At 71.5% G+C, this 57,671-nt stretch carries 42 protein-coding genes and 3 pseudogenes (1 of these 45 running past the window's edge); 21 read left to right on the top strand and 24 right to left on the bottom strand.

What is annotated here, in order from left to right; genetic code table 11:
- Positions 1–298: 298 nt before the first annotated feature.
- Positions 299–994: an RES domain-containing protein gene (locus AB5J51_RS41215; protein WP_063785347.1), complete on the top strand. Its 696-nt coding sequence runs from the start codon at positions 299–301 to the stop codon at positions 992–994.
- A 694-nt stretch (positions 995–1,688) separates the two neighbouring features.
- The gene (locus tag AB5J51_RS41210) at positions 1,689–2,114 is read left to right on the top strand and encodes an XRE family transcriptional regulator (protein ID WP_206310860.1); all 426 of its coding nucleotides are present in this window, start codon (positions 1,689–1,691) and stop codon (positions 2,112–2,114) included.
- Between the two features lie 264 nt (positions 2,115–2,378).
- On the opposite strand, the gene AB5J51_RS41205 is transcribed toward AB5J51_RS41210, so the two are convergent.
- Positions 2,379–2,720 (bottom strand): HopJ type III effector protein, encoded by a 342-nt coding sequence (locus AB5J51_RS41205; RefSeq protein WP_053791152.1) that lies wholly within the window; start codon positions 2,718–2,720, stop codon positions 2,379–2,381.
- A 296-nt stretch (positions 2,721–3,016) separates the two neighbouring features.
- On the opposite strand from AB5J51_RS41205, the gene ligA reads away from it, so the two are divergent.
- Positions 3,017–5,065, top strand: coding sequence for an NAD-dependent DNA ligase LigA (ligA, locus tag AB5J51_RS41200; protein WP_136227542.1), 2,049 nt, complete (start codon positions 3,017–3,019; stop codon positions 5,063–5,065).
- On the opposite strand, the gene AB5J51_RS41195 is transcribed toward ligA, so the two are convergent.
- Positions 5,062–5,364 (bottom strand): DUF4190 domain-containing protein, encoded by a 303-nt coding sequence (locus tag AB5J51_RS41195; protein ID WP_369780536.1) that lies wholly within the window; start codon positions 5,362–5,364, stop codon positions 5,062–5,064. The genes ligA and AB5J51_RS41195 overlap by 4 nt on opposite strands.
- Before the next feature lie 143 nt (positions 5,365–5,507).
- Between AB5J51_RS41195 and AB5J51_RS41190 the strand changes: the two genes are divergently transcribed.
- From AB5J51_RS41190 to AB5J51_RS41170, 5 genes and pseudogenes are all read left to right on the top strand, one after another.
- The gene (locus AB5J51_RS41190) at positions 5,508–5,807 is read left to right on the top strand and encodes a hypothetical protein (protein ID WP_369780535.1); all 300 of its coding nucleotides are present in this window, start codon (positions 5,508–5,510) and stop codon (positions 5,805–5,807) included.
- Positions 5,800–7,224 (top strand): 3-isopropylmalate dehydratase large subunit, encoded by a 1,425-nt coding sequence (gene leuC / locus AB5J51_RS41185; RefSeq protein WP_369780534.1) that lies wholly within the window; start codon positions 5,800–5,802, stop codon positions 7,222–7,224. Before AB5J51_RS41190 ends, leuC begins: the two co-directional genes overlap by 8 nt.
- A gap of 5 nt (positions 7,225–7,229) precedes the next feature.
- Positions 7,230–7,751, top strand: a pseudogene (gene leuD, locus AB5J51_RS41180) (3-isopropylmalate dehydratase small subunit); the annotation flags it as partial.
- A gap of 81 nt (positions 7,752–7,832) precedes the next feature.
- Positions 7,833–8,861 (top strand): 3-isopropylmalate dehydrogenase, encoded by a 1,029-nt coding sequence (locus AB5J51_RS41175; protein ID WP_166663342.1) that lies wholly within the window; start codon positions 7,833–7,835, stop codon positions 8,859–8,861.
- A 114-nt stretch (positions 8,862–8,975) separates the two neighbouring features.
- On the top strand, positions 8,976–9,368 hold the full coding sequence (locus AB5J51_RS41170) for a cupin domain-containing protein (protein ID WP_133900092.1): 393 nt from the start codon (positions 8,976–8,978) through the stop codon (positions 9,366–9,368).
- Between the two features lie 78 nt (positions 9,369–9,446).
- Here the strand turns inward: AB5J51_RS41170 and AB5J51_RS41165 are convergent, their stop codons facing one another.
- From AB5J51_RS41165 to AB5J51_RS41115, 11 genes are all read right to left on the bottom strand, one after another.
- Positions 9,447–10,208 (bottom strand): thioesterase II family protein, encoded by a 762-nt coding sequence (locus AB5J51_RS41165; protein WP_053789760.1) that lies wholly within the window; start codon positions 10,206–10,208, stop codon positions 9,447–9,449.
- A 5-nt stretch (positions 10,209–10,213) separates the two neighbouring features.
- On the bottom strand, positions 10,214–11,467 hold the full coding sequence (locus AB5J51_RS41160) for an aminotransferase class I/II-fold pyridoxal phosphate-dependent enzyme (protein ID WP_136226503.1): 1,254 nt from the start codon (positions 11,465–11,467) through the stop codon (positions 10,214–10,216).
- A gap of 137 nt (positions 11,468–11,604) precedes the next feature.
- Positions 11,605–11,832, bottom strand: coding sequence for a phosphopantetheine-binding protein (locus AB5J51_RS41155; RefSeq protein ID WP_053789743.1), 228 nt, complete (start codon positions 11,830–11,832; stop codon positions 11,605–11,607).
- 41 nt (positions 11,833–11,873) lie between these two features.
- Positions 11,874–12,827 (bottom strand): chlorinating enzyme, encoded by a 954-nt coding sequence (locus AB5J51_RS41150; protein ID WP_053789744.1) that lies wholly within the window; start codon positions 12,825–12,827, stop codon positions 11,874–11,876.
- A 108-nt stretch (positions 12,828–12,935) separates the two neighbouring features.
- A complete protein-coding gene (locus AB5J51_RS41145) occupies positions 12,936–14,495 on the bottom strand; it encodes an amino acid adenylation domain-containing protein (RefSeq protein WP_369780533.1) in 1,560 nt (519 codons plus the stop codon).
- A 108-nt stretch (positions 14,496–14,603) separates the two neighbouring features.
- Positions 14,604–15,260 carry a hypothetical protein gene (locus AB5J51_RS41140; RefSeq protein WP_369780532.1) on the bottom strand — a complete coding sequence of 219 codons (657 nt, stop codon included), beginning with the start codon at positions 15,258–15,260 and terminating at the stop codon, positions 14,604–14,606.
- Positions 15,261–15,307: 47 nt separating this feature from the next.
- A complete protein-coding gene (locus AB5J51_RS41135; protein WP_369780531.1) occupies positions 15,308–17,098 on the bottom strand; it encodes a 2-isopropylmalate synthase in 1,791 nt (596 codons plus the stop codon).
- Positions 17,099–17,255: 157 nt separating this feature from the next.
- Positions 17,256–18,533 (bottom strand): cation:proton antiporter, encoded by a 1,278-nt coding sequence (locus tag AB5J51_RS41130; RefSeq protein WP_133900096.1) that lies wholly within the window; start codon positions 18,531–18,533, stop codon positions 17,256–17,258.
- Positions 18,534–18,608: 75 nt separating this feature from the next.
- A complete protein-coding gene (locus AB5J51_RS41125; RefSeq protein WP_168724364.1) occupies positions 18,609–20,441 on the bottom strand; it encodes a BTAD domain-containing putative transcriptional regulator in 1,833 nt (610 codons plus the stop codon).
- A 248-nt stretch (positions 20,442–20,689) separates the two neighbouring features.
- On the bottom strand, positions 20,690–21,754 hold the full coding sequence (locus AB5J51_RS41120; RefSeq protein WP_078987828.1) for a DMT family transporter: 1,065 nt from the start codon (positions 21,752–21,754) through the stop codon (positions 20,690–20,692).
- Positions 21,755–21,774: 20 nt separating this feature from the next.
- On the bottom strand, positions 21,775–22,206 hold the full coding sequence (locus tag AB5J51_RS41115; protein ID WP_030303171.1) for a DUF2000 domain-containing protein: 432 nt from the start codon (positions 22,204–22,206) through the stop codon (positions 21,775–21,777).
- Between the two features lie 49 nt (positions 22,207–22,255).
- Here AB5J51_RS41115 and AB5J51_RS41110 point away from each other — a divergent pair, with 49 nt between their 5' ends.
- Positions 22,256–23,071, top strand: coding sequence for an AraC family transcriptional regulator (locus AB5J51_RS41110; RefSeq protein ID WP_369780529.1), 816 nt, complete (start codon positions 22,256–22,258; stop codon positions 23,069–23,071).
- A gap of 384 nt (positions 23,072–23,455) precedes the next feature.
- On the top strand, positions 23,456–23,983 hold the full coding sequence (locus AB5J51_RS41105; protein ID WP_053789752.1) for a 2'-5' RNA ligase family protein: 528 nt from the start codon (positions 23,456–23,458) through the stop codon (positions 23,981–23,983).
- Between the two features lie 61 nt (positions 23,984–24,044).
- On the opposite strand, the gene AB5J51_RS41100 is transcribed toward AB5J51_RS41105, so the two are convergent.
- Positions 24,045–25,223 (bottom strand): winged helix DNA-binding domain-containing protein, encoded by a 1,179-nt coding sequence (locus tag AB5J51_RS41100; protein WP_369780528.1) that lies wholly within the window; start codon positions 25,221–25,223, stop codon positions 24,045–24,047.
- Positions 25,224–25,562: 339 nt separating this feature from the next.
- On the opposite strand from AB5J51_RS41100, the gene AB5J51_RS41095 reads away from it, so the two are divergent.
- Positions 25,563–26,519, top strand: a complete 957-nt coding sequence (locus AB5J51_RS41095) for a DUF4344 domain-containing metallopeptidase (protein WP_369780527.1) — start codon at positions 25,563–25,565, stop codon at positions 26,517–26,519.
- A 152-nt stretch (positions 26,520–26,671) separates the two neighbouring features.
- Here AB5J51_RS41095 and AB5J51_RS41090 read toward each other — a convergent pair whose 3' ends face one another.
- Complete coding sequence (locus AB5J51_RS41090; protein ID WP_168724363.1) at positions 26,672–27,937, bottom strand: MFS transporter; 1,266 nt, start codon at positions 27,935–27,937, stop codon at positions 26,672–26,674.
- 65 nt (positions 27,938–28,002) lie between these two features.
- Positions 28,003–29,094: a guanitoxin biosynthesis L-enduracididine beta-hydroxylase GntD gene (gene gntD / locus AB5J51_RS41085; protein WP_369780526.1), complete on the bottom strand. Its 1,092-nt coding sequence runs from the start codon at positions 29,092–29,094 to the stop codon at positions 28,003–28,005.
- Positions 29,095–29,374: 280 nt separating this feature from the next.
- Between gntD and AB5J51_RS41080 the strand changes: the two genes are divergently transcribed.
- Both AB5J51_RS41080 and AB5J51_RS41075 read left to right on the top strand, forming a co-directional pair.
- Positions 29,375–29,497 (top strand): hypothetical protein, encoded by a 123-nt coding sequence (locus AB5J51_RS41080; RefSeq protein ID WP_267887521.1) that lies wholly within the window; start codon positions 29,375–29,377, stop codon positions 29,495–29,497.
- Between the two features lie 104 nt (positions 29,498–29,601).
- The gene (locus AB5J51_RS41075; RefSeq protein WP_136226492.1) at positions 29,602–30,684 is read left to right on the top strand and encodes a hypothetical protein; all 1,083 of its coding nucleotides are present in this window, start codon (positions 29,602–29,604) and stop codon (positions 30,682–30,684) included.
- Between the two features lies 1 nt (position 30,685).
- Here AB5J51_RS41075 and AB5J51_RS41070 read toward each other — a convergent pair whose 3' ends face one another.
- On the bottom strand, positions 30,686–31,087 hold the full coding sequence (locus tag AB5J51_RS41070; RefSeq protein ID WP_053789762.1) for an ACT domain-containing protein: 402 nt from the start codon (positions 31,085–31,087) through the stop codon (positions 30,686–30,688).
- On the opposite strand from AB5J51_RS41070, the gene AB5J51_RS41065 reads away from it, so the two are divergent.
- From AB5J51_RS41065 to AB5J51_RS41055, 3 genes are all read left to right on the top strand, one after another.
- Positions 31,052–38,164, top strand: coding sequence for an amino acid adenylation domain-containing protein (locus tag AB5J51_RS41065; RefSeq protein WP_369780524.1), 7,113 nt, complete (start codon positions 31,052–31,054; stop codon positions 38,162–38,164). The two genes, AB5J51_RS41070 and AB5J51_RS41065, sit on opposite strands and share 36 nt — an antisense overlap.
- A complete protein-coding gene (locus AB5J51_RS41060; protein ID WP_369780523.1) occupies positions 38,161–41,418 on the top strand; it encodes an amino acid adenylation domain-containing protein in 3,258 nt (1,085 codons plus the stop codon). The genes AB5J51_RS41065 and AB5J51_RS41060 overlap by 4 nt, the downstream gene beginning before the upstream one ends.
- A gap of 62 nt (positions 41,419–41,480) precedes the next feature.
- On the top strand, positions 41,481–41,654 hold the full coding sequence (locus AB5J51_RS41055; protein WP_168724362.1) for a hypothetical protein: 174 nt from the start codon (positions 41,481–41,483) through the stop codon (positions 41,652–41,654).
- A gap of 22 nt (positions 41,655–41,676) precedes the next feature.
- Here AB5J51_RS41055 and AB5J51_RS41050 read toward each other — a convergent pair whose 3' ends face one another.
- From AB5J51_RS41050 to AB5J51_RS41025, 6 genes and pseudogenes are all read right to left on the bottom strand, one after another.
- Positions 41,677–44,157, bottom strand: a complete 2,481-nt coding sequence (locus AB5J51_RS41050; RefSeq protein ID WP_369780522.1) for a serine hydrolase — start codon at positions 44,155–44,157, stop codon at positions 41,677–41,679.
- Positions 44,158–44,324: 167 nt separating this feature from the next.
- Positions 44,325–45,455: a pentapeptide repeat-containing protein gene (locus AB5J51_RS41045; RefSeq protein ID WP_369780521.1), complete on the bottom strand. Its 1,131-nt coding sequence runs from the start codon at positions 45,453–45,455 to the stop codon at positions 44,325–44,327.
- Positions 45,456–45,643: 188 nt separating this feature from the next.
- Positions 45,644–46,699 (bottom strand): ABC transporter substrate-binding protein, encoded by a 1,056-nt coding sequence (locus tag AB5J51_RS41040; RefSeq protein ID WP_369780712.1) that lies wholly within the window; start codon positions 46,697–46,699, stop codon positions 45,644–45,646.
- Positions 46,694–47,605: pseudogene (locus AB5J51_RS41035) on the bottom strand (immunity 49 family protein); the annotation flags it as partial. The gene AB5J51_RS41040 and the pseudogene AB5J51_RS41035, both read right to left, overlap by 6 nt.
- 110 nt (positions 47,606–47,715) lie before the next feature.
- Positions 47,716–48,847 (bottom strand): annotated as a pseudogene (locus AB5J51_RS41030) (RNA-guided endonuclease InsQ/TnpB family protein).
- 395 nt (positions 48,848–49,242) lie between these two features.
- A complete protein-coding gene (locus AB5J51_RS41025; protein ID WP_369780520.1) occupies positions 49,243–50,856 on the bottom strand; it encodes a serine/threonine-protein kinase in 1,614 nt (537 codons plus the stop codon).
- 395 nt (positions 50,857–51,251) lie between these two features.
- Between AB5J51_RS41025 and AB5J51_RS41020 the strand changes: the two genes are divergently transcribed.
- The 5 genes from AB5J51_RS41020 to AB5J51_RS41000 all read left to right on the top strand — a co-directional run bounded on the left by AB5J51_RS41020 (position 51,252) and on the right by AB5J51_RS41000 (position 55,596).
- Positions 51,252–51,920: a DUF4097 family beta strand repeat-containing protein gene (locus tag AB5J51_RS41020; RefSeq protein ID WP_369780519.1), complete on the top strand. Its 669-nt coding sequence runs from the start codon at positions 51,252–51,254 to the stop codon at positions 51,918–51,920.
- A 58-nt stretch (positions 51,921–51,978) separates the two neighbouring features.
- Entirely contained in the window at positions 51,979–52,764 is a 786-nt protein-coding gene (locus AB5J51_RS41015; RefSeq protein ID WP_369780518.1) for an ABC transporter permease, read from the top strand.
- Between the two features lie 312 nt (positions 52,765–53,076).
- Positions 53,077–53,844, top strand: a complete 768-nt coding sequence (locus AB5J51_RS41010; RefSeq protein WP_136226485.1) for a thioesterase II family protein — start codon at positions 53,077–53,079, stop codon at positions 53,842–53,844.
- Positions 53,845–54,014: 170 nt separating this feature from the next.
- Complete coding sequence (locus AB5J51_RS41005) at positions 54,015–54,815, top strand: alpha/beta fold hydrolase (protein WP_053788219.1); 801 nt, start codon at positions 54,015–54,017, stop codon at positions 54,813–54,815.
- A gap of 4 nt (positions 54,816–54,819) precedes the next feature.
- The gene (locus AB5J51_RS41000; RefSeq protein WP_136226484.1) at positions 54,820–55,596 is read left to right on the top strand and encodes a MerR family transcriptional regulator; all 777 of its coding nucleotides are present in this window, start codon (positions 54,820–54,822) and stop codon (positions 55,594–55,596) included.
- Between the two features lie 141 nt (positions 55,597–55,737).
- Here the strand turns inward: AB5J51_RS41000 and AB5J51_RS40995 are convergent, their stop codons facing one another.
- Positions 55,738–57,671: the 3' portion of an MMPL family transporter gene (locus AB5J51_RS40995; RefSeq protein WP_078987548.1), read on the bottom strand. The gene runs 337 nt beyond the window's last position; only the last 1,934 of its 2,271 coding nucleotides appear in the window; its start codon lies off the right edge, out of view — the gene reads right to left on this strand; it ends in the stop codon at positions 55,738–55,740.

Below are 57,671 nucleotides of genomic sequence, written 5' to 3'. Positions count from 1 at the left end.
CCGAGCCTGATCACCCGTATGCGCCCCCTGCGTTCCTTCGTGCGCCCCCGATGACCACCGCAACGCGGTCGCATTGGTCGTACCGGAGCATGAAAATGATCGTTCGGCATGTGCCACGGATCAATACGCCGTGGGGCGCCCGCCATCCGCTCATGAGCGCCCCTCATGGGCATCACACCGTCACGAGACCGGCTCTCCCGGCGGCCGGACCGCCCCGCCGGCCCGGCCGCCTCCGCGAGCCATGAGCATCACCGGCCCGCGCCTCGCGGAGGGCGGCCGGAGCAAGGAGAGCGGCCGCATGAGCCGGGACACCGTACAGCCGGACGTCGTCCTCATCCCCGCGCCCGACCAGGGCGTCTGGCGCCTGGGAAAGGCCAAGAACCCGGTCACGTACGAAAGGATCAGCCAGGAGGACGCGTCCCGGACGGGCGGAAACCGCTGGAGTCTGGTCAGCTACGACACCCTCTACTGCGCCTCCCAGCACGACGGGTGCTTCGCAGAGGCGTTAGCGCCCTTCCGTGTGGACCCCAAGATGAGGGAGGTCATCGGGGACGAGTGGATGAAGCCGTCCTACATGACCCCCGGCAAGATCCCCCGCGACTGGACCACGCGCCACATCCTGGTCCGCCTCCAGCTTCCCAAGGAGGCCCGCTTCCTCGACGTGGACGACGAGCGGACCCTGGAGACCCTCTCCCGCGAACTCAAGGACGAGCTGGCGGAACAGGGCGTGGACAGGCTCGCCACGGAGCACATTCAGGGCTTCAACCGCCGGATCACCCGGCTGATCTCGGCGTGGGCCATCACCCAGCGCACCGGCCCCTCGGAGCAGGAGCGCCTCATCCATGGCATCGCCTACCGCTCCCGCTTCGGGATGCGCCAGTGCTGGGCCGTCTTCAACGACGTGGAGCTCAAGCAGGAGGAGACCAGCCTGATCTTCCCCGAGTCGGAGGCTCTGCGGCGGGTGGCCGAGGAGTACGACCTGACGATGCTGTGACCGGCCCCCCTTAACCCCCGCACGTTGCCCACCTGAAAAGGTGACTGAAACCGACCTGAAAGCCGCCGTGCAGCTGTCGTCCAAAAGAGCGAAACAACTCGTTCCCTGCTGCCGACACACCGTCGGCCACCCTCTCACTCCAGCAATATATGCCCAGGTCAAGACGGAAGTCCGGCTTCAAACCCGTCAGTTGACACACCGTCGAGAACGTGCTGAATTCTGCCTAAGAGGTGGAGTTGGAAGGTGATAATGGGTAACCTAACCAGTACGTAGACCGACTTGGAGCATGTGGGGGATCTCATGAGCAACACCCGTTGCGCCGTCAGTGCGTTCTTACCCGTGGGGCTCGCGCCACGCGTCGTGGCACCACCGCCCGCCACGGGCTCTGCACCCTCAGAGCACCCCAGTCGTCCATGTGCCGGATCCCCACGGACCGGAATACATCGATGCTGAGCGCCGACCGCTGACCGCTGGTCGGCACACCCCACCGCACCCGCGCTGGTACACGCTTCCCGGCGGGTCGGGAACACACCACGAAGCGTTCACAGCTCGCCGAGACCGAGCGTCCCTTCCGTCTGCCCCCGCGGCAGTACGCGACAGCCAGGTCCTGCGGGCACACCCCGACACCCGTCGCCTGAACACGCGACCCGCCATCGTACGGGCGCGAAGTCAGGGCAACGAGGGAGACCTGACCATGCCTTCTGACACCACCACGCCCCCCGCCGCCGTCGCCGTTGCCGTTGCCGTCGCCAAGAGCGTTGCCAGCGCCGAAAGAGCTCACGTCGCCACCGTGCGCATGCACATCAGCGAAATCGCCCGCTTCCTCCAGGAGAACCTGGGGCAACGCCTGACCGCGCGGATCGCCAACATCAGCGATCCCAAGCAGGTCGGCAAGTGGGCATCGGGCGACACGACGCCCCGACCCGAGTCGGAGCAGCGCCTGCGCGCCGCCCTGCAGGTCTTCCAGCTCATCCAGGACGCCGAAAGCCTCTACACGGCTCGCGCGTGGATGATCGGAATGAACCCGCAGCTCGAGGACGAGGCGCCGGCGCAGTGCATCGCCGACGGCAGGATGCGCGATGTGATGGTGGCGGCCCGGGCCTACGTCGACGGCGGCTGACCCGACGCGTACCGGATCGGGTCGGCCAGCGCGCCGGGGACCGCGGTGAGCGTGCGCAGGCGGGGCGGGCCGGCGACAGGCGCGAGGCTGAACGGCGCGTAGCTGAACGGCGCGCCGTCCCGGGCCTCGACGGACAGGACTTCCAGGGCGGGGTGGGCCGCGCCTCCGCGCCCCGGCCCTCAGCCGGTGCAGAGGCGGTCTGACCAGCTAGATCAGCCTTGCGTCACCCCGCATGAAAACCCGAGGGCGCACCTGGGGAGTCCTTCAGCTCTTGCGGGCCAGCGGTTGCCCGGCGAAGCTCACGCCTTCCAGGCCATGGGCCAGGAGGTTGCGAATGTTGCCGTGGTCGGTGTCGTCCGGAGTCGCCAGCACACTGCGATAGTGCTCGCCGAATGCCAGCAGCGCCTCTTGGTCGCTCAGCCCTTCCAGCAGGGCCAGTCCCAGCGTCTTGCAGGAACCCTCGTTCTCACCCGCGGCATTTTCCAGTTCCCCGTTGCGGAACGCCTGTGGCTGATACTCGTAGTGCGCGGCGACGAAGGCCAGGGTGTCGGCGAACTCGTGCTCACCCGACGCAAGGCTTGCCCGCAGCGAGTTCAGATCAGTCATGGTGGTTCCCCTGGGTTGAACGGACGATCCGATTGCCGTCCGTGACCGGAGGACACTACCTCCCTTGTGGCCAGCCGGTAAGAACCGCTCCACATGTCGGAACGGCAGCATCTCCGCAGGTCACGGGGTGCGACTGGGCGACCCGCCAGGGGCCGGTTTCGGTCCGGGCGATCGGCCGCGGGGGTGGCGCTGATCAGCAGGCCGTTGCCGTTCCCGCGCTGTGCCGCAGGGCGGCCCGGTTGCGTGCCGCGGCGGGGCGGGGTCGGGAGGCGGCGTTGTCAGTGCGGGGCAGGATGATGACCTTCATGACCGAAAACAGTGCCCTGCTCTCTCCTGCCGCCTACGTGGAGGCCGTGACCACTGCCGTGGCGGCGTCGGCCGCGTACTACGGCGACGGGACCACCCCGCTCGGTGACGACGAGTACGACGGGCTGCTGCGCGCCATCGCGGCCTACGAGGAGGCCCACCCGGACGAGGTGCTCGCCGAGTCGCCGACCGGGAAGGTGGCGGGCGGGGCTGTGCAGGGTGACGTGCCGCACTCGGTGCCGATGCTCTCCCTCGACAACGTCTTCGACGCCGACGAGCTCGCCGAGTGGGCCGCAGGGCTGGAACGGCGTCTCGGGCACCCTGTGGCCGGGTGGTGTGTGGAGCCCAAGCTCGACGGCCTCGCGGTGGCCGCCCGCTACCGGGGTGGTCGGCTCGTTCAGGTCCTCACCCGGGGCGACGGCTCGGCCGGCGAGGACATCACCCACGCCGCCGACGCCGTCCTCGGTCTGCCGCAGGTCCTCACCGAGCCGATCGACGTCGAGTTGCGCGGCGAGGTGCTGCTGACGACCGCGCAGTTCGAGGAGGCCAACCGGATCCGGCTCGCCCACGAGGCCACGCCCTTCGCGCACCCGCGCAGCGGGGCGGCCGGCACGCTGCGGGCCAAGGACCGCCCCTACCGGATCGAGTTGACCTTCTTCGCCTACAGCGCGATCGGCCTGGAGGACCTCGGCCACGTCGCTCTGCTGGAGAACCTGGCCGCGCTCGGCGCGAACACGGCCGCCAGCACGGCCGCCGCCCCGATGCGGTGCGAGACCGTGGAGCAGGTGCAGGAACGCATCGACGTGATCGCCGGCCTGCGCGGAGACCTGCCGTTCGGGATCGACGGTGTCGTCGTCAAGGCCGACACGGCCGAGGACCAGCGGCAGGCCGGCAACGGCTCGCGCGCCCCGAGGTGGGCGGTGGCCCGGAAACTGGCGGCCGAACACAAGGTGACGCGCCTGCTGGCGGTGGAGTGGAACGTCGGCCGGACCGGGATCATCGCCCCGCGCGCGGTCCTGGAGCCCGTGGTCATCGACGGGGTGACGGTCACCTACGCCACGCTTCACAATCCGTCCGACATCACCCGCCGCGGGCTCATGATCGGCGACCAGGTGTTCGTGTACCGGGCCGGCGACGTGATCCCCCGGGTCGAGGCACCGCTGGCCGACCAGCGCACCGGCGCCGAGAGCCCGATCCCCTTCCCCGAGGCGTGCCCCCGTTGTGGCGACGCGATCGACACCTCCGAGCAGCGGTGGCGGTGCGTGCGCGGCCGCAGCTGTCAGGCCGTGGCCTCGGTGATCTATGCGGCCGGCCGGGACCAGCTCGACATCGAGGGTCTCGGCGGCACGCGCGCGATCCAGCTGGTGGAGGCCGGTCTGGTCAAGGACGTCGCCGACCTGTTCACGCTGACCCGCGAGCAGCTCCTCGGTCTGGAGCGGATGGGCGAGACCAGCGCCGCCAACCTCCTGGCCGCGATCGAGACCGCCCGCGGGGCCGCATTGAGCCGCGTGTTCTGCGCCCTCGGTGTCCGCGGCACCGGGCGCACGATGTCCCGCCGGATCGCCGCGTACTTCGGCTCGATGGCCGCGATCCGGGCCGCCGACGCGGACACGCTGGCCGGGGTCGACGGCATCGGCACCGAGAAGGCCCGCGTCATTGCGGCCGAACTCGCCGAACTCGCCCCGCTCCTCGACAAACTCCAGGCCCAGCAGGTCGGCACGCAGGTCGCCGAGCCGCAGAAGCCCGCGGCCGACGCGAACGACGGCGAGGACTCGGCGGGCGGCCCGCTGGCCGGACAGGCCGTCGTGGTGACCGGAGCCATGACCGGCCCCCTCGCGGTGTTGTCCCGCAACGAGATGAACGAACTGATCGAGCGGGCCGGCGGAAAGGCATCGTCGTCGGTGTCCCGGCGCACCACCCTCGTAGTGGCTGGCGAGAAGGCCGGCTCCAAGCGCGCCAAGGCCGAAGAACTGGGCATCCGCATCCTCGACCCCGAGGAATTCGCCGTCCTCGTCGCCGGTCTCCTCCCCACCACCTAAGGGCTGTCCCGTAATCCCCGGCGGGCGCACTCCTGCGTCTTGTCGGCGTACCAGACGAAGAAGACGGCGACCAGGGCGGACACCACGATCGCGATGGCCGACGTCACCACGCCGGTGAGGGCCTTGCCCCGGCCGATACCGGTCCGCTTGGCCGTCGTCAGGGCGATGATGCCCAGGATCAGGCCGATGCCGCCGAACAGGCCGCCGATGAAGAAGACCGACGTGCTCAAGCCGAGGACGCCGAGCAGCATGGCCGCCCCTGCCAGGCCGTTGGTCGATGCGGTGTGATGCGGCGGCATCCCTGTTCCTTGCGTGCTCATCGAACATCCTCCGGTCAACTGTTCAGGGCCCGATCCTGGCTTCCGGGGTCGCGGATGCGCATCGCGGGAAAGCGGGAGAAGGTGCTCCCCGGATCGGGGGAGGCCATCGGTGAGCTGCCCGGTTGAGCGGCGTGCTGATCCTCATGGGGATGGCCCTCCCCGAGGACTGGCTCGGTGCCGAAGCCGGGCTGAGTCTCTTCGGCCGGTCGCTGCGGTCCGACGGCGGCCGCCCCGAGGTCGCGGGCGGTGGCGACGTCCGGTTCTCCCTGTCCCACAGCGGCGGCCTCGCCCTGATCGCGACCGCAGCCGAACCCGTGGGCGTCGACAGCCGAGGACCGATCAAGGACGGCTCGGGGAGGGGCTCGCCTAGCGTCGGCGAGGTGACAGGAACGACCAGCAGCCAGGGGGAACGTGATGGGTAGGACACTCGCGGAGAAGGTCTGGGACGACCATGTCGTCCGGCGCGCCGAGGGCGAGCCCGACCTCCTCTTCATCGATCTGCACCTGCTGCACGAGGTGACCAGCCCCCAGGCCTTCGAGGGCCTGCGGCAGGCCGGCCGCAAGGTCCGGCGGCTCGACCTCACCATCGCCACCGAGGACCACAACACCCCCACCCTCGACATCGACAAGCCGATCGCGGACCCGGTCTCCCGGGCCCAGCTCGAGACGCTGCGCAGGAACTGCGCGGAGTTCGGCGTGCGCCTGCACTCGCTGGGTGACGTCGAGCAGGGTGTCGTCCACGTGGTGGGACCGCAGCTGGGCCTGACCCAGCCGGGCACCACCGTGGTCTGCGGCGACTCCCACACCTCCACGCACGGCGCCTTCGGCGCGCTGGCCTTCGGTATCGGCACCAGCCAGGTCGAGCACGTGCTGGCCACCCAGACGCTGCCGCTGGCCCGCCCCAAGACGATGGCGATCACCGTCACCGGCGAGCTCGCCGAGGGCGTCACCGCCAAGGACCTGATCCTGGCGATCATCGCCAGGATCGGCACCGGCGGCGGCCAGGGCTACATCCTGGAATACCGCGGCGAAGCCATCGAGAAACTCTCGATGGAAGCACGCATGACCATCTGCAACATGTCGATCGAGGCCGGCGCCCGCGCGGGCATGATCGCCCCCGACCAGACCACCTTCGACTACCTGCAGGGCCGCGACCACGCCCCGAAGGATGCGGACTGGGACGCGGCGGTCGCGTACTGGAAGACCCTGCGCACCGACGAGGACGCCGTCTTCGACGCCGAGGTCGTCATCGACGGCACCACCCTGTCCCCGTTCGTCACCTGGGGCACCAACCCCGGCCAGGGCGCCCCCCTGTCGGCCCGCGTCCCCGACCCCGCTTCGTACGAGGACGCATCGGAGCGCCACGCCGCCGAAAAGGCCCTGGAATACATGGGGTTGACCGCCGGACAGCCGCTGCGCGACATCAAGGTCGACACCGTCTTCGTAGGTTCCTGCACCAACGGCCGCATCGAGGACCTGCGCGCCGTCGCCGGCATCATCCAGGGCCGCAAAGTCGCCGACGGCGTACGGATGCTGGTCGTCCCCGGCTCCGTCCGCGTCGCCCTGCAGGCCGTCGAAGAAGGCCTGGACAAGGTCTTCAAGGAAGCCGGCGCCGAATGGCGCCACGCCGGCTGCTCGATGTGCCTGGGCATGAACCCCGACCAACTCGCGCCCGGCGAGCGCTCCGCATCCACCTCCAACCGCAACTTCGAAGGCCGCCAGGGCAAGGGCGGACGCACCCACCTGGTCTCCCCCCAGGTGGCCGCCGCCACCGCGGTACTGGGCCACCTGGCCTCGCCCGCCGACCTGTCCGACGCCCACGCGACCGCCGGAGTCTGAGAACCATGGAAGCCTTCACCACCCACACCGGCCGGGCCGTCCCGCTGCGCCGCAGCAACGTCGACACCGACCAGATCATCCCCGCCCACTGGCTGAAGAAGATCACCCGCGACGGATTCGAGGACGGACTCTTCGAGGCCTGGCGCAAGGACCCCGAGTTCGTCACCAACCGCCCCGAGCGCCGCGGCGCCACCGTCCTGGTCGCCGGCCCCGACTTCGGCACCGGCTCCTCCCGCGAACACGCCGTCTGGGCCCTGCAGAACTTCGGCTTCAAGACCGTCATCTCCTCCCGCTTCGCCGACATCTTCCGCGGCAACTCACTGAAGAACGGCCTGCTGACCGTCGTCCTCCCACAGGAGACCGTCGAGCGGCTGTGGGAGCTGACCGACAGCGACCCCACCGCCGAAATCACCGTCGACCTCGTCGCCCGCCAGGTCCGCGCGGCCGGAATCGAGGCGGAGTTCGAACTCGACGACAACGCCCGCTGGCGCCTCCTCGAAGGCCTCGACGACATCTCGCTCACCCTTCAGAACGAAGCGGACATCGCCACCTACGAAAGCACCCGACCGAGCCACAAACCGCGCACGGTCCGTCCGGAGCCCCGCGTCATCAGCCTCGCAGTGATCCCCGGTGATGGCATCGGCCAGGAAGTCGTGGCTCAGGGCCTGAAGGTCCTTACCGCGGTCCTGCCCCAGGATGTGAAGCTGGAGACCAAGCAGTACGACCTCGGCGCCACGCGCTGGCACCGCACCGGTGAGACCCTCCCGGACGAGGAGCTCGAGGCGCTCAAGCACCACGATGCGATCCTGCTGGGCGCCATCGGCGACCCGTCGGTCCCGTCGGGCGTCCTGGAGCGCGGCCTGCTGCTCAAACTCCGCTTCGCGTTCGACCACTTCATCAACCTGCGCCCGTCGAAGCTCTTCCCGAACACGGCCACCCCGCTCGCCGGCCGTCCGGAGATCGACTTCGTCGTGGTCCGCGAGGGCACCGAAGGCCCGTACACCGGCAACGGCGGCAGCCTGCGCACCGGCACCCCCGCCGAGGTGGCCACCGAGGTCAGCGTCAACACCGCGTACGGCGTCGAGCGCGTCGTGCGCGACGCGTACGAGCGGGCCAGCTCCCGCCCGCGCAAGAAGCTGACGCTGGTCCACAAGAACAACGTCCTCGTCTACGCGGGCCACCTGTGGAAGAACATCTTCGACAAGGTCGGCCAGGAGTACCCCGAGGTCACCACCGACTACCTGCACGTCGACGCCGCGACGATCTTCTTCGTCACGCAGCCCGAGCGCTTCGACGTCATCGTCACCGACAACCTCTTCGGTGACATCCTCACCGACCTGGCCGCCGCCGTGACCGGCGGGATCGGCCTCGCCGCCTCCGGGAACATCAACCCGACCGGCGCCTTCCCGTCCATGTTCGAGCCCGTCCACGGCTCGGCCCCCGACATCGCGGGCACCGGCAAGGCCGACCCGACCGCAACGGTCCTGTCCGTCGCCCTCCTGCTGCGCCACCTCGGCCACGAGGCCCAGGCCGTCCGCATCGAGGACGCCGTCACCGCCGACCTCGCGGAACGCGACGGAACCTTCCGCACCACGGAGGAGATCGGCGACGCGCTCGCCGTGCGGGCCGCCGTCTAGCGGGGCCGCGTTGCGTATCGCGTGTCTCCCACCCGCCCCGTGTGCCGCCCCGGTCGCTCCGACCAGGGCGGCACACGCCTGTCCGAAACCGCGGCATTCAAGGAGCCCGAACACATGATGACCGAACCGGTGAACATCCAGAGGACTCTCGATTCCTTCAGCGAGCCGTGGAGTCCGCGCATCGTCGCCCAGTTCAACGACTACGACGTCCGGGTGGCGAAATTCCACGGCGCCTACCTGTGGCACTCCCACCAGGACACCGACGAGCTCTTCATCGTCGCGGCCGGACGGCTGGTCATCCACCTGCGGGAGGACGGTGTGGAACGCTGCGTGACCCTCCACCGGGGGGACACCTACGTCGTGCCGCGCGGCATCGAGCACAAGCCGGTGTCCGATGAGGAATCGCACATCATCATGGTCGAGCCCACCGGCACGCTGACGGTCGGGGACACCCACGAGGAAATTCCCGACCACGTCGACGCGACCACCGGGCACCACGTCGGCTGACGCGACGCCGGCGGACACGTGCGAAATGGCGCCGGGCCCTCGGGAAGATCCCGAGGGCCCGGCGCCATTTCGCACGGTTCACGCATCAAGCGGCTGTCGGCCCCGGCGCGCCGCAAGGATTTCCGCGCAGACCGCTTCGAGCACGTCGTCCTCGCACTCGCGCAGGTAGTGGTGGCCGCCGGGGAACGTCCGCACCCGCACGCCGGCGGTCGTGGCCGCGCTCCAGGCGGACAGCCGGGAAACCGGGCACGTGTCGTCGCTCTCGCCGCCGAACACGGTCAGCGGCGCCCGCAGCGGGGTCAGCCGTGCGGGCCGGTACCGGTCCAGCAGAGCCAGATCCGCCCGCAGGGGCGGAAGGATCAGCGGCAGCAGCTCCGGATGGTCGAGCACCGCCGCGTCCGGACCGCCCAGTCGGCGCATCGCAGCGACGAGGTCCTCGTCGCTCAACCGGTGCCGGTGCTCCCCGTCGATCAGGTGGGGCGCCGGCCTCGCGGACACGAAGACGTGTTCCGCCACGAACCCGTCCTCGCGCTCGAGGATGCCGGCGACCTCGTAGGCCAGGCCGGTGCCCATGCTGTGCCCGAAGAAGAACATCGGGAGGTCCAGCAGTGGCCGCAGCGCGTTCGCCACCTGCTCGGCCATCGTGGCCATGTCCCCGATCGGCTCCTCGCCCAGCCTGTCCTGCCGGCCCGGGTACTGTACGGCGATCAACTCCACGCCGGCCGGCAGCCGGCCGCCCCAGCCGGCGAACGACGCGGCGGTGCCGCCAGCGTGGGGCAGGCAGACGAGCCGGCTGACCGCTGTCTCCTGCGCCTCACGGCGGCGCAGCCACTTGCCCATGGTCGTCACGCTCCGGTTCCCGCGCTCGCGCGCAGCTCTTCGAGCGCTTCACCCAGCCGGACGATGCCGTCGGCCACGGCCCATTCGTCCGGACTCAGGCTCAGTCTGATGCAGCGCTTGCCGTGCGTGCCGAGGAACGGTGTGTCCAGCGGCTCGACGAAGAAGTGCCGGCCGGGGACGATGAACATCTGCCTGCGCTTGAGGAACTCGTACAGCGTCAGGTCGTCGAACCAGTCGTGGTCGATCCACAGCCAGCAGAACATCCCCCCGTCGCTGGAGTGCAGCCGCCAGTTCAGGTCGTCCGGGAGGGACTCGGCGAGCAGGGCCTCGGCCATCGCCCGCTTGGCCCGGTAGTAGGGCTTGATGTGGCGCTCGGAGATCACGTCGATCTGCCGGGTCGTCAGTGAGCGTTCGACGACGGCCTGGAGCAGTTGCGGCGCGTGCAGTGTCGTGTTGGCGATGAAGGACACCATCGGGTCGATCAGGTCGGCCGGGCCGATCGCGAAGGCGATCCGCTCGCCGGGCAGCCCGGCCTTCGACAGCGTGAAGAGGTTGATGACGTGCGAATGCAGCACGGGGGCGAGCCTCGTCCGGACCACCTGGGGGAAGGGCTCCCCGTAGGCGTGGTCGAGCACCAGGGGCACGTCGCGCTCTTCGGCGGTGGCGATCAGCGTCTTCAGCTCGGACGCCTCGATGCTGCTGCCGGTCGGGTTGGCCGGGTTGGACAGCAGCATCATGCCCATGCGGGTCTGCCGGGCCAGGGCCTCTGTGTCGAGGCTGTAGTGGAACGAGTGGGATCCCTCGGGCACGATCAACGGCTCGATGCCGACCGTGCCGCCGGGGTCCGGGCTGAGTCCCTGGTAACCGGTGTAGTCGGGCAGGCGGGGCAGCACCAGTGGCTGCAGCACGCCGTCCGCGTCCGGGCCGGTGTACAGACTGGTCGCGATGAACGACAGCATTTGGCTGCCGGGCCCGACGACCACGTTCTGCGGCCCGATCGACCAGCCGTAGGTGAGGTTGAAGTAGTCGACGATGGCTTCGACGAGGGCGGCGGTGCCGCGCGAGGGCCCGTACCGGGTGCTGGACTCGACGAACCGGTCGTCCAGGGCCTCACGGGTGAGGCGGCGCCAGGCCTCGACGACCTCGGGGATGTGCGAGGGGTTGCCCGGACTGAGGTTGAGCCATTCGTCGTCGCTCGCGTCCCGGTCGGCCGCGGCGATGTCCTCCATGATGCTGCGGATGCCCGACAGGCGGGACATCTGCCGGCCCCGACTCGATAGCTGCACTGGGGGATCTTCCTGTAGTGGTGGGAGATGAACCGGCTGCGACGCCGGGGGCAGGGTGTGGAGCCCTGTCCCCGGCGTCGCAGCAAGGTCTGGCGGCAGCGGAGCCGAGATCAGGCGGCCGCGCGGGCCGTCTCGATGTGCTCGGAGATCGCCGCGACCGTGGACTTGCGGAAGAGCTGGTCCATCGCGACCTCGATGCCGAGCTCGGAGAGGATCTGGCGCTGGATCCGGGTCATGATCAGTGAGTGCCCGCCGAGGTCGAAGAAGTCGTCCGTGTCGGCGAACTCCTCGAGCTTGAGCTCACGGCTCCAAATGGCGTGGATCTTCGTTGCGATCACGTTCTGGGGTCCTTTTCGGTGAAGGGGAAGGAGAGGGGAGGTCAGCTCGCGGTCCAGCCGAACGGGGTGCCGTGGTTGTTCTCGGTGCGGATCCGGTTGTGGTCGTAGCGGTTCTCACCGGCCACGACGACGCTGCCGTACTCGGACAGGTCGAACGTCGCACCGTGGGCGCTGAAGGAGTCCTGGCCGGGGTAGACGCGCACGTGTGTGGGGACGTACCGGCTGGCGATCGCGAAGCGGGTCTCGCGCTCGGTGTTGTTCGGGGTGGAGCCGTGCACGCACGACGCCGTGAAGATGACCGCCTCGCCCGGCTGCATCTCCAGCTCGACGACGTCCTCGGGGCGCGGCTCCCACTTCGGGTCGATCTTGAAGTCGGCGAAGTCGTAGCCGAAGAAGCCGGTGTTGGCGTGGGCGACGTCGTAGTCCGCACCACGGCCGGCCTGAGTGGCCTTGTGCTCGTCGAAGATCCAGTCACGCTGCGAACCGCGCACGAACTTCATGCAGGCCCTGTCCTTGGTGGCCGGCGTGAAGGTCGTCCAGACGGTGATGTCGATGTAGGCGTTCCAGTCCGACTCGGTCGGCAGGAGCTGCGGCTTGCCGTTGGCGTAGCTGTAGTCGCGCACCTGGTGCCACTCGGTCGCCTTGGCGCCCGGGAACTTGGGGAACCACTCGGTCCGCCAGTTCAGTACGTCCGGGCCGAGGATGGCCGTGAGGTACTTGACGATCGTCGGGTGGGTGATGTGCCGGCTGAGCTCCGGGATGTCGAAGTGCCGGTCGTAGTTGACGCTGTTCTTGTACAGGGCGCGCGAGGCGTCCTGGTTGTTGATCCGGATCTCGCGGATCAGGGCGGCGGCCTCCTCCGGCTCGTACAGCTTGATCGGGCCGGTGAAGCCGTCGAGGCTGAACTGCTCGATGTTCGCCTTGATGTCCTCGGGGACGATCGCGTTGCCGGAGATCTGGGCGGCCGGGGTCGGGCGCTGCTGGTCGATGGTCATGCGGATGCTGTTCCTTTGCTCGAAAGCCACGCGTGCGGAAAAGAAGGTTTCTGGGGGCGCTCGCCGAGGACGCGGGCGAGCGGGCAGGTGGGGACGTTGAGGCCTGCGTCAGCCGGCGGCCAGGGCTGCCAGGGCCCGCCGGTCGGTCTTGCCGTTCGGGTTCAGCGGGAAGGCGTCGAGGACCGTGAAATCCTGCGGCACCATGTTCCGGGGCAGGGTGCCGAGCAGGTCGCGGTAGAGCGCCCGGGTGTCGAGACCGTCGGCCGCGGGCAGCACGAAGCCCACCAGACGCAGCTCGCCCGAGTCGTCCGGAACCGCGAGGACCACGACGTCGTCGACGAGCGGGTGGGACCGGACCCCGTGTTCCACGTCTCCCAGGTCCATCCGCATGCCGCGGATCTTGACCTGGGCGTCGACGCGGCCGACCACCACCAGTTCCCCGTCCGGGGTGACGTAGCCGCGGTCACCGGTCCGGTAGGTCCTGACGGTGCCGTCGCCCGTGGCCCGGTCGGTGAACCGGCGGGTGTCGGCCGGAGAGGCGTTGAGGTAGCCGGCGCTGACGCTGAGGCCCGAGATGCAGATCTCTCCGGTCTCGCCGTCCGGCACCTCGTTCGACTCCTCGTCGAGGAGGTGGATCTCGGTGTTGTACACGGGCTCTCCCACCGGCGTCGCGGTGCCCCGGTAGCGGGCGTAGTCCGCGAGTACGTGGGAGGTCGCCACGTCCGTGCACTCGGCCACCCCGTACTGGTGCAGCAGGACGCAGGAGTTGCCTTCCCGGCCTGCCCAGTCCTCGACCCGGGAGACTGTGAGCGGCTCCCCGCCGATGAAGACGTGGCCCACCCGGGTCAGTGCGTCGGTCCCCAGGGCCTGTTCGTGCTCGATGAGCACGTACAAGGTGCTCGGCGCGCAGTGCAGCTGCCGCACGCCGTGGGTCTCGATCAGGCGGTAGGCCATGCCCGGGTCGAAGATGCGGCTGGGCAGCAGGTGGAGGGTGGCACCGCAGAACAGTGGCGCCATCAGTCCGCGCTGGCTGATGTCGAAGCCGAAGGAGCTGACGGTGAGCCCGCTCGAACCGCTGCCCAGACCGTACTCGACCCGCAGCCACTCGAGGAGGTTGTACCAGCCCTCGTGGCGCACGGCGGTGGCCTTGGGCGTTCCGGTGGAGCCGGAGGTGAACACGACGTAGCACAGGTCGTCGTTGGAGAGGTCGACGACCGGATCCGTGACGGGCAGGGCGTCGAGCTGCCCGCCGAGCTCGTCGATGACGACGAGGTCGCCCGGCGCCCCGGCGACCAGGGCGCGGGTGTCGGCCGAGACCACGTTGAGCTTGATCTCGTCGAGCTGGGACACCATCAGGTGGAGCCGCTCGGCGGGGTAGGTGGGGTCCAGCGGTACGTAGGCGGCGCCGGCCTTCATGGTCCCGAGGATCGCGACCATGAGCTCGGGCGTACGGTCCAGGCATACGCCGATCACGGAGCCCCGGCCCGCACCGAGAGCGATGAGGTGGTGGGCGAACCGGTTGGCCCGTGCGTTCAGCTCGGCGTAGCTCAGCTCTTCGGCGCCGCACGTCAGCGCGGGCCGGTCGGGATGCTGCCGGGCGTGGGTCTCGAAGACCCGGTGCACGAGCAGGTCGGGTGGAAGCGCCAGGCGCCTGCCTATGAGGGACATACGGGGTCCGTTCCTCTCCAGTGTCCTGGACTGCGGGAATGCGGGAATGCGGGAATGCGGGGAATGCAAGGAATGGGGGAAGGCGACGAAGCGGGAGGGCCGGAGCGTTCAGGCGGCGGCGAGGGCCGACCTGCTGATCAGCACGCTCTCGTCGTACTCGAGCAGGTACCGGTAGAAGGGGTGGCTGGCACGGAAGCCGCGGGCCACGAGCCTGCTGACGTTCAGCCGGTACACCGTGGGCGCCCCTCCCGCTCCCGAGCCCTCGGCCGGCAGGAAGCCGAGCTGGGTGAGCTTGTCGACCGCCCGCCGGTCGGCGACCTCCACCACGACATCGCTCACCTCGTGCGACACCGCCCACTGCAGACAGCCCTTGAACAGGCCTCCGAGGACGCCGAAGGGAAGCTCCGGCAGGACCGTGTCGGCGAACTCGGGGCGCACCACCGGAAGGCGGCACTGCACCAGCCGGCCGCTGTGCCGCAGGACACCCGCCAGCTCGGGCCACTCGGTCAGCGGCAGCCCCAGCGGCGAGTAGGCGACGAGTTCCGCGCCGGCCACCAGAGCGCCCTCGACCATCACGAGCATGTGGGTGGTGTGCGGGGCGAAGGTGTCGTCGCCGGCGGGCGCTGCTGCGGGGAAACCGAGCAGGTCGCGGTCGCTGCGGCCGCGCAGGCCGTCGATGCCCAGCAGGTCGAAGTCGCTGTGCGCCGTGTACACGAAGCAGTCTCGGCCGGGGTCCTTCTTGCTTTCGACGAAGGTGAGGTCCATCTCTCAGCTCACAGGGTGCGGGTTCGGGTGCGGGGAGGGGTGGGCGGTCAGGCCCGGGCGCGGTTGACGGCCGAGGTGATGGCGCCGAGCCGGGCGCTCTCCTCGTCGCCGGAGATCGCGGCCCCGTACCCGGTCGTGCCGTCGAGGCTGATCTGCGCGTAGGCGGCGTACCGCGTGCCGAGGCTGTCGGTGAGGGCGTGACCCGTGGTCTCGGCGATCTCCACCGCCAGTCCGCCGCCGGCCAGGGCCGCGGCGTAGGCGTTGGCCGTGTCCTCGCCGGAACCGGTCAGCCGCCTCTCCCGGCCGTCGGCGTCGACGACCAGGGCGTCGACGGTCGCGGCGCCCCCGTGGTCCGTCAGCTGGAACTCCTTCAGCAGCAGGGAAGGGTGGTCGAATTCGAGATACATACCGGCGAAGATGGCTCGCAGCTCCCGGGAGGTGAGCTCGATGCCGTCGCCGTCGGCCACCTGCTGCACCTCGCGGGCCAGCTCCACCCGCATGCCGCGGGGGAGGTCCAGCCCGTAGGCGCTCTTGAGCACGTGGGCCACCCCGCCCTTGCCCGACTGGCTGTTGACCCGGACCACCGACTCGTAGGTGCGGCCGACGTCCTTGGGGTCGATGGGCAGATAGGGGACGTCCCACGGCACCTCGGTGGTGGAGGTGCCCGCCTCGGCGGCCTTCCGTTCGATCGCGGCCAGGCCCTTCGCGATGGCGTCCTGGTGGGTACCGGAGAAGGCCGTGTACACGAGGTCGCCGCCGTACGGGTACCGGGGAGGCACCTGGAGCTGGTTGGCGAACTCCACGGTGCTGCGGATCTCGTCGATGTCGGAGAAGTCCAGCTGCGGGTCTACACCCTGGCTGAACAGGTTCAGGGCCAGCGTGGCCAGGCAGACGTTGCCGGTGCGCTCGCCGTTGCCGAACAGGGTCCCCTCGATGCGGTCGGCGCCGGCCATGACGGCGAGTTCCGCGGAGGCGACCGCGGTTCCCCGGTCGTTGTGGGGGTGCACCGAGAGGATGACCGCGTCACGGCGGTCGAGGTTGCGGTGCATCCACTCGACCTGGTCGGCGAACACGTTCGGCGAGTCGGTCTCCACCGTCGTCGGCAGGTTCAGCGTCACCGGACGGTCCGGGCTCGCGTCCCACAGGGAGGTGATGGCGTTCGACACCTGGAGCACGTATTCGGGCTCCGTGACGTTGAACGTCTCCGGCGAGTACTCGAATCGCAGCTGTGTGCCCTTGGTCGCGTCCGCTCGGCGCGCAATGTGTTCCGCCGAGCGGAGGGCCATCTGCTGCACCTCGTCCGCGCTCATTGCGAAAACGACCTCGCGCCACAGGCAGGCGGTCGCATTGCAGAGGTGCACCATGGCCCGGTCCGCGCCTTCGATGGCCTCGAAGGTCCGGTCGATCAGTTCGGTCCGGGCCGGCGTGAAGACGGATATCGTCACGTCGTCGGGGATCCTGTCCTGCTCGATCAGAGTGCGCAGGAACAAGAAGTCCGCGTCGCTGGCCGACGGGTACCCGACCTCGATGTCCTTGAATCCCATGCGGACGAGGAGGTCGAACATACGGCTCTTGCGTTCGGTGTCCATCGGGCTGCTGAGTGACTGGTTCCCGTCGCGCAGGTCGACCGAGGCCCACAGCGGCGCCTTCACCAGGGACTTCGCAGGCCAGGTGCGGTCTGCCAGGTCGTAAGGGAGACGGGATCCGAGCCGCTCGTACCGCTGGAAGGGCATCGCCGATCCGCGCTGGGCGTTCCACCACTGCTGGTCGTCGCGACGCGGGCCGACAGGGGTCCTCAGCCTCGATACGGCGAGGGATTCCGGTGCAACCTCGATCATTTCTTGCCTCCGTTGGAAACTGCGGAACGGCGCAGTCTGCGGCGAGTTCGGATTCCTCGACCTGATGTCGGCAAACGTATGAGGAGGCGTCCTCGATGCATCCCCGAGCGATCCTCATGCCGCCCTCAGCCCGCCCTCAGCCGGTCTTCAACCGTCTTCAACCCGTCTTCACGGCCTTCGACGACGGAGCGGCGGAACGGTCGGCGGTGGAATCGTCCGGCGGGAGTACCGGGGAGGCCTCGGGCAATACGCGGGTCAGCTTCAGCAACGGCCCGGTCATGGCGGTCGTCACGACGGCCATCACGACCATCATGGAATAGAAGTCCTGGTTGATCAGACCCATCTCCAGGGCAACGGCCACGATGACGATCTCCGTGAGTCCGCGGGTGTTCATGAGTACGGCGGCCGGCACGGCCGTGGCGTGCGGGAGCCCGGAGAGCCTGGCACCGGCATAGGAGCCGGCCGCCTTCGAGGCCACGGCGACGGCAATCACGGCGGCCAGTGTGAGCAGGGCGGCCAGGTCGAACGCGGAGAGGTCGACCTTGGTGCCGGCCACCACGAAGTAGAGCGGAAGCAGGAGGTGCCCCACCTGTTCCATGTGCCGCATGATCTGGGTCCGCAGCTCGCCCCGTGTGCTGCGGGGCATCACCGCACCGAATGCGAACGCGCCGAAGATGAAGTGGATCCCGAGCCATTCGGTGGCCGCGCAGGACAGCATCAAGCCCACGACCAGGGCGGGCACGATCCGTGCAGCGCCCGCTTCCCGTGCTCGGGCCCGCTCGACGAACGCGCCCAGAAGGGGCCGGACCACGGCGAACATGACGGTGAGGTACACCGGGAGCAGCATCATCCGCCACTGCCCCGCGGCCCCCGCGTACGCGACGACTCCCGCCAGGCAGGCCCAGGCAACCAGGTCGCCGACAGCCGCTGCCGCCAGGGTGAGGCCGCCGACCGGGTGTCTGTTCAGGCCGCGGTCGGCGAGGATCCGGGCCAGCACGGGGAACGCGGTGACCGACATGGCCACCCCGACGAACAGGACGAAGGCCGTGTGGCTGCCGGGAGCGTAGGTACGGGCCAGGGGGACGGCCAGTGCGGCGCCCGCGACGAGGGGGACGGCCACGGATCCGGCGACCAGGCCCATCGTGGCCTTCCTGCGGCTGCGCAGGAAGCCGGCATCGATCTCGTAGCCGACGATGAACATGAAAGTGGCGAGGCCCACGTTGGCCAGGGCGCCCAGCAGGGGCTTCACGTCGGCGGGCAGTACGGCGTCGGACCCCGCCTGGGTGAGGACCATCGGGCTGGCCAGCAGCCCGGCGCATATCTCGCCGACCACGGCGGGCTGCCCGAGTCGGCGGGCGAGTGTCACGAAGACCTTGGCGGCGCCCAGGACGAGCGCAAACGTGAGGAAGAAGTCCGCGAGAGTGTTTCCGGTCATGGCGAAGCTCCGTGAGGGCGCGGTGAGGGAAGTCGGAGGAGGAGGAAGAGTGCGCGGGGAGTTCGGGCTGCCGGCTCAGGCCGCCAGCGGCTCGGCGCTCAGGGCACCGTGTCGTTCCGGCTGCGGCCCGCTCGTGCCGTCGTGCCCGGGGAGCTGCGCGCAGTACGTCTTCACCAGGGGGTGCATGCGGTACTGACCCGGCTCCGGCTGGAACAGGAGGTGCTCGTCGACCAGGCTCTCGAGCATCTGCTCGGCGACGAAGGGCGGCAGTCCGGCCAGTACGGACGTGGACGCCACGTCCGTACGTTCGCCTTCGGCCGTGCCGAGGAGGCGCAGCAGCCGCTGCTGACCCGCGTTCAGATGCCGGTACGAGGCGTCGAAGCAGGCCACGATCCCGCCGTGCTCCGTCTGCAGGTCGGCGAGGCGCACCGCCGGGTCCGCGAGCCGCTGGGCCAAGTACCACACCTGCCAGGAAGGCCGTCGCCGCAGGCGCGCCGCGGCTGCGGCGACGGCCAGGGGCAGATCGCCGCAGTGGTCCAGAATGCCGCTGACCTCATCAGGCCTGGGCTGGGGGTGCCGCTTGCCCAGCAGCCGGCAGAACAGTGCGTACCCCTCCTCGCGGGAGACGGGGTCCAGGGACACCACCCGAGTGGGAGACAGCGCGGTCATGGTCAGGCGGCGCCTGCTGGTGACCAGGGTCAGGCACTCGTCACCGGCCGGGAGCAGCGGCCCGATCTGCTCGGCGCCGACAGCGTTGTCGAGGACGACCAGCATGCGCCGGCCGGCGGTGCGACCGCGCCACATCTGGACCAGGGCCTCGACCGAGTCGGGCAGTTCGCCTTCCGGCAGTCCGGAGAGCACGAGCAGCTGGCGCAGCGCCGCCCGGTGGCCGAGCGGGTCCTCGTGCCGGGTGTGGCCGCACAGGTCGAGGAAGATCCGGCCGTCCGGGTACCGGTCCGCCACGCGATGGGCGAAGTACACCGCGAGGGTGGTCTTGCCCACGCCTCCCATGCCGTCGACGGACAGCACGCGGCGCGGCCCGGCGGCCGCGCCGCCGGCGAGGAGGGCTTCGATCTCCGCAGTCCGGCCGACGAAGTGCCCGCTCTCGAAGGGCAGGTTGTCCGGAGCGGGCACGCCGGCATCGGCGGTGGAAACGGCGTCGGCGGGCACAGCGGGGAGGGGCACGGGCGGAGCGGAGGGCGCGATCCGGACGGCGGGTGCGGCTGCGGGAGCCGCCGCGTCGAAGTCCTCGCGCAACATCAGCTGGTGGACTTCGAGCAGTTCGGGGCCCGGGCTCAGACCGAGCGACTCCGCCAGGTTGCGCCTGGCCTGTTCGTAGACGGTGAAGGCGCGCGCCCGGGCGCCGGAGCGGTGCAGGGCGAGCACGTACTGGGCGACCATCCGCTCGCGCAGTGGGTATTCGGCCACCCAAGCCGCGAGCTCGCTGACGAGGCTCTTGTGCCGGTCGTGGGCGAGTTCCAGGTCGATGCACTCCTCGGCAACCGAGAGCCGGCCCTCGTTCACGCCTGCGACCTGGGCCTGGAGGGTGGCGCTCTCGATCCCCGAGAGCATCGGACCGGTCCACAGGGACAGCGCGGCGCGGAACTCCACGATCGCGTCCGGCTTCCGCCCCTGGCCGAGATGGGTGCGCGCCTGCGCCAGATGCCGGCGGAACTCGTGGAGGTCGAGCCTGGCCTCGCCGATGTCGAGCTGGTAGCCGTCGGCGACGGGAGTGATGACGGCTCCGCTGGGGGCCAGGATATTGCGCAGGTCGGATACCGCATTGCGGATCTGTTTGCCCGCGGTGCTCGGCGGCGTGGTTCCCCAGACCGAGTCGACGAGACGCCCGATGGATGTGCGCCGGCTCTCTGCGGTCAGGAGCGAACCGAGCACAATCTGATGTTTCATACCTCTCAGAGGTACTGTGCGCCCGCTCACCTTGAGCTGAAGCGGCCCCAGCACCCGAAACTCGACTTCAGACATGAAGTTGAGACCCCGATCTTGCATTCCGTACGGATGAGCTTCATTTCCGTGCACGCGACGCTGGGTGCACGTGGGGGTTGGGAAAGCAGACACCCACCCAGGGCCGGGGCGAGGCCCTGAGCGGGTGATGAGCGGGCACATCGCCTTCCCCCCGGAGGCGTTGCGGCATTTCTCTAGTTTTCTTCCACTGTCCGTACAGTCGTCGAAGCAGCCTTGCGGTGGGATTCCCCGCCGTCGGCTCCCGAAAGGGGAGCGGGTGCGGCCGGATCGGCCTCCCGCCCGGTCTCCTGCGCCGGCTGCTCCGGGGCCTGCTGACGGAGGCGGCCCTGCGTCACGGCCAGCAGTGCGCCGGCGAGCATGACGGCGGCGCCCGCCAGCTGGAGTCCGCCGAACGACTCACCCAGGAAGACGACGGCGCAGGTCACCCCGAACACCGGGACGGAGAACATGATGACGGTCGCGGTCGACGGGCTGACGACCCTCAGGCCCCGGTAGTAGAAGAGGTAGGCCATGGCGGTGGGGCCGACGGCGAGGTACACGACGTTCAGCCATGTCGTCGACGACAGCGCGCTCCACTCCACGTCCGGGAACGCGGGCACGGCGAAGAGCAGCAGGGCGAGCGCCCCGGCCAGGGTGCCGAACGTGGTGGCCCGCAGCGGGTCCATGCCGACCAGGACCTTCTTCGAGGCGATGCTGTACACGGCCCAGGAGAGTGCGCCGAGAAGGTAGACGAGGTCCCCGGTCAACCGGGACCCGCCCGCATCCACGCCGGTGCCCCCCGCGCCGACGAAGAACACGACGGCGCCCGACACTCCCAGCGCCAGGCCGCCCATTCGGGCTCCCGAAGCCTTTTCCCGGCCCAGGGCCAGGAGAATTCCCGTCGTGATGACCGGGCTCAGAACCGGAACGATGATGCTTCCGTCGATCGAAGGGGCCAGAGAAAGACCCCAGAAGAAGAACAGGTTGTACGCGAAGACCCCGACGAGTCCCACTGCCGCCGCACGCGCAATTTGCGAACGTGTAAGCGACGGCCCCTTTGATTTCCGCCCGATGAAAGCGAGCAGAACCACCAGGATGACCGCGCCGCCACCGAAGCGGAGAACAGCGGCGACCTGGTGGGGCATATGGCCGACCACTGATTTAGAGCTGGCGAAAGCACTACCGAAGAGCGCCATGGTCGCGAGCAGGTACACATACGCCTGTGCGGATTCGCTCCGCAGCGACGTTTCCTTTTCCATGCCACGCCCCTAAGGAGACGTCACGGGTGCATTCGAGCGCCCTTGATGATCTTGTCTACCGCATTGCGCGGCCCGTATACGGCCATGCCGACGAGGTCCAGCTGGTCCCGGTGGACGGCTGCAACGGCGGCCCGGTTGTCCCGGTCGTTGTTGGTGGTGAAGAGGTCGGCGGTGAAGACCGACAGGGGCAGACCCCGGCTGACGGCACGCTGGTGCGAGGTGGTCAGGGCCTCTTTGCTCGCCTCGAAGACCAGGACCGGCTGGCGGAACATGGGCAGGTACTCGGTCTCATCGGCGTCCGAATAGGGCTCACCGATTACTTCCGGAACCTTGCGCCCGATTCCACTCACGAGAAAGGCGGTCATGTTGAGGCGCTGCCACACCTGAAGATCGTCACGCAAGACCACGGCGATCTTTGTCTCAAAACGAACGGGTTCGTTCACGCTGTCCATGGATGAATCAAACCCCGGGCACCCAGGTCAAGTCTTGTACGATCTTTGCATGCTTGATCATCCGCAGGTCCGCGCATGGCGCCCCGCCCTGGCGGGAATCGAAGAGGTCTACCACGCCCGCATCACCGACCACGTCTATCCCATGCACACGCATGACTCCTGGACTCTGCTGATCGTCGACGACGGCATGGTCAGATACGACCTGGACCGGCACGAGCACGGCGCCCTGGACCAAATGGTCACGCTGCTGCCCCCGCACGTCCCACATAATGGACGCTCGGTCACCCCGACCGGCTTTCAAAAAAGAGTTGTATATCTCGACTCCTCGCAGCTGGGCGACGGACTCATCGGCTTGGCGGTGGACAGCCCCGTCATGGACGACCTGCTGCTGCGCCGGCGCATCAGCCAGCTGCACCAGGTGCTGGAGCACCCCGGCGACGAACTCGAGGCAGAGAGCAGGCTGGCACTGGTGTCCGAACGCCTGCGCGACCACCTGGAACGGCACTTCGAGGACCGCACCCCGACCCGCGACGCCGGCATCGCCCACCGGCTGCGCGACCTCCTCGACGAGAAGTTCGTGGAGGGCGTCAGCCTCCAGGATGCCTCGGCGGCGCTCCACGTCCACCCCGCGCACCTCGTCCGGGTGTTCAGCAGGGAGTTCGGCATGGGTCCGCACCAGTACCTGACCGGACGGCGCGTGGACCTGGCCCGCAAACTGTTGCTCGCAGGCATGGCACCGCGCCTGGTGGCGGCCTCGGCCGGTTTCTACGACCAGTCCCATTTCAACCGGCACTTCAAGCGCGTGCTGGGCACCAGTCCGGGCCGCTACGCCCGCAGCGGCCCGGCCCGCCACCTGGCCGAGTAGCTCCCTGACCCTGGTGCGAGGTGACGGAGAAGTTGCTGTAGCCGCCGCTGTCGGTGGTGGCGGGCGAAGGGCTGTAGACGATCCCGGTGCTTCGGACGACCGAGGCCGACATGCGGTCCTCGGCCTGTACGACCATGCCGATCGGCTGCTCGAGCGAGTCGACGCCCGCGTTGATGGCGTGGACACCGACCTGTACCAGGCTCTCGGTGGGGCTCTTGGCGAGCCCGTCGAGGCCCACCCAGACGCTGAGCTGGTTGTCGGGGTCTTCCTGACGGCGCCCCTGCCTCCGGGCTGGTGCGGCCGGTGGAACCTGCGCCGGCCCCAACCGCCTGAGGAGCCGGTCGGGGAGCGTCGGTCCCGTACCTGGCCTGCGATGATGACGGAGTGCCAGAGCCAGGAACCACTGCCGTCGTCATTGTCCTGCCCGATGCCGCCCCGCTCCTCGATGCGGCGTGGCGTATCGATCCGGCTCTGGTGCGTCGCGGGGTGCCGGCGCACGTCTCGCTCCTCTACCCGTTCGTGCCGGAATCGGCGCTGACGGATCAGGACGAGAAGGGCGTGCGGTCCCTGGCGGCGCGTTTTCCGGCAGCCGATCTGCTCTTGGAGGAGGTCGTGACGGCGTCCGGCTTCGTCGCCGTCACCGTTCCGGGACTGCAACCGGTCGTCGATGCGTTTCGCGCCCGGTGGCCCGGGTTGCGCCCGTACGGGGGCCGCTTCGGGGCGCGGCCCGCCGCCCATGTCACCGTCGCGCTGGGGGCAGACGACCCGACGGCCGCCGCCCCTGTGCGCGCTGCGGTCGGCAGCCTGCTGCCGCTGCGCACTCGTGCGGCGGCGGTCCAACTGGTGGTGCAGACGGAGGAAGGCTGGCGGCCGCGGTTCTCCGCGCCGCTCGGCGGCCAGACGAGACTTTGACGACACCCCCTAAGGGCTGTCCCGTAATCCCCGGCGGGCGCACGGGATTACGGGACAGCCCTTAGCCGTCGGCCAGGCGGCGTTCGAGGGGGGTTCTCATGCTGGGCCGGATGCGGATCTCGCCGAGGAAGGCGGTCAGGCGGGCCGCCTCGGTGGCGATCGCTTCCCTGGCGGCTCGGGTGCGGCCCTCGGGTGTGAGCGGGTGAGTGGCGATCTGCCCGTCCCGGCGCTGGGCCCAGCCGCCGACGATGCGGCCGTCCCACCAGATGGTGGGGCCGATGTTGCCGAAGCCATCGAAGAGTTCGGGAACGAGGGCGGGGTCGAGGTACCAGTCACGGTGCCGCCAGCCCATGGCCGTGGGGTCGAGGGAGGGCAGCAGCGCAGCTGCGGGTTCGGTCTCGGAGGGCAGGTCGAGCTGGTCGGGCAGGGCGTGGCCGGGGCCGTGGGCGAGGTCGGCCTCGACCGCTTCGGTGCGGGCCAGGGCCCGGCGGGTGTCGGTGAGGGTCCAGCCGGTCCACCACTTCAGGTCCTCGGTGGTCGCGGGGCCGAAGGAGTGCAGGTAGCGGGCGAGGAGTCCGGCACGGGCGTCGTCGGACGGGAGCTCGGGGTGGGGCTCGGCCGGCGCCCAGCGGAACTGCGAGGACGCCCAGGTGCCCAACGGGCGGCCGCGTCGGATCCGGCCCTGTGCAGCCATCACGCCGAGCACCCGGCTGGTGATGCGGGGGGTGGCCTGGTACGGCTTGCCGGGCGAGACCAGGATCTGCGTGCGCAGGGCCGGCACCGCGGCGGCGAGCTCGGCGGCGGTGGCTTCGCCGAGGCCGGCCAGAGCCTCGAGCACGGCGTGCTCGGTGGCGGCCAGCCACTGCTCGCCGTGGCCGTGCTGCTCACCCAGCACCTTCAGGAGGCTCTTGCGCTCCCGGGCGGCGACCGTCCTCGCGGTCGATGCGTCGACCACGGGCGCGAGGTCGCGGGGCACCACGAACATGGTGCGGCGCATGCACAGCATCCGCACCAGGCTCCGCTCCTCGTACAGGGCCCGCTCCAGCTGCGCCGGCGCCGGATCGGCCGTACGAGCGGCCACCGCCAGGTAGACGGAGGCCGGGTCCGTCGCGTGCAGGGCCAGGAGGGCATCTGCGACCCGTTCGGGTGTCGCCGCACGCGCCGCGGGGGCCAGAAGGTGCGCGGTGGCGAGGCGGGCTCGCCGCTGCTCGTCGGTGATCCTCGGTCGGAACGTGGTCATGGGGGAGCGTAGGCGGTCGAGGCCGCCGCGGCCGTCCTTTCACTGAGGGGAGGGGTGGAACGGGGTGTCGGGATCCGCCTTTTCGCAGCCCGAGCCGCTCGAGGAGGAAGCCGTCGACAACGTCCAGAGTGCATGCCCTTGCGGACAGGCTCTGTCCGCAAAGTGGCAGCCCTCGGGACGAAATGCCCACTTAAGCGTTCTTTGCAGGCTTATGGCCTGCCGGTCGGTCATAATCCGCGTGTCAGCGTCGAATGCTGCCTCCGCCGTCGGGCAGCGGCCCCGGGGCCACGCGCGAACCGGTCAGCCGAACGCCTCGAGCGACGAAGGGAGCGGGCCAGGGTGTCGATCAGCGGTGGGTACGTGGGTGTGGGGCGCACCGCTGCCGTTGCGGCGCTCGTCGTCACCGGGTTCGGGCTCGCTGCATGTGGCGACGAGGAGGGCAAGGACGACGCGGCGGGCAAGGTCACGGTCGTCTACGAAGACGAGGCGGTCAAGCCGGAGAACAGGCAGGCCGTGGAGGTGATCCGGAAGTCCCGAGTGCTCGAGCGGACAGCCGACTGGGTCAACGCATCGGTGGCCCTCCCGCACGACATGGTCGTGAAGGTCACCGACAAGGTCCCCCCGGGGGTCACGGACGCGGTCACCCAGCCCGACGGCAGGACGATCTTCGTACCGCCGGCGTTCTTGACGCAGGTCGAAGGGGTCGTCGGCGATGTCGTCAAGACCGTGAAGCGTCCGGCCCTGTTCCCCGAGGACAAGTTCAACAAGGCCGACCTGACCGCGCTGGCGACCCAGTTCGTCTTGGGCCACGAGATGGGGCATGCCCTGCAACGTCAGCTCGCCCTGCCGAACCTCGGCCTCGAAGAGGACGCCGCCGACGGGTTCGCGTCGTTCTACACCGTCAACGAGATCGGCCCGGATCCGTCCCTTGCGGCCGCGATGGTCTTCGACGAGCTCGCCCGCAAGGAGGGCGAGCTGACCTTGGAGGGGTTCTCCAGCGACCACCCCGTCACTCAGCAGCGCGTCTTCAACTTCCTCTGCTCCCTCGACGGCAAGGACCCGAAGAAGTTCGACGGGCCCCTGGTCGGCGCAGGCTACCTGCCGCGAACCCGCGCCCCTCTGTGCCCTCAGTCCTGGGCGGCGCTGGACTACGGCTGGTGGACCCAACTCGAGCCGCACTTCAGCCGGAAGTTCAAGGGCCAGGGCGACAAGAGGCAGGAAGCGGCGCGCGCCCGCCTGATCGCCGAGACGAAGGCCTTCGCGGAGAAGCTCGACGAAATCCGCAGCGGCCAGTGAACCGCGTACTACCGGTCCAGGTGGGGAAACGAGGTCGCCAAGGACAACGACGGCACCGTCATCCCCGACTGCCGAACGGAGCGCGATACGCGGCCGGCCCGACGGATGGTCATCCGTCGGGCCGGCCGCGCCGCAGGTTCAGCGCCGTGGTGTCATGCCACGGCTTCGGGCTGTGCGACGGGTTCGGCGGGCTTCTGGGCCTCGGCGTCGGGCGGGGATGCCGTCAGCGTCGTGCGGGCGGAGAGAAGGGCCGGGCCGCACAGGGCGAGTGCCAGGAAGATGCCGCCGCCGGCGATCACGAAGACCAGGCGGGCGTGGCTGTCGGGGCTGAGCAGGCTGCCGGCCAGGTAGCCGGCCGTGCTGCCGAAGAAGGCGGCGGAGGACAGCGTGCCGCCCACCCGGCCCAGCACCTCGGCGGGAACGGCCTTCTGCAGCAGCGTCTCCTCGCCGACGTTGGCCACACCGTTGCCCAGGCCCGCGATCAGCTGCATGGCGATCGCGGCGAGCAGCACGGGCGCGGCGGCCGTCAGCAGCAGGCCCAGGCCGGTGAAGAACCAGCCGGCCAGCAGCACCCACACGGGCGAGCGGCTCTCGGCGGTGCGGACCAGCCACAGCGAGGCGGCGACCATGGCCACGCCGAACGACGCGGACAGGATGCCGAATCCGGTGTCGCCGGCGTCCAGGGTGTGCTCGGCGAGGAAGACCAGCGCCAGGTTGTCGAGCGAGCCGAAGAACAGGCCGAGCAGGAGCAGCAGCACGATGGCCCGGGACACCCGGTGGTGCCGTACGAACTTCAGCCCCTCGACGGTGTCGCCCAGCAGGGTCCGCCGCTGGCCGGTGCGCAGCGGCTCCAGTGCCGGGATGCGCGTCAGCAGCAGCGCGGAGACCACGAAGCTGCCCGCGTTGACGGCCAGCGCGCCGTACTCGCCGCCCCAGGCGGAGAACACGCCGCCGAGGACCGGGCCGAGCGCTGCCTGGAGGTTGAAGGCGGTGCCCATCCACGCGTTGGCGGGCATCAGGTCCTTCTCGTCGACCAGGCGCGGCACCACCGTGCGGCCTGCCGCGGAGAAGACGGTGGAGGCCGCGGCGGCCACCGCGACGAGCGGCACGAGCACGGCGAGTCCGGGCCGTGCCAGTACGACGATCCCGAAGACCAGGGCCTGGACGAGCTCGGCGGCGATCAGCAGGCGCCGCACACCCATCCGGTCCGCGAGCGCCCCCGCGAGCGGTCCGAAGAACCGCGGCACGGACTCGGCCAGGAGGATCAGCGACACACCGGTGCCGGCGTGGTCACCGCGGCTGACCAGCAGGACGAGGGCCACCATGGCGGCGCCGTCGCCGACGAGCGAGACCGCGCGTGCCAGCCAGAACCGGCGGAACAGCCGGTGACGTCGGATCAGATTGGGTTCTGCGGCCAAGGCCTTGGATCCTTTCAAGGGGAAAACGGGCGGTCCGCGCGCGGCGTGAGCACGGCGGCAGTGGGTCAGACCACGGCCCGGCCGTGTTCGCCGCGCCGGGATCCGGCGCTGCGCCGCAGATCGGCCGTGAGGTTGATGCGCTTGAGCCAGCGGTCGGTGCCGTCGTAGCGGGGCGTGAACGGCCGGCGGCCGTGCACCGCACGCTTGTTGTCGATGACGAACAGGTCGCCGCGGCCGATGACCACGTCGGTCAGCTTCGCCTCGATCGCGGTCAGCAGTGCGTCCTGCGCCTCGGCGGCCTGCGGGTCGAGCGGGTTGGTGTGCATGAACGGCGGGTCCACGCGCAGCCACGGGGCCGCGGGGTCGCCCTCCAGCAGGGCGATCGGCTCGGGCCGGTTCGCCATGGTGTCGATGCGCCGGAACTGATCGGCTCCGGCGGCCTCGGCCGCGTCGGCGGCGCCGGTGGCCACGTTGAAGCTCTTGGTGTGCGACTGGTCCGGGAGGATCGCGAAGCGCTTCTCGAAGAGGACGGCGCGGTGCTCGTCGCTGAGCTCGATGTCCTCCATGGCCGCGAAGGTCGTGGGGACCGCGTCGTGGTTGCGCAGGCCCAGCAGGATCATCCAGTCCGCGCGGTGCGGGTGGAAGGCGTCCTCGGTGTGCCAGTCGAGCATGGCGGTCGATCCCGAGCCGAGCTGGTCCAGCTCGTGCCCGGGCACCGGGAACAGGTCGAGGAGCAGCCGGCCGCGCTGCTGGCTGCTGAAGGAGAAGGGCTCCCCGAGCAGGGAGCCGACCAGGCACAGCACGGCGTCCGCGTGGCGCAGCTCGGGGCGGTCGGGGCGCTCCTGGTAGCTCATCGGGGTGGGGCCCAGCGCGTTCTCGTCTATGAGCAGCCCGCTGATCAGGAAGCCGGCGTTCGGGGACCCGGCCAGGCGGAACTCGGTCAGCAGCCGCCGCAGCGAACGCGGCAGCTCGTGGGCCATCAGGGCGGCGAGCTGGAGGGACCGCCTGGAGTCCAGCGAGGCCGAGGCCCGCGCGTACTCGTGGGCGAGTGCGGCAACGCTGTGGCGCTCGTCGGGCAGGAGTTCGATGCGCGGGACCTGCGGCCCCGGCTGTGACGTGGTGGCCGGTGCGATGGGGGCCGGTGCGATGGTCTGCATGGTGGCTTCCTTCCTCAGGAGACGTGAGGTTGCCGCAGCCTCTCAGGATCCACTCGAATGTCACTCAACGATCTCGCCGCCCACTGCGCCCCGACCAGCCTTCCATCCCGGCAAGCCGGTCCGCGTGCCGTCTCGATCGTTTCTCAAGCGGTTCTGTAGTCAAGCGAGTTGTTCTTGATCTCGGGAAAGGCCGAGGCCCCGAGCGGCACCGGCCCCGACCACGCCGGAACCCCGCAACCCGCGGATCCGGAGTTCCACCAGATCACGACTAGGAGTCGACGTGACGCAGAACAAGATGGACCAGCAGGCCGTTCAGACCAACAACAAGCCGGCGGCAGAGAACAAGGCGTCGATCAGCTCCCGCATCAGCAAGTACGGCAAGTACGACCGCCTCGAGGGCTGATTCGAGTCGTGTTCCGGGGTGTGAGTGAACGCCACTCACACCCCGGCACGCCTTTTCCAGGGAACGGCACTCACACCTCGGCACGCCTTCACAAGGAGGTTTCCTTGAACACCGCACAGCCCGTACCGATCAGCCCGGAGCAGTTCCGCAAGGTGTTCGGGGGTGACCTCGCAGACGTGTTCCTCCTGGTCACGTCGCCGGGCGTGCGCAGCGCGCTCACCGTGGAGACCGGCACCGTCCCGGTACAGGAGTTCACCTGGACCGGCCCCGACTCCCGCGCGGGCCTCATCGCCGAGATGGCCGCCATCCGCGCCTCCGGCCGCCGCGCCTCCGTCCTGTGGATCGCCGACGACGAGTTCGTCCACTTCGACGACGAAGACCTCGTGGGCATGGCCATGGGCGCCTTCTCCAGCTTCTCGGTGCCCTTCTCCGTGGAGAGCCTGCGCAACAACATCCGCGTCGTCGCCGAGGTCGACTACGAGCGCGAGCTCGGCATCGAGGAGGAGTTCCTGACCCTCCTCGACCAGGCCGACGACATGCTCTTCCTCGGCCGCGAGTTCGGCACCGAGGCCGTCTTCCAGCACCAGCTGTCCGAGCACTGGTTCTCGCTGCACGGCCCGCTCCTGCCCGGCCAGCAGGTCGTCCTGCCCACCGGTGAGCTGAGCTCGCTGGTCAACGCCTCGGGCGAGTTCGAGCTCCACACCCACTTCACGCTGAACGGCGAGATCACCCTCCAGGGCGCGCCCATCGTCCACCGCGGCGGTCACGAGACCAGCCTCGCCGAGACGGAGCAGGTCTACCGCGACCTCGCCGGGATGATCGACCAGCCGGCGATCATCACGCTGGCCGAGGGCCGCATCACCGCCGTCCGCCCGGCCGTCGCCGGACGCGCCGAGTTCGCCACCAACCTCGAGAAGCTGCTGGCCAAGGACGACCGCTACGCCAAGCTGCACGAGATGGGCTTCGGCACCAACGCCAGCTGCGCCCCGCTGATCCCCGGCAACCACTTCGCCAACGAGCGGCACCCGGGTGTGCACCTGGGCCTGGGCCTGGGCACGTTCACGCAGTTCCACATCGACCTGATGAGCACCGCCATCGACGTGGTGATGCGCGGCGTGGACGGCCGCGACGTGGAGCTGTTCCCGGCCCTCGGCCTGGCTCCGGCCCGGATCCTCACCGGCGTGTGAGTCAGTCCGACGACAGCGTGTGCCCGGCCGCTTCCAAAGCGGTCCGGGCCCGCTCGTATTCCCCGGCCGGTACGAGTACGAGGTCCGCGTCGAACGTCGAGGCGGCGAACACGCCGATCCCGGCCCCGGCCAGCGGCACCAACAGGCTGGCCAGCATGCCGGGCAGGTCCAGGGAGTGTGCCCCGGCCCCGTACAGACCGCGGTACGGACCGCTCGCGCCGGGCGCGCCCGGCAGCCGCTCGGCGCACACCACGGTGAGCCCGTCCCGCGCCCGGGTGACCGAGGACCACGGACGGCCGGGCAACGGGGGAACGGGGGCATCCGCCGGCAGGCGGTGCACCCACAACTGATCAGGGAGGACGTAGAGGTGCTGCGCAACGATGGTGACGGAGAGCTCGGCCATGGGGACGACCCTAAGGCGTCGGCCGCGGAGGCCGCGTTCTGGCTCCCGCGCCTGAACGGCGCCTGCCGCGAACCCCTGCTGGAGCCCGCGGGCGCGCCCGGCGCCGTCGCCGCACCGCCCGGCCGGGTGGGACCCGAAGCCGCCGCCGCCCTGCACGCGATGACCGGCGGCGCCCCCGAAGGCCTGCTGCTGCTCACCGTCGCCGCCGCCCGGATCGCCCTCGCCCGGCTCACCGGGTCCACCGGGTCCGGGGCGCCGGGGCGGGTGCCGGTCCTCGTACCGGCCCTCGGCGCACCGTCCGAGGGGGCCGAGTTCGCGCTGTTGGCCCCCATGGACCCCGCCGCGCCCGCCACCGACTTCCTGGAGGCCCTGCACGCCGAGCTGGAGCAGGCCTCCGCCCGCCCCTGGCGGGACCGGGACGCGCTCGGCGCCCGGCTGGACGCCGTCGCCCCCGGCGCGGGCCCCGCCCTGGCCCAGCTCGCCGTCGTCTGCCCGGCCCTGTACGGGGACCGCGCGCCGGCCCCCCGGGCCGCCCTGGTACTGCGCGCCGAACCGGCCCCGGACGGCGCGCTGTCGGTCACCGCCCACGGCACCGCCGACCTCACCGCGGCCCTGCCCCGCTGCGTGGCCGCCGTCCTCGAGGGCCTCGCCGCCGACCCGCGCCGGACCCCGGCGGAGGCGGACGTGCTCGGCGCCGCCCAGCGCGCCGAACTCCTCGCCCTCGCCGCGCTGCCCACTCCCGCGGCCTTCGAGGCCGCCACCCTCACCGCCCTGTTCGAGGAGTCCGCCCGGCGCACCCCCGACGCCGTCGCCGTCACCGGCGAGGGCCGCACCCTGACCTACCGGCAGCTCGCCGCCGAGGCCGGGCGGGCCGCCGCCGCGCTCACCGCACGGCACGGCATCGGCCCCGGCGACGCCGTCTGCGTCATGGCTCCGCGCGGCGCCGACCTCGTCACCGCCTTCCTCGCCGTCCTGCGCACCGGCGCGGCCGTCGTCCCCCTCGAACACCGCCACCCCGCCGCCCGCGTGGCGTTGCTGGCCCGGCTGAGCGGGGCCCGCCTGGTGCTGCGCGCCGAGGGGTACGGCCCCGCCGACGAGGCGCTGCCCGTCCCGGTGGCGGGCCTGACCGCCCTGCTCGCCGCAGCGCCGGCCGACGCAGACGCCCCCGACGCCGCCGAGCCCGGGGCCGCGGCCATGGTCCTGTTCACCTCCGGATCCACCGGCACGCCCCGCCCGGTCGCCGTGTACCACGACCAGCTGTGCCACAAGATGCTGACGGAAGTCAGCGCGCTCGGCATCGACGCCGCGACCCGCACCGCCCTGCTCTCCTCGATCACCTCCGACGCCACCGCCTTCCAGGTCTTCGCCACGCTCTTCGCGGGCGGCACCCTCGTCGCCGTCGGCGACCCCGACCGGCTCGACCCGCACGCGCTGTGGCAACGGGTCCGCGACGGCGAGGTCAACCTCGTCAACTGCGTGCCCGGACTCCTCTCCGTCCTGCTGCGCGCCCTGCCCGAGGACGGCGAACTCCCGCTGCGCCACCTGCTGCTGGGCGGCGACACCATCGCCCGCGGGCTGCTGCCGCGGACCGCCGGGCGGCTGCGCATCGCCACCTTCGCCAATCTGTACGGGCCCAGCGAGGCCACCGTCGAGGCCACCATGTTCATCCGGGACGGAGCGCTCGCCCAGCGGCTCGACCGGGTGCCGGTCGGCCGCCCCTCCCCCGGCTACGGCGTGTTCGTGGTCACCCCCTCCGGCGAACTCGCCCCGCCCGGCGTACCGGGCGAGATCCACGTGGCCGGACCCGGCGTCGCCCCCGGCTACCGCGGGGACACCGAGGCCACCGCCGCCCGCTTCGGGCGCTCCCCGCACGCCGGCGACGCCCGCGTCTTCCGTACGGGGGACCAGGGCCGCTGGAACGCCGACGGCGAACTGGAGTTCCTCGGCCGCGCCGACGGCCAGGTCCAGGTCTTCGGCACCCGGGTGGAGACCGGCGAGGTCGAACAGGCCCTGGTCCGGCACCCGGAGGTGGTCGAGGCCGTGGTCGTGCCCCGCACCGCCGCCGACGCCACCGTGACCCTGCACGCCTGGTACGTGGCCCGCCCGCAGGCGCCCGGGGGCGCCCCGCTCGCCCCCGACGCCCTCGCCGCATGGCTGCGCGAGCAGCTGCCCTCCCCGATGCTCCCGGCCGGCCTGCACCGGCTCGAGACGCTGCCGCTCACCGTCCACGGCAAGGTGGACCGGGCCGCGCTGCTCGCGCTCCCCACCGCTGCGCAGGGCCCCGGCTGGCAGCCCGCCGACGCCCTGGAGCAGCTCGTCCACGACGCCTGGGCCGAGGTGCTGGGCCACCCGCCGCACTCCGCCGACGAGGACTTCTTCACGGCCGAGGGCCACAGCCTGGCCGCCGTCCAGCTCGTCGCCGCGCTCTGCGAGGGCACGGGACGCCCCGACGCGGCCCGCGTGCTCGACGTGCTCGACCTGCGCACGCCGGGGGCGCTGGCCGCCGTACTGCGTGACCGCGGGGCCCTGCCCCGGGACCCCGGTGCGCAGGCTGCGGTCGCGCCCCCCGCCCGGGCACCCCGGTCCGGCAACACGTTCCCCGCCTCCAACGCCCAGCGCCGGATGTGGCTGCTGGACCGGCTGGACGAGTCGCCGGTCCCGCCGTACACGATGGTCGAGGCCTACCGGCTCGACGGACCGGTGGACGAGGCTCGGCTCGCCGACGGCGTCGACGCGCTGGTGGCCCGGCACGAATCCCTGCGGACCGTCCTGCGCCAGACGCCCGAGGGCCTGACCCAGGTGGTCCTCGACCCGCCCTCCGCGGTCCTGGCCACCGAGCGGGACGTCACCGTGGACGAGGCCTTCGCCCGGGCCTGCCGCCACCGCTTCGACCTCGCCGAGGGCCCGCTGGCGAAGGTCTCCTGGCTGCCCGACCCCCGGTCCGGGAGCGGGCCGGAGCCGGGCGGGGTGCTGCTGTTCACCGTGCACCATGCGGTCTGCGACGGCTGGTCCTTCGGCCTGCTGATGCGCGACCTCGTGCGCTCGCTGACCGGCTCACCGGCCGGCGGGGCCGCCGCGCAGGATCCGGCTCCCACGTACACGGAGTACACCGACCGGCTCGCCGCCCGGCTCGCGGGCCCGGCGGGCGCGGAGCACCGCGCGTACTGGCAGGAGCGCCTCGCCGGCCTGCCCGAACCGCTGGAACTGCCCGCCGACCGGCGCCGCCCCGCCGTCCGCAGCGCCGCCGGCGGCACCGTACGCCTGACCCTCGACCCGGAACTCACCCGCGCCCTGGCCGAGCTGTGCCGCGCGAACGCGGCCACCCCGTTCATGGGCTTCACCGCGGCGCTGCGCGTCCTGCTGTGGCGGCTGTGCGCGCAGCCGGACGTACTGCTGGGCACCGTGGTCGCGGGCCGGCCCGACCGGCGGTCCGCCGAGACGGTCGGGCTGTTCGCCAACACCGTGGTCCTGCGCACGCCGGTGGACCCCGCCGGCTCCTTCCGCGAGCTGCTGGCCGCCGTACGCACCACCGCGCAGGAGGCCATGGCCCACCAGGAGTACCCGTTCGAGCAGCTCGTCGAGGACCTCGCGCTGCCCCGCGACCCCAGCCGCAACCCCGTCTTCGACGTCCTCGTCGAGGCCGTCCTCGACGAGGACGCGCCCGGCGCCGCCGCGGGCGCTGCCGGTCCGGCGGTGCGCCACCTCGACCTCGAACAGCCGGTCAGCGACTTCGACCTGGCGTTCAGCTTCCTCGACGCCCGGGCCGGGGCCCCGGGCGAGCTGTGGGTCGGCTACACCGACGACCTCTTCGACCGGGACAGCGCACGCCGCATGGGGCAGCGGCTGGTCCACCTGCTCGCCGGGCTGCTGGCCGGCCCCGACGCCCCGCTGCCCGGGATCCCGGTCCTGCCCGCCGCCGAACGGCGCTTCCTGCTCGACGAGGCCAACGACACCACCGCTCCCTTCCCCGAGCACCGGACCCTCCTGGACCTGGTCGAGGAGCAGACGGCCGCCGGCCCCGGCCGGCCCGCCGTGGTGCACGGCACCACCGTCCTCAGCTTCGCCGAGCTCGACGCCCGCGCCGAGGCCGTCGCCGCCCGGCTGCGGGCGGCCTGCACCGCGGGCCCCGGAACGCTGGTGGCCGTGGTCACCGAGCGGACCGAGTGGATGGTCGTGAGCGCGCTCGCCGTCCTGAAGACCGGCGCCGCCTTCGTCCCGCTGGACCCCGAACAGCCCGGCGACCGGCTCGCGTTCGCCCTCGCCGACAGCGGGGCGCTCGCCGTGCTCGCCGACGGCCCGTACCACGCGAAGACCGCCGCCCTGACCGGCCTGCCCGTCCTCGACCCGCGCGCCCCCGCGGAGCCCGGCGCCGCCCCCGCCCCGCTGCCGCCCGCGCACCGGGCCGGTCCGCACGACCTCGCGTACGTCATTTACACCTCGGGCTCCACCGGCCGCCCCAAGGGCGTCATGATCGAGCACCGCGGCATCGTCAACACCGTCCACTACCGGGCCGGCTACTACGGGTTCGGGCCGGACGCCGCCGTGCTCCAGGTGCCGCCGCTGCACTTCGACAGCGGGGTCAACGACATCTTCTCCGCGCTGGTCGCCGGCACCCGGGTGGTGGTCCTCGGCAAGGACCGCCTCCTCGACGTCGAGCACCTGGCCGAGGAGATCGGCCGCAACGCGGTCACCCACATCATGCTGGTCCCCAGCCTTTACCAGCTGATGCTGGAGCGCTGCGCGCCCCGGCTCACCTCCGTCCGCCAGATCGTCCTGGTCGGCGAGAGGCTCCCCGAGGCCCTCGCCGTCCGGCACGCCGAACTGCTCCCCGACACCGTCCTCTACAACGAGTACGGGCCCACCGAGGACAGCGTGTGGACCACCGTCCACCGGATCACCGACCCCGGCGCCGACGTCCTGATCGGCCACCCCATCGCCAACAAGACGGTCGACGTCGTCGACGCCCACGGCGACCTCGCCCCCGTCGGCGTCCCCGGCGAGCTGTGCATCTCCGGCGCGGGCCTTGCCCGCGGCTACCTCGGCAACCCGGAGCTGACCGCCGACCGGTTCGTACCGCACCCGCTGCGCCCCGGCCGGCTCATGTACCGCACCGGCGACCGCGCCGCCCGCCGGCCCGACGGCAACCTGCTCTTCCTGGGCCGCATCGACGACCAGGTCAAGGTCCGCGGCCAGCGGGTCGAGCCCGGCGAGGTGGCGGCCGTCCTCGCCGAGCACCCGGACGTCCGGCGCTGCGCCGTCCTCGCCGTGCCCGACGAGCGCGGCGAACTCGGCCTCGTCGCCTACGTGGTGGGCGCCGCGGCCCCGCACGCCCTGCGGGCCCACCTCGCCGAGCTGCTCCCGGCCGCCATGGTCCCCCGTACGTACGTCGCGATCGACGAGCTGCCGCTGAACCCCAACGGCAAGCTCGACCGCCGCGCGCTGCCCGCCCCGCCCCGCGAGGAGCCGCCCGCGCGCGCGGACCTGAACCCCACCGAGGAGCGCGTGGCCAAGATCTGGGCGGACGTGCTCGGGGCCCCGGTCACCGACCCCGACGCCGATCTGTTCTCCCTCGGCGGCCACAGCCTGACCGCCGCACGGCTCGCCGCGGCCCTCCAGGAGGAGTTCGGCGTCCGGGTGCCGCTCGTCACCGTCTTCCGGCAGCAGACCGTACGGGCCCTCGCGGCCGTGCTCGGGCAGCCGGACGGCATCCCGCTCGGCGCCCCGGCCGCCCCGGCGGCCGTGTCCCTGCTCGCGCCCGCCCCCGACGGCGCCGCCCTGCCGCTCTCCCGCGCCCAGCGCCGGATCTGGATGGCCGCCCGGACCAGCCGCAGCCCCGTGGCCCTGAACATCAGCGATGCGGTACGGGCCGGCCGGACGCTCGACCCCGGCGTGCTCGCGGCGGCCGTCACCGCCCTCGCCGACCGGCACGAGGCGCTGCGCACCCGGGTGGCCGTCATCGACGGCACCGTCCGGCAGATCGTCATGGACCGCCTCCCCGACGGGCCGCCGCTGTCGGTCCTGCGCGTCGAGGGCGGCGACGAGGCCGTCGCCGAGGCGGTGCGTGCCGCCCACGACACCCCGTTCGCCCTCGCCGCCGGCCCGCTGTTCGCGGTGCGGCTGCTGACCGGCCACCCCGGCGGCGACGTCCTGGTGATCACCGCCCACCACATCGTGTACGACGGCGACAGCGCCGCCGTGGTGGCCCGCGACCTGCTGGCCGCGTACGACGCCCTCGCGGCCGGACGCGAACCGTGGGACGGCCGCCCCGCCCGCCCGTACCGCGACTGGGTGGCCGAGGAGGCCGCCTGGCTGGAGGGCCCCGAGGCCGCCCGCCAGCGCGCGTACTGGACCCGAACCCTCTCCGGGCCGCTGCCCCGCCTCGACCTTCCGGGCGCCGGCCCCCGCGAGGGCGCCGGGGCGCAGGGTGCGGGAGTGGTCCGCCGCGACCTGCCCGCCGCCGTGCTGCACGCTGCTGCCGGGAGCGGGGGCGCCACCCCGTTCAGCGCCCTGCTCACCGCCTGGGCGCTGGTGCTGCACCGTCGTTCCGGCAGCGCCGAGGTGATCATCGGCTGCCCGGCCGGCACCCGCGACCGTGCGGAGACCGCCGAGACCGTCGGCTGCTTCGTCAACCCCCTGCCGGTGCGGCTCGCCCCCGGTGAGGCCCGCGGCCCGGCCGAGCTGCTGGTCCAGGTGCGCGACCGGCTGGCCGAGGCGTACGACAACGCCCGCTTCCCCTTCGACACCACGGTCATGGAGATCGCGGAGCGGCCCGCACGCGGGCGCCGGTTCGTCTACGACGCCGGACTGAGCTGGGAGACGCCCGAACGTCTCGAGGGCGGGCCGGAGTTCCTGCCCGCGGCTCCCTTGCAGGCCCCGCTCGCCGACGACCTGCGGATCTACGCGAGCGAGCGCGAGGGCCGGGTGCTGCTCGAACTCGTCTATGACCGGGCGCTGTTCCCCGAGGCGACCGTCGAGGGACTGCTCGACGAGGTGGTGGGCCTGCTGCGCTCGCACCCGTCCTGGTACCCCGCCCCACTGAGCCACCGTCCCGACGAGCACCGGCAGGAGCAGCAGTGACCACCTGGCAGCAGACACTGGCCGCACTCAACGACACGGCCGCGCCCGTACCGCAGGGCCCGGTGGCGCACCTGCTCGCCGAGCGCGCCCGCCCGGTCGCGGACCGGCCCGCCGTGCTGGCCCGCGACCGGGACCTCACCCACGGGGAACTGCACGGCCTCGCCGAGGCGCTCGCGGTACGGCTGCGCGAGCGCGGGGCGGGCCCGGGCGTCCTGGTCCGGGTCTGCCTGCCCCGCTCCGCGGAGCTGGTCGTCGCCGTCCTCGCGGTGCTGCGCGCCGGAGCCGCGTACGTACCGCTGGACCCGGACCACCCGGCCGAGCGGCTCGCCCAGCTCGTCGAGAGCGCCCCCGCGCCGATCACCCTGACCGGCGCCCGGCTCGCCCATCTGTTCCCGGCAGCGGGTGTGCTGGAGGTCGACCTGGACGCGCTGGGTGTGGCGGAGGGCGAGCCGGACGACGCGCCCGGCGCCGTCGGCCCGGCCGTACCCGAGCCGGGCGGGCCGCAGCCGGGCCCGGCCGACCTCGCGTACGTCATCCACACCTCGGGCTCCACCGGCCGCCCCAAGGGGGTGGCCATCGAACAGCACTCCCTGGCCAATCTGCTGGAGGCCACCGCCGTCCCCTTCGGTCTCGCCCCCGGCCGGCGCGTGCTCCAGTTCGCCAGCCCCGCCTTCGACGTCTCGGTGTGGGAGATCCTCGCGACCCTGTGGGCCGGGGCGGCCGTCGTGGTCTTCGACGAGCCCGTCGCCTCCGCCGAGGCGCTGGCCGCGCTGGTCCGCGAACGACGCGCCGACACCGTGTTCCTGCTCGCCGCGCTGCTGGCCCAGCTGGACCCGGCCGCCTTCGCGGGCGTACGGACGGTCGTCACCGGCGGCGAGTCCTTCAGCCAGGCGCTGGTGGACCGCTGGGCCCCTGGCCGCGACTTCATCTACGTCTACGGGCCCACCGAGGCCACGGTGTTCCAGTCCTGGCACCGGTGCCTGCCCGGCGCCCCCGGGGAGCCGGCGTCCATCGGCCGCCCGATGGCCAACCTGCGCTACTCGGTGCGCGACGGCTCCGGCGCACCGGTCGGCCCCGGCGTCGAGGGCGAGCTGTGGATCGGCGGCGCCGGCGTGGGCCGGGGCTACCTGGGCCTGCCCGACGCGGGCGCGCCGCGCTTCGTACCCGACCCCGACGACCCCCGCCCCGGGGCCCGGCTCTACCGCACCGGCGACCTGGCCCGCCACCGCCCGGACGGAACCCTGGACTTCCGCGGGCGCGCCGACCGGCAGGTGAAGATCCGCGGCTTCCGCATCGAGCCCGGCGAGGTGGAGGTGGCGCTCACCGCTCTGCCGGGCATCGTGGCCGCCGCCGTGGTCGTGCCCGAGGGGACGGCGCAGCCGCTGCTCGCCGGGTACGTGGTCACCGACGGGCCGCTGCCCGCCGACTGGCGGGCCAGGCTGGCCGAGAGGCTGCCGTACTACATGGTTCCGGCGGCGGTGATCCCGCTGGACCGGATGCCGAGCACTCCCAACGGGAAGATAGACCGGCGCAGCCTCTCCGCCCGGCCGCTCCCCACGGGGCTGTCGGCTGTTGCGGCGGTTGCGGCTCCCGACGGCTCCGCGGATGGCGGTGGGGCGGCGGATGCCGGTGGGTCGGCGGACCGCGTCCGCGCCGTGCTGCGGGACCTGTTCTCCGAGGCGTTCGGCCGACCGGTCTCGGACAGCGGCGACTTCTTCCTGCTCGGGGGCACCAGCCTCAAGGCCGCCTCCCTGGCTGCGGCGGCAGCGCAACGGCTGTTCGTGCCGGTCCGCGTCCGCGACGTCTTCGAATGCCCGAGCGTCACCGACCTCGCCGACCGGCTGGCGCCACGCTGTGCCTCGGCCTCGGCCTCCGTGTCCGCTGCGGCCGAAGCCGAGGCCGAGGTCCCGGCCGGGGACACCGACGGGTCGCAGGGCGTCAGCGGGGCTCAGCGGTGGCTGTGGCTGGAGGACCGGACCCGGGGCACGGGGGCGCGCGGGAGCGCCGCGTACCACGTGCCGATGTTGCTGGAGTGCCAGGGCGTCGCCGATCCCGAGGTGCTGGGCGCCGCGTTCGCCCGCCTCCAGGAGCGCGAGCCGCAGCTGCGCACCGTCTTCCGCGAGGAGTGGGGGGAGCCGGTTTCCGGCCCCGCCGCCGAGCGCGCCCGCCTGGCGGTCCTGGACCTGCCCGGCGAGGCTGCCCGCGCGGCCGCCGTACAGGAGTGGGCCCACGCGCCGTTCGACCTCGCGCACGGGCCGCTGGTGCGGGCCGCACTGCTGCGCCGCCCCGGCGGCCGGGACCAGCTGCTGGTCGTCCTGCACCACATCGTTTCCGACCAGACCTCGCTCGAGATCATCGCCCGGGCCCTGGCCGGGACGGGTCCGGAGGCGGCTCCGGGAGTGCCCGGCCACGCTGCGTACGAGCCGTCCGGCGGGGACGAACTCGCCTACTGGCGCAGCCGGCTGAGCCCGCCGCCGGCTCCGCTCCCGCTGCCCGTCGACCGTCCGCGCAGCGGCCCGGCCGGGCGGGCCACCGCGGTCACGGCCGTCCACCTCGACGCCGCCGAACTCGAGGCGCTGGAGGAGCTCGCGCGCAGCCGCCGTACGGGGCTGTTCCCGGTGCTGGCCGCCGCCGTCGCCGCCACGCTGCACGAGGCGACCGGCGCCGGCGACATCAGCCTCGGCACGGCCGTCAGCCGCCGCCCCGCCCTCGGGCCCGGTCCCGCGGGCGCGGTGGGCTGCATGGTCAACACCGTGGTCCTGCGGACCGCCGTACAGGGCGGAACGCCCTGCGTCGCGCTGGTCGACGACCTCGCGGACCAGGCGGTCGGCGCGATGGACCACGGCGGTCTGCCGTTCAACGAGCTGGTGCGCACCCTGGACCCGCCGCGCAGCCCGGGCCGCAACCCGTACTTCGACGTGTGGGTGACCCTCTGGGACGAGATCGACACCGGCCCGGGCGCGCTCCGGCTCACCGGCGGCGCCATCCCGCTGGCCGAGGGCCTGTTCGAGCTCTCGTTCCAGTTCTCACGTAGCGCAGGTGGCTTGAAACTGCTCCTCCAATACGACAGCGCACTCTACGAACCGGGCACGGCACAGGGACTGGCCGAAAGGGCCGCCCACGCCGCGCGCCGGCTGTCGACGGCCGGCCCGCAGGCCCCGGTCCGCTCGCTCACACCTCCGGTGGAGGCCCCGCAGGCCCCCACCGCCCGTCCGGCGTTCGCAGGGTTCTCCTGGGGCGCCACCCGACCCTGAACCACTCCGATCACCTTCGTGCGGAGCCGCATCGGCGCCGCACCCACCCGAAAGCAGGAGACATGACCGAGTACACCCGCCCGGGCAACACCGCTTCCGACGCCGCTTCCGACGCCGCCGGATCCGCCGCTCCCGCCGCCGCGCCGGCGCCGCGCCGCCGCTTCACCGTCCAGCGCGGCGGCTGCGGCTGCGAGGGCAAGCCGTCCCCCACCGCCCAGCAGAAGGACAACGGCTGACGACGTCGGGAGCCGGCACCCCCTAGCGGAGGCGGGTGACGCGGGCGCCGAAGGAGGGTTCGGCCAGGTCGGTTGCGACCGCCACCGGGACGCTCTTCGCGCCCTCCCCGTCGCCGGCCGTGAGGACGCCGACCTCGGTTCCCGCCTTCGCGGCGTGCGGGGTCCCGGACGCTCCCGGCCGCAGGGTGAGCTTCAGCTGCTGGCCCGGAACGCCGATCACGTTCAGGTCCTTCGTGGCCACCAGCGGGGTACGGCCGCCGAGGCCGTCGTCCACGTGCCCGACGGTCTGGCCCTTGCGGACCACGGGAGCCGAGGCGAGCGCCTGCCGTACCGCCTCGATGATCTTCTTGCTGTTGGCCAGCACGAGCTTCAGGCTGTTCTCGCCGTTGAGGTCCGGGCCGTCCACGTGCTGGTCCATGAGCGTGCCGAGGATCAGCGGGGTCTCGTCACCGACCGACTTGTACGCCGCCCACATCAGCGTGCCGCCCGCGGGGGTGCTGGACCCGGTCTTGATGCCGCGGATGCTCAGGCCGTTGGCCGAGAGCAGGGTGTTGTTGTTGATGAGCGGCGTGGACAGCCCCTTGATCTCGGCGCTCGGCAGCGCGACCACCGAACGGAACGCCTCGTCCTTCATCACGGCCTCGGCCAGCTTCAGCTGGTCGGCGGCCGTGCTGACGGTCGCGGCGTCCAGACCGCTGGGATCCGTGTACGTGGTGTTCTCCATGCCGAGCTCCTTGGCCGCGGCGTTCATCTTCGCGACGAAGGCCGCCTCGGCGTCGGTGCCGGCGTCCCAGCGCGCCAGCAGCCGGGCGATGTTGTTGCCCGACGGGATCATGAGCATCTTCAGCATGTCCTGCTGGCTGAACTTCGTACCGGCGACGAGCCCCTCGACCCGGGACTCGTGCTCCGAGGTGCCGTCCGCCACTGCCTTCGTGTCGATCTCGATCTGGGGGCCGGCCTCGCCCTTGCGGAGCGGGTGGCCCTTGAGGATCACGTAGGCCGTCATCACCTTGGCGACGCTCGCCGTGGGGACGGGCTTCTGCTCGCCGAAGGCGCCGACGTCGCCGGAACCGGGCACGCGTACGGCCCCCTGGCCCTTGGCGGGCCACGGTACGGAGAACTGCCCGTCGAGGGTGTGCGCCTGCTCGGCCGCGACGATCTGCGGGGCGGGCAGCGGGCGCAGCAGCTGCGCGCCGGTGACCGCGCCGGCCAGGAGCAGCAGGATCGGGGTCCAGATCTTCACGCGCCGGACGGCGGTGCGGCGCGGGGTCTCCGGTGGGGGCGCGGTGTTGGTGAGCTCGGCCAGCAGGTCCAGCGGGGGCTGCGGGGGGAGCGGGACCTTGCGGGTGGGCTCGACGACCCCGGCGGGAGCCGCGGCCGGGGCCTGGGCGGGGGCGGCGGCCGGAGCCTGGGCGGGGGTCGCGGCCGGGGTCGCGGCCGGAGCCGGGCGCCGGTTCTGCGGTACGGCTGCCGGCCAAGGGGCCTTCTCCGCCGGGGCGTCCAGCTCCTTCAGGGCCACGAACTGGCTGGTGCGCTCCGGGTCCTCCGCGTCGGCCTCGGCCGCGTCGTTCCGAGCCCAGGACGGCGCCTGCCGGGGCTTGCGGCCCGCGTCGTCCGCCGGACCGTCCTCTGCGGGCCCTTCGGCCTCGACCGCTTCGGCTTCCTCGGCCGACTCGTCAGGTGCGTCCTCGTCCTGGGCCGCACCGCCGCCGCCATCACCCTCGCCGGTGGCCTCGGTCTCGGGCTCAGGTACCTCCCGGCCGTCGGCCTCCGCCTCGGGCTCGGCTACCTCCCGGCCGCCGGCCTCCACGTCAGGCTCGGGTGCGGGCCCGCCGGTGGCCTCCGCGTCGGGCTCCGCCTCCGTGTCGGGCTGTGCTTCGGCCTCGGGCGCGGTCTCGCCGGCCTCAGGCTCGGCGGCGGAGCTGCCTTCGGCCTCCGCCTCGGATGCCTGCTCGGCCTCGGCTTCCGGCTCGGATGCCTGCTCGGCCTCGGCTTCCGGCTCGGGGTCCGCGTCAGCCTCGGGCTCGGGCTCCGGCTCGGCGTCAGCCTCCGGCTCCGCGTCGGCCTCGGGCTCGGCTGCCGCCTCGGGCTCCGCGTCGGGCTCCGGCCCCGGCTCCGGCTCGGCGTCAGCCTCCGGCTCGGGCTCCGCGTCGGGTTCCGCGTCGGGTTCCGCGTCAGCCTCCGGCTCGGATTCCTGCTCCGCCTCGGCTTCCGCGTCAGCCTTCGACTCGGGCTCCGCGTCAGCCTCCGGCTCGGCTTCTGCGTTCGCCTCGGGTTCGGCCGGGGCGCCCTCGTCGGGCCCGGTCTCCGCGGCGCCGTCGGCCTCGGCCTCGGCCTCGGCCTCGGCGGGCGTTTCGGCCTCTGCACGCTCCGGGGTCTCCGAGCCGCCGGTGCCGGGGGGCGTGTCCTGCGTACCGGGATCCGTCACCGGGGCCCCGGTCCCTTCCGTCGCCGGACTCTCCGGGGTGTCCGGGGAACCGCCCGTCACCGCTACCGCCTTCATTCCTGCCCCGCCTTGCCACTCACCACCGGTCGGCCGCCGCCCGGTTCTTGCCGATACTGTCGGGCGAGGCCCCCGCAGGAGCCTCGCCGACCGGCTAGATGTACGCCGCACCCCGTCCGTTCCCGGAACCGGATCCTGTGACCGTCCGGTCATACTTCGGCGCCTCGTCAAGGCAGGTCGGAGATGCTGGTGCCCGGGGGAAGCCGGAGACCGGGAGGCAGCGCCTGCAGGCCGAACCGGGGAGGGTGGGTGAAGTCGGCTGCCTGCGAGAAGTCGACGGTGGCGCCACTGAAACGGGCGGGCGGCACCGTGACGTACACGGACGGAAGATGGTGCTCACGGAAATTCACCGTGCTGCCGGTGAACGTGGCGCCTTCGAAGTCCACGCACCCTTCGGAGAAGTCGGTGTCCTCGAAGAGGATCTCGCCCGCCGCGAAGGCAGCGTCCCGAAAGCTGACCTGTGCGCCTGTGAAGCGGGCACTGTCGAAGGTGACCCAGCCGCCGCTGAAGGTGGCCCGGTTGAAGCGGACGGAGCCGCTGCGGAATTCGGCCAGCCGGAAGTAGACGCAGCTGCCTTCGGCGAAGTCGACCTCGTCGAAGACGACCTGGTCTCGGCCGTGAGCCACGAAGACCGTCTCCACGAAGACGATGTCGCCGCCGGTGAAACGGGCACCACGGAGGTCGGCCACGTCGATGACGGCGCCGGCGAAGTTGAGGTCGTGGCCCTGCCAGGATTCAGGGGCCTCATCGCGTAAGTGGGCACCGATGAGCTGCAGGACGATCTCACGAACCTTCCGTTCGCGGCGCCAGGTCGTGAGCACCTGGTCGTCCGTGGGTGGATCGGGTGCGTGTGGCATGCGCAGGTAGCCGCACAGCACGTCGATGCACATCTGCCGTTCCTGAGGCCATTCATCGGCGAGCCGTGCCATCGCGTAGGCGCCCGCCATGCGTACAGCCGGCTGGTCGGCTCCGAGTTGCCCGGCGGCGGCGCCGAACCGTTCGATCAGCGCCTTGTCGTATTCCCGGGCGTCGGTGGTCTCATTGAGATGCTGGCGTCGATAGGCGACTACGAGTGCCACTACGCCGCCGGCTCCGGCCACGACAGCCAGTGCGATCTTGATGGCGTCGTAGGTGTCGCTGGGCTTGAGCGGTCCGGCCACCTGTATTCGAGGTGCCCCCAGCGTCAGCCACAGCAGCCCCAAGATCGTTATGGATGCAGCACCGGCCAGCAGCAGTGCCGTGACGACATGCAGAACCAGTGGCCAGCGCATGACACCGCGCGGAGTCAGAGCCCTCATCACGCCCTCCCCCTTTCCCGCCCGCGGCCAGCGTGGCGTACCACCGGCACGCGCACCAGAGGGCCGGCACCGTCGCCGGGGCCGGTCGGCGGGTGAAGGACGTGCGCAGTACGAAGAACCTGGTCGCGGTCGGCCGGGACGTCCCTCGGATCCTCATGCTCTGAAAACGAGGGGGGAGGGCGGCGCCCTCAGCCGGTGTGGAGGATTCGGAAGCGGTCGGGTTCCGCCGGATCCCGGTCGGCGACTTGTACCGGCGTCCAAGTCCATTGCCAGACGCTGATGCCCGGTGTGCGGGAGAACCGGATCCGGCCGCGGGTGCCTTCCACTGCAACGCGCGGCCAGGATTCGGCCGTGCGCGCCCGGTCCGCGCCGCTGGAACGCAGCACGTCGGCGAGGACGGCGACCGTGTCGTAACCCTCGAAGGCGACGAAGGAGGGCGCTTCGCCCAGCCGCTCGCGGAGGGCCGCCCCGACGCGTGCACCGAGGGGACCGAGCTGTTCGGGCAGGTAGCGCAGGAACGGGATCGCGGCGCCGTCGGCGCCCAGCAGCGCCGCCCATTCGGCGAACTCCGGCTGTCCGGCCGGGGCACCGATCAGGATCTCGGCGAGGCGCGGGTCGTGGCGGACGGACTCGACGATCGGCACGGCCGGCTCGGGGTGGCCGACCAGGAGGAGGAGCGCTGTCGCGCGGTGGTCGACGAGTTCGTCGCACAGCGCCGCGGGGGTGAGCGCGCTCATGTCGAGTTCGATGACGGTGCCGCCGCGTGGAGCGAGGTGGTCCCGCAGGATGCGGGTCCCGGAAGCCCAGTAGACACTCGGCTGTGCTGCCACGGCGATACGGCTGTGGCCCGCGCCGAGGAGGAAGTCTGCGTAGATCCGCCAGCCGTGGGACTGCGCCGGGGCGAGGCGCGCGACCCAGTGCGTCGGCTGTTCGGTGAGCTCGTCGAGCACGGCTGACGAACAGAGGAACGGCAGGCCGAGGGCGTCGGCCCTGGCGGCAGCGGCGCGGGCGACGACGCTGTGGTACTCCCCCGCCAACGCGGCCACGCCCAGGCCGGCCAGTTCGTCCACGGCCGCCGCCGCCCTCTGCGGGTCGGCCGCGGTGTCCCGGACCACCAGCTCGAGCGGTCGCCCGAGGATCCCGCCGGCGTCATTGACTTCGCGGACGGCCAGCTCGAGTCCGGCGAGCAGGTGCCGGCCCGCCTCGGCCCAGCCGGGCCGGGTCAGCGGTACGAGAGCGCCGATCCGGACGGCTGATCCGTCCGCTGCTCGCTGCAGCGCATCCGGGGAGCCCAGCATGGTGTGCGGCAGATAGCCGGACCGGACGCCGGGCTCCCACCCGTGCACCTGGACGGCAAGGGCGGCCAGGGCGAGAGCGCCGAGTGGCAGCAGGGTGCGGGGGGCGGGATCGGGGCCCACGCTCTCCCGGTGCTCGATGAGCCGGGTCGCGAGTGCCCGCTCGAAGGCGTGCTGGTCGTCGTCGAGGAGTACCCGAAGCAGACGCTGGTCCTGTGTCAGCGGGCCGGCTGCGTCGAGCCTTCGGGCGGCCCGGGCGCGCTCGTCGGCGTCCGGCTTGCGCAGGGTCACGGCGGGCCGGTTGCGTGGCAGGTGCCCGTCTGCCCTGGCCAGGTAGCCGCACAGTGCGTCCATCGCCGCGAGATCGGCCGGGTCCGACGTCGAGTTCAGCTTCGAGTGCGGCACCCCGTCGTGGATCGCGGGCGCATAGTCGTTGCGCAACAGCAGGCCGATCACCTTCTGCCGTTCCCACACCAGGCCGCTGACCATGCACGTTTCGAACGTGTCGAGCCACGTCCTGGCGTTGGGGGCCTGCCCGTCGGGGTCGAGTTCGACGACGTCGCCGAACTCGATGTCCTCGCTGCTGAGCGTCTCGTCGATGAGCGGGAAGAGGATCTCCTGGTCGCCGTGGGGGAAGCAGCCGAGGCTCAGCACCCCCAGGGAGCACTCGGCAGCGGTCCGCAGTGCCGAGCGCGTCGGCTCGTCGAGCGCGGGGTCCGCCACGGTGCGGGCGGCGACGTGGTCGAGGAGTTCGTCGTGCAGCTCCTGGATCCTCGCCGGGGATGCGTGGTCGTAGCGCATGTCGTACCACCGCCGCCGGGTCCGCCGGCCGATGTCCTCGAGCGCGTGGGCCATGCGCTCGCTGCTGACCTCGTGGCGTGTTTCGTCCTGCACGGCTGGCGTCCTTACTTGACATCCTTCCCGCCCGAAAGGGACGGGGATTCCTAGCTCACTGTGCCTGGCACCTAGCAGGTGGCGGGTCTTACAAGATCGGCACTAGCCGGGTTGAGACCAGCCCGGACGAGCATCACGCGGAAGAAGTTCTTGTCTCTGGGGGACACCGCCCCGCACGCGGTGCACGTATACGTTCGTTCGGAAAGTGGTAGTGCGTGCTTGGCTCTCGCTCCGCACCGCGCGCAGTCCATCGTGGTGTGCGCGGGGTGTACCAGGTGCACGGCACGACCGTGCTTGCGGCCCATCTCGATCAGGGCCGTCTTCGCCGCGGAGATCGCCGCGTCGGCCGCCTTGCGGGCCGTGGTGGTCTTCGCGAGGAACTTCGGGCGGAAGTCCTCGACCGCGTGGGCGTCGAAGTCGCGGGCCAAGGTCTTGGCCCACTTGCGGCCGGTGTCCTGCCGCTAGCGGGCGATCTTCTTGGACACCTTCGCCGCCTGCCCGGCACTCTTCCCGTGCCCGGCGTGCGGGAGGTCGTGCGCGTCGCAGGTGGTCGTCGCAGGTGGTCGTCGCAGTCTCCCTGACGCCCCAGTCCACGCCGACCACCCAGCCGGTCTGCGGCAGGTGCTGCACCTCGGCGGTCACGACGAACGACGCGTACCAGTGTCCGAGGCTGTCGCGGTACACCCGCACGCTGCTCGGGTCAGAGGGCAGGTCACGCGACCACACCACCGTCAGCACGATCCCGCCGGCCAGGTGCAGGCGTCTGTCCTTCAACCTGAACCCGCGTTGCGTGCAGTTCAGCGACGGCAGGGCTTCCCGCTTCTTCTTCACCCTGGGCATCCCGACGCGCTGGCGCATCGGCAGCTTCGCCTTGATGTCCTTGAGCGCCTTGGCCCGGGACTTCGCGACGTCCCGGATGATCTGCTGCTGCGGAACCGAAGCCCCCTCACGCAGCCATCCCATCGAACGGCGGGCCTCGGTCAGCATCTTGTCGAGCTGCGCCGGACCACACGTGATCTTCTGCTCAGCGGTCCTGTTCAGCTTGTGGACTTTCCGGGACACCGCCACGGACTCATTCCACACCCAACGACACCGCGCCCACTCGGCATCCAGCCGGCCCAGCGCGGTCGACGACACACGCAGCCGGAAGGTGTACTGGGCGTGCCCGGTCTCCTCCGCTGCCACTGCTGCTGCCGTCGTCACGACGATCACCCTAATCGGCACCACTGACAACGAACGAAAGTCGCTACCAGCAGGCGAGGGGCCGCCAGCAAGCTGACGGCCCCTCGGGGAGTTCAAGGTTCTCCCACCCTTCGGATCGGCAGGTTCTCAGCCGAGCGAAACATAGCCATGGGTTCGACGGCCCAAAAAGAGGTAGGGCGGAACATCCTGCATGCCGAGGCGGAAGCCAACTCCCGTGCGGGCGGCTGATCGTCGTTGTCATGCTCCGACACGATCAGAGGGGCGCCGCCTTACCGGACGTGGCCCTGCCCGAGGCGTTCGCCGCCCCGGTCGGGACGGCCGGCACGACCGTGGCCGACCTGGCGACGGTGCCGGTGGGCGCCGACGGCAAGGTGGAGTTCGCCAACCAGCAGGCGTCAGGCTGCCGGGGTCCGCCAGACCGTCATGTCCGTCGACACGAAGTTGGGTACGCCCTTCACGTGGACGGTCGACTTGACCTGGATCACGAGCAGCGCGATGTCCCCCGACGGGCTCCTGACGCAGATCTCGCTGCCGAGCGCCACCGCGGCCAGCGGGACTCTCCGGGAGCCGTTCGCCGTGAGTGCCCGGCACTCCTCGAAGGAGCCGCTCGGCTCTCCGAACAGCAGGGTCATCAGGCTCGAGTCGCTCTCCAGGGCGCATTCTTGCTCCGCGCACGTCAGGCGGATGTCGCCCGTGCGGTCCTCGTGCCGGACCGGGTCCTTGAGGCTGATGGAGTTCTTCTCCTCCAGCATCAGCATGGTGTGGGGAACGGGCTTCGGTGGCTGGGGCGTGCTTGCGCCTCCGGGTCCGGAGGCGGATCCGGACCCGGAAGCGGCCGGCTTCCCGTCGGCGGCCGCTGAGCCGGCCGGGCCTGATGGTGTTTTGTGGGCTGCCGCGGCCGAGGCGGCCGCTGCCGCGTCCCGGTCGCGCTGTCTGTCCGTCGCGTCCATGACCGTCCAGGCCAGCCCTGTCAGCACGAGCACCCCTGCTGTCACCGCCGCGGCCGCGATCAGCGCGGTACGCCGCCTGCGCGGGTTCCGTTCCTGCGGCTCGGCCGGCGTCGGCCGGCCGACCAGCGGCAGGGTGTGCACCGGGGTGGGATCCGGGACCGGCGCCGGAATCATCACCTCCGGCCCCGTCACCTCCCGCCAGACGGCCGGGCCGCCGCCCCCGTCGGCGTCCTCGCCCAGCCGCTGCCGGCACCACGCGACGATCTCCGCCGGGGTGGCCCGCTCCTCCGGATCGGCGGCCAGACACCGGGCGATCAGCGGACGCAGCGGCTCCGGCAGCCGGGAGAGATCGGGGTCGGAGTGCACGATCCGGAACAGCACGCTCACGGCGGGGCCGTCTCCGTACAGCGGCTCGCCCAGCGCGGCGAACGCCGCCGTCTGGCCCAGCGCGAAGACGTCGGTTGCTGTCGTCACCTCGCCCGCCGACGCCTGCTCGGGGGCCATGTACTGGGGCGTGCCGATGGCGGTGCCCGTGGCGGTGTGCGCGGTGGTGCCGGACGCCAGCGAAATACCGAAGTCGATGACACGGGGCCCGTCGGCGGCCAGGAGTACGTTCGAGGGCTTCAGGTCCCGGTGCACGATGCCGGCACCGTGAATGGCCTGGAGGGCTTCGGCCACCCCGGCCACCAGCCACAGCACCGCGGGCACCGGCAGCGGTCCGCGCCGGGCGACGGCCTCCGTGAGCGAGGGCCCGGGCACGTAGAGGGTGGCGAGCCAGGGCGGCACCCCGTCCGCCTCGGCATCGATCAACTCGGCGGTGTACGCCCCCCGGACGCGCCTGGCCGCTTCCACCTCGCGGCGGAACCGCCGCCGGAACGCCGGATCCTCGGCCAGCTCGGGCCGCACCACCTTGATCGCGACCGGGCGGCCGCCCCGGGTGTACGAGAGGTACACCCGGCCCATGCCACCCGCACCGAGCCGGGCCACGAGGCGGTAGCCGGCCACCGACTGCGGATCGTCCTCCTGCAGCGGCTGGAACACCTCGGTCGCGCTGTTCATCGGTTCCCCCCGATCCCCTGACCAACCGATGGGTTGATCCACATCACCCTAAGCGCCGGGCGGGGGACGGGAACGGCCGGGATGCGGACCGCACGGGCCGCCGGACAGGGCATGAACCGTGCACTGCGTACCGGGGCCGCCGCTGTCGGCTCCGAGGGCGCGTTCGTGATCTGTGGTGTCTCCAAGTATCGCATTCACGCTCAGTCCATTGCAACGAACAAGCACTCCTTGTTGCGTTAGGTTCAGGAACATTGCAACGATTTCTTGGCTATCACCTGCGGTGATGCTGATTTTGCGCAACGAACCTGTTGCCGGATCCATGAATGCAACGTAGCTTTTCCATCATCAGAAACAGCGGGCCGACGGAGCGCACGCTGCAGAAGAAGGAGAGCACCATGCAGAAGTTCGACACCCCCGCCGCCAGCTCCACCGTCGTCGACATCCCCGCAGGACGCGTCCGGTTCATCGCCGCCGACCGGGACAACACCACCGTCGAGATCCTGCCCGCCGACGCCTCCAAGAGCCGGGACGTGAAGGCCGCCGAGGAGACCACCGCCACCTACATCGACGGTGTCCTGCGCATCGAGGCCGCACCGGCCAAGAACCGGGTGCTCGGCTCTTCCGGCTCCATCGAACTGACCGTCCAGCTGCCCGCCGGCTCCCGTATCGAAGCGAAGCTGGCCAGCGGCGAGTTCCGGGGCGTCGGGCGCCTCGGTGACGTCTCCTTCGAGGGCGCGCAGGCCACGGTCAAGATCGACGAGGCGGCGAGCGCCCGTATGACCCTCATGTCGGGTGACGTCTCGGTCGGCCGCCTGGGCGGGGACGCGCAGATCAGCACCCAGAAGGGCGACCTCCACATCGCCGAGGCGGTCCGCGGCACGGTCACGCTGCGCACGGAACTGGGTGAGATCACGGTCGGTGCCGCCCGCGGCGTCTCCGCCTCCCTGGACGCCGGCACCACCTACGGCCGGATCCTCAACTCGCTCCAGAACAGCGAAGGCGTCGCCGGCCTGAACATCCACGCCAGCACCAACTACGGCGACATCACCGCCCGCAGCCTCTGACCCGCAGCAGACAAAACACCAGCATCCCCGCCCAGAACCAGCCGAAGGGGTCCGTCCGATGAGCTCCCTCTCCCTCGCCGTGCGCGACTCGTCCACGATGCTGCGCCGCAACCTCCTGCACGCGCGCCGCTACCCGTCCCTGACGCTGAACCTGCTGATGACGCCGGTCATGCTGCTGCTGCTCTTCGTCTACATCTTCGGCGGCGCGATGAGCGGCGGCCTCGGCGGCGGCGGCCGCGACGAGTACATCGCCTACATCGTCCCCGGCATCCTGCTCATGACCATCGGCAGCACCGTCGTCGGCGCCGCGGTATCCGTCTCCACCGACATGTCCGAAGGCATCATCGCCCGCTTCCGCACGATGGCCATCCACCGCGGATCCGTGCTGATCGGACACGTCATCGGCGGTGTCCTGCAATCCCTCGCCAGCGTCGTCCTCGTGGGCATCGTCGGCGTGGCCATCGGCTTCCGGTCCCACGACGCCACGGCCCTGGAATGGCTGGCCGCGTTCGGACTGCTCGCCCTCTTCGCCCTGGCACTCACCTGGATCGCCATCGGCATGGGCATGGCCAGCCCCAACGCCGAGGCCGCCAGCAACAGCGCGATGCCGCTGATCCTGCTGCCGCTCATCTCCAGCGCGTTCACCCCGATCGACTCGATGCCGGGCTGGTTCCAGCCCATCGCCGAGTACCAGCCCTTCACGCCCGTCATCGAGACCCTGCGCGGGCTCCTGCTCGGCACCGAAATCGGCCACAACGGCTGGCTCGCCCTCGGCTGGTCCATCGCCCTCATCGCACTCGGCTACCGCTGGTCCACCGCATCCTTCAACCGCGATCCCAAGTAACAGCCATGACAGCCCGACCCGTCCCGGGGCGGCGTACACCGGCACCCGCCGGCGCACGCCGCCCCCGCGGCATTCCCGGCACCGGCTGTACGGGTTCTCCAGCGGACCGCGAGCGGTCGTCGAGGACGGGGCGTGATGCTCGGGACATGAGCTCCGATACGGACGGGCGCGAGCCCTCGCGGGGCATCGAACCGCCCGCCGGCGCCCCATCCCCCGAGGGCACCGGCGGGCTTTCGCTCTGTCCGCCGCCGGTTCGGTCGGTGTGATCAGCGGGGGCCGTGTTGCCGGCACAGACGAAGGGACACACCGACCATGAACAACACGTGGTTCCGGCGCTTCACCACGACCACGACCACGGGAAACGGGCCACGCCTCTTCTGCTTCCCGCACGCGGGAGGCTCCGCGACGGCGTACGTGCAGCTGGCGCGTACGCTGCCCGCGGACTTCGACGTGGTGTCCGTGCAGTACCCGGGCCGCCAGGACCGGTACCACGAGGAGCCGTTCACGGCCGTGGCCCCGCTCGTGGAGGCAGTGGCCGAGGAGCTGGCCCACGAGCTGGCCTCGGACCCCGGACGGCCGTACGCCCTGTTCGGCCACAGCATGGGCGCGCTCGTCGCGTTCGAGACGGCCCGGCTGCTCGTCGCCCGGGGCGATCTGCCCGGGCCCCAGCGGCTGTTCCTCTCCGGCCGGGGCGCGCCGCAGCCCGGCACCAGCTCCCAGTACGACTTCTACGAGGACGCCGACGTGCTGGCCGAGCTGCGCAGGCTGGGCGGCACCGATCAGTCGATGCTCGACAACCCCGAGGTCCTGGAGCTGGTACTGCCGGCGCTGCGAGCCGACTACCGGGCCCTCGCCGCGTACGAATGGCGCGGGGGAGAGCCGCTCGCCGCTCCGATCACCACCCTGATCGGGGACAGCGACCCGATGGTGACGGTCCAGGAGGCCGGGACGTGGCGCGAGCAGACCACCGGTGACTTCGATCTGAAGGTCTACCCCGGCGGCCACTTCTACCTCGTCGACCAGGTCGACGAGGTCGCGGCGGCCGTCACCGAGGGACTGCTCGCCTCCGCCGCTGCCTGAACCCGCCTTCCCGGCCGGCCGCCGCCGTGCCCGGATGTGGCGAAGACCCCCGGTGTGGTGGTGTCCTGACACCACCACACCGGGGGTCTTCGTGTTCCACCGCGATGCCCGGAGTGCGGCTCAATATGCCGGGTTGACCTTGACCCTGGGTCAGGGTGGACGCTGATGGCATGACCCATTCCACTTCCTCGCCCTGGACCGGCATGGTCCCTGTCGACGACACGGCCCTGGCCGTCACCGATACCCGTGGCCCCGGCCGCCCCCTCGTCTATCTGAACGGCTCCTACGCCGACTCCCGGCCCTGGCGGCCCGTGATCGCCGAACTCGACTCCGGCTGGCGGCACATCACGTACGACGAGCGGGCCCGCGGCCGGTCGAAGCGGTCGGCGGACTACTCCTTCGAGGCGTGCGTCCGCGACCTCGATGCCGTCCTCGATGCGACCGGGGTGGAGCGGCCGCTGCTCGTCGGGTGGTCGTACGGTGCGGCGCTCGCGGCGCACTGGGCCGACCGGAATCCGGGCCGGGTCGTGGGGATCGTGCCGGTGGACGGCGGCATTCCGTACGGTCTGACCGGCGAGGAGGGCCGTGAGCGGATCCGGCGCCTGTTCCGCCGGATGCGGTGGCTGCTGCCGCTGGTGCGCCCGCTGGGCCTGGCCGCGCGGATGACCGCCGACCAGCATGCCGACATCAACATCGAGGCCAACGAGATCAACGCCGCCATCGAGCCGGTGCTCGACCGCCTGACCTGCCCGGTGCGGTACGTCCTCGCCACCGGGGGCAGCCTCGGCGGGGGCCAGGAGGAGATGGAGAAGATGCGGACCGCACTCGATCCCGTGCTCGCCCGCAACCCGAACGTCAAGGTGAGCGCGAAGGTCGCGAGCAACCACTCCAAGATCCTGGCCAGGGACTTCCGGGCGATCGCCGCGGCCGTCCGCGAGACCGCGGCCGCGCACGACCAGCGGGCCCGCTGAGCCGATGGTGTACGGACTCACGATCGGTCAGGCGGCCGCGTTCGCCGGCGTCACGGTGAAGACCGTGCGCCACTACCACCGGCTCGGCCTGGTCGACGAACCGGAACGCGACCGCTCCGGCTATCGCCGGTACGGGTCGTCCGACATGCTGCGGCTGGTCCAGGCCCGGACGCTCGCCGACGCGGGCGTACCGCTGGCCGAGGTCGGGGATCTGCTCGACGCCGATCCCGAGCAGTTCGTCTCCGCCCTGGACGACGTCGAGCGGCGGCTAACGGAGCGGATCGAGGAGCTGATCGCGCGGCGCGCGGTGCTGCACCGGCTCGCCGCCGGCGACCGCCTGCTGCTGCCCGAGCGCGCCTGCGCGGCCTTGGACCGGTTCGCGGAGCTCGGCTTCGGTGCCGAGTACGTGGCCATCCAGCAGGAGGCCCTGATTCTGGCCCGTGCCCTGGTACCGGAGTTCTTCGACAGCTTCCTGACCCAGCTCGAGCGCCAGCTCGGCGACCCCCAGTACGTCGAGCTGATGAAGCTCTGCCAGGAGGCCGAGGCGTGGGATCCGGACGACGCACGGCTGGACGAGCTCGCGTCCGCCCTGGCCGCCAAGATGCTGGCCAACCGCGAACTGCTGTCGATGCCGGCCGAGTTCCAGGCCAGGCCCGACGCCGCCACCCGCTACGGGCTCATCAACCACCACCGGGAGGACCAGGCCCCGGCGGCCGCCCGGCTGACCGAGCTGCTCGAGACGAACCTGCGCGCAGCGGGCGTCGACATCCCGCATCAGTGAGGGCCGCGGGCCACGGCGCAGACGACGGCCGGCCCGGTGGCTGATGCCACCGGGCCGGCCGGGTGTGCGGCTCCCTGACGGTTCCGGACGGGGGCCGGTCCGCGGCGGGAGTCCGCGGTGCGTGTCCCTTGCGGGGATCCGCTAGGAGACGCGGTCCGCGAGCTCGCGCTCGGGGACCGGGACCGAGCGGGCCACGATGCGGTTGAGCTTCTCGCCCTCCACGTCGATGTTCGGCAGGAGTGCGTCGAGCCAGCGGGGCAGCCACCAGGCGGCCTTGCCGAGCAGGGCGAACAGGGCCGGCACGATCGCCATGCGGACGACGAACGCATCGAAGAGGATGGCCGTCGCCAGCCCGAAGCCGATCATCTGGATCATGTCGTTGGCGTCCAGGATGAAGCCGGAGAACACGCTGATCATGATGGCCGCCGCGGCGGTGACGACGCGGCCGCTGTAGCGGAAGCCGGTGGCCACGGCCTCGTCCGGGCCCGCGCCGTGGACGTAGGCCTCGCGCATCCGGGAGACCAGGAAGACCTCGTAGTCCATGGCCAGGCCGAAGACGATGCCGATCATGAAGATCGGCATGGTGCTCATGATCGGGCCGGTCTGGTCGATGCCGAAGACGTCCTTCAGCCAGCCCCACTGGAAGACCGCGACGACGGCGCCGAGGGCCGCGCTGACCGACAGGAGGAAGCCGAGGGCCGCCTTCAGCGGGACGAGCAGCGAGCGGAAGACCAGGACCAGCAGGACGAAGGCCAGGCCGACGACCAGGCCGAGGTAGGGCACGAACGCGTCGTCCAGCGTCTTCGAGAAGTCGATGAGCATCGCGGTCTGGCCGGTGATCAGCACCTCGCCGGAGGTCTGCTCCTCCAGGCCGCCCGCGAGGGCGCGGAGGTCATGGACGAGGTCCTCGGTCTTCTTGTCGGCCGGACCGGTGGTCGGGACGACGTTGAGGATGGCGGTGTCGCCGGCCTCGTTGGCAGCGGCCGGGGAGACCGAGGCCACGCCGTCCACCTTGGCGAGGGCCTTGCCGACGGTGTCTCCGGCGGCCTTGGCGTCCTTGGCGCTGACCGTGACCATCAGCGGGCCGTTGAAGCCGGCGCCGAAGGACTCGGAGAGCATGTCGTACGCCTTGCGCTGGGTGGTCTCCGTCGACATGGTGCCCTCGCCCGGCAGGCCGAGCTCCAGGCTGGCGGCGGGCACCGCGAGCGCACCCAGGCTCACGACGCCGACGAGCAGGACGGCGATCGGGTTGCGGAGCACGTAGCCGGCCCAGCGGGAGCCGAGGTTGGGCTTGTTCGGGTCCTTCTTCGCGGCGCGCGCGGCGGCCTTGGCGGCCCGCTTGGCGGACACGCGCTGCTTGCGGGCCGACAGCGGCCCGCTCCAGTGCAGGTGGCGCTCGCGGCGGGGCAGCACCTTGAACGGGGCGAAGCCGAGCAGCGCGGGAACCAGCGTCAGCGCGATGAGGACGGCGACGGCGACCGTACCGGAGGCGGCCAGGCCCATCTTGGTGAGCAGCGGGACGTTCACGACGGAAAGGCCGGCCAGCGCGATGATGACCGTGAGGCCGGCGAAGACGACGGCCGAGCCGGCCGTGCCGACGGCGCGTCCGGCGGCCTCCTCGCGGTCGCGGCCCTCCGCCATCTCCGAGCGGTAGCGGGAGACGATGAACAGCGCGTAGTCGATGCCGACGGCGAGGCCGAGCATCATCGCCAGCGTCGAGGTGGTGGCGGAGAGCCCGAACGTGCTGCCGAGCGCGGTGATGCCGGAGATGCCGATGGAGACGCCGATGGTGGCGGTCAGGAGCGGCATGCCGGCCGCGATCATCGAGCCGAAGGTCAGCAGCAGGACTATGGCGGAGACCAGGATGCCGATGCCTTCGCCCGAACCGCCCATCTCGGCCTTGATCTTGACGGCGTCACCGCCGGCCTCGACGGTCAGTCCGCCGGCCCGGGCCTTCTCGGTGATCTCGTCGAAGGCGTCGTGGGCCTCGTCGCTCACCTCGGGGCCGGGCACCTTGTAGGTGACCACCGCGTAGGCGGTGGTGCCGTCCTGGCTGATGGTGTTGGCCTGGTAGG

The sequence above is a fragment of the Streptomyces sp. R33 genome, from assembly GCF_041200175.1.
Lineage (GTDB): Bacteria > Actinomycetota > Actinomycetes > Streptomycetales > Streptomycetaceae > Streptomyces > Streptomyces katrae_B.
This window is presented reverse-complemented; position numbering and strand designations above follow the sequence as displayed.

Bases quoted from the DNA above. Each gene is read 5' to 3' on its own strand.
- AB5J51_RS41115 (WP_030303171.1), bottom strand. From the start codon at position 22,206: ATGGACAGCGTGAACGAACCCGTTCGTTTTGAGACAAAGATCGCCGTG.
- AB5J51_RS41160 (WP_136226503.1), bottom strand. From the start codon at position 11,467: ATGTCCCGCCTGTCGGGCATCCGCAGCATCATGGAGGACATCGCCGCG.
- AB5J51_RS41050 (WP_369780522.1), bottom strand. From the start codon at position 44,157: ATGAAGGCGGTAGCGGTGACGGGCGGTTCCCCGGACACCCCGGAGAGT.
- AB5J51_RS41010 (WP_136226485.1), top strand. From the start codon at position 53,077: ATGAACAACACGTGGTTCCGGCGCTTCACCACGACCACGACCACGGGA.
- AB5J51_RS41165 (WP_053789760.1), bottom strand. From the start codon at position 10,208: ATGGGCAAGTGGCTGCGCCGCCGTGAGGCGCAGGAGACAGCGGTCAGC.
- AB5J51_RS41205 (WP_053791152.1), bottom strand. From the start codon at position 2,720: ATGACTGATCTGAACTCGCTGCGGGCAAGCCTTGCGTCGGGTGAGCAC.
- AB5J51_RS41070 (WP_053789762.1), bottom strand. From the start codon at position 31,087: ATGGCCGAGCTCTCCGTCACCATCGTTGCGCAGCACCTCTACGTCCTC.
- AB5J51_RS41140 (WP_369780532.1), bottom strand. From the start codon at position 15,260: ATGGACCTCACCTTCGTCGAAAGCAAGAAGGACCCCGGCCGAGACTGC.
- AB5J51_RS41055 (WP_168724362.1), top strand. From the start codon at position 41,481: ATGACCGAGTACACCCGCCCGGGCAACACCGCTTCCGACGCCGCTTCC.
- AB5J51_RS41215 (WP_063785347.1), top strand. From the start codon at position 299: ATGAGCCGGGACACCGTACAGCCGGACGTCGTCCTCATCCCCGCGCCC.
- AB5J51_RS41100 (WP_369780528.1), bottom strand. From the start codon at position 25,223: ATGACCACGTTCCGACCGAGGATCACCGACGAGCAGCGGCGAGCCCGC.
- AB5J51_RS41125 (WP_168724364.1), bottom strand. From the start codon at position 20,441: ATGAAACATCAGATTGTGCTCGGTTCGCTCCTGACCGCAGAGAGCCGG.
- AB5J51_RS41005 (WP_053788219.1), top strand. From the start codon at position 54,015: ATGACCCATTCCACTTCCTCGCCCTGGACCGGCATGGTCCCTGTCGAC.
- AB5J51_RS41120 (WP_078987828.1), bottom strand. From the start codon at position 21,754: ATGGAAAAGGAAACGTCGCTGCGGAGCGAATCCGCACAGGCGTATGTG.
- AB5J51_RS41110 (WP_369780529.1), top strand. From the start codon at position 22,256: ATGCTTGATCATCCGCAGGTCCGCGCATGGCGCCCCGCCCTGGCGGGA.
- gntD (WP_369780526.1), bottom strand. From the start codon at position 29,094: ATGCAGACCATCGCACCGGCCCCCATCGCACCGGCCACCACGTCACAG.
- leuC (WP_369780534.1), top strand. From the start codon at position 5,800: ATGGGTAGGACACTCGCGGAGAAGGTCTGGGACGACCATGTCGTCCGG.
- AB5J51_RS41135 (WP_369780531.1), bottom strand. From the start codon at position 17,098: ATGATCGAGGTTGCACCGGAATCCCTCGCCGTATCGAGGCTGAGGACC.
- AB5J51_RS41020 (WP_369780519.1), top strand. From the start codon at position 51,252: ATGCAGAAGTTCGACACCCCCGCCGCCAGCTCCACCGTCGTCGACATC.
- AB5J51_RS41170 (WP_133900092.1), top strand. From the start codon at position 8,976: ATGATGACCGAACCGGTGAACATCCAGAGGACTCTCGATTCCTTCAGC.
- AB5J51_RS41195 (WP_369780536.1), bottom strand. From the start codon at position 5,364: ATGCCGCCGCATCACACCGCATCGACCAACGGCCTGGCAGGGGCGGCC.
- AB5J51_RS41150 (WP_053789744.1), bottom strand. From the start codon at position 12,827: ATGACCATCGACCAGCAGCGCCCGACCCCGGCCGCCCAGATCTCCGGC.
- AB5J51_RS41145 (WP_369780533.1), bottom strand. From the start codon at position 14,495: ATGTCCCTCATAGGCAGGCGCCTGGCGCTTCCACCCGACCTGCTCGTG.
- ligA (WP_136227542.1), top strand. From the start codon at position 3,017: ATGACCTTCATGACCGAAAACAGTGCCCTGCTCTCTCCTGCCGCCTAC.
- AB5J51_RS41000 (WP_136226484.1), top strand. From the start codon at position 54,820: ATGGTGTACGGACTCACGATCGGTCAGGCGGCCGCGTTCGCCGGCGTC.
- AB5J51_RS41025 (WP_369780520.1), bottom strand. From the start codon at position 50,856: ATGAACAGCGCGACCGAGGTGTTCCAGCCGCTGCAGGAGGACGATCCG.
- AB5J51_RS41045 (WP_369780521.1), bottom strand. From the start codon at position 45,455: ATGAGGGCTCTGACTCCGCGCGGTGTCATGCGCTGGCCACTGGTTCTG.
- AB5J51_RS41130 (WP_133900096.1), bottom strand. From the start codon at position 18,533: ATGACCGGAAACACTCTCGCGGACTTCTTCCTCACGTTTGCGCTCGTC.
- AB5J51_RS41015 (WP_369780518.1), top strand. From the start codon at position 51,979: ATGAGCTCCCTCTCCCTCGCCGTGCGCGACTCGTCCACGATGCTGCGC.
- AB5J51_RS41210 (WP_206310860.1), top strand. From the start codon at position 1,689: ATGCCTTCTGACACCACCACGCCCCCCGCCGCCGTCGCCGTTGCCGTT.